Here is a 57,671-nt window from a genome sequence, read left to right on the forward strand (position 1 = left end):
AGCTTCGCTGTCCGGGATGACGGCGGGAGGAACTACGCTTACTGCCTAGGAATGGTGGCCGCCTCCGGCGTCCACCCTACGGAGTACGCTCGACGGACGGTTAGCGCTCTTCGTTACACCTCCTATATTCTCCCGATGATCTCAGCCCATCCCGATCCTGAAACCTTCCGCGCCATGGCGGAGGCGGCGTACCGCCGTATCCCCGCCCCGTTTCGGCAGCTCACCGGCGATCTTCTGATCCAGACCCCCGACTTCGCCGAGCGGGATGTGCTGGTGGAGCTCGGTATCACCGACCCCTTCGAGCTCCTGGGCCTCTACCAGGGGGTCGATGTCACGAGAAAAAGCCTCTTCGACACGCTGCCCGAGACGGACCGCGTCTTCCTCTATCGGAAGCCCATCCTGCGCTTCTACGAGGATGGGGAAGACAGCCTTGAGGCGATCGTCGAGCACGTGCTGGTGCACGAGATCGGGCATCATTTCGGCTTCAGCGACGACGATATGCACGCCATCGAGGAGGAGGCTTAGGCTATAACAATATTCCCCGGAACGGCCGGGGGACCGTTCCGGGGGGATCGCAGGCCTAAATAGTAGGGGCAGGGGCCTGCGAAGAAGAGTGGTCAGGTGGCAGCGTCGGTAGCGAGCGTCTGGCTCGGCATATCGCTGCTGGGGCTCTGCGCTTCGGCCTTCTGCTTGCGCACCTTCTTGACGGTGGACCAGACGCCGAAGCCGATCATCGCGGCGATGGCGGCATAGACCCAGACCGGCAGGTTCTCACCGAAGATCGCGACGTAGAGATAGGGGAGGATCGCCAGGAAGATCAGCAGCCCCGCCTGCAGAAGCACGGGCTTCTTCTGCCGCGCCCGCTTCGCCATCCAGGCGGCAACGCCCAGAAAGACAGGGATACCGCCGATATAGAGGATACCGAAGATCCAAGGGTTCACGCTGTAGTTCTCACTCAGGCTAAAGAACCATTCGCCGAGGCTTTCCATGGCGGTACTCCCTGTTTGCTGCCCCCCTGTTCGGCCTAGATCGGGGGCGGGTTACAAGGCTTCTGGGCAGTTCTTACCTTCGATGTGAAGGTTTTTTGCCTTTCGTTTCATGATCGGTTGGGGCGGATGGTTTACGAGGCCGAGGCAAATTGGCCTTCCGGGCCGCTTCATCGGGGGATGACCATGTTCAAGAAGACGATCGCCGCTACCGTATCCGCTGCTGCCCTGCTCTCCGCCGCCCAGGCCGGGGTAGGCGCTGACGTGACCGTGGGCACGCCCGGCGTCTCCGGCAGCCTTCATCTGCAGGTCACACCCTTCGTCACGCTTCGCGGCTCGTACAACTTCTTCGAGTTCGACTTCGACGATCAGGAGTATGACGACATCGTCTACGACGCAGGCGTCGATTTCTCGCAGGTCGGCGGCTTCGTGGACGTCCACCCCTTCATGAACGGCTTCACGGTCACCGGCGGCGTCCTCTTTGGTGAGCGCCGCGTGGACCTCAGTGCCACCCCGACGGAAGGCGTGGAGATCGGCGGGTTCATCTTCCGTCCCGAGGAGGTCGGCAGCTTGGAAGGCGACGCCAGTTTCGGAGACACCGCCTACTATGCCGGGATCGGCTGGGATTCGACCACCCACGGCCTGATGCCGGTCTCGCTCGTGGTCCGGGCGGGCGTGGCCATGACCGACAGCCCCACCGTGTTCATGCAGAATGTCGGCGGCATCGATGATCCCCTCATCCAAGCCGAGATCGACCAGAGGCTGCAGCTCGAGATCGCGGAGCTCGAGTCGGAGTTCGAGGATTTCCGCTTCTTTCCGATGATCTCTGTGGGCATCGGGGTCGGTTTCTAACCAAGCGCTGAGCTTTGTTGGATTGACCATATAAGGATTTCCTTATATCGCTGGCGCTTCATCATGGATGAGCGCCTCGCACCTGCAGCGACGCGCCCCCCGGAGGCGGATCGTGCAGTTCGATGTCAGTCTGGAGCAGCTTCGCGCCGCCGGTGAGGACACCCGGCTGCGCATTCTCTACCTCCTGAGCCACGGCGACCTGACCGTGACGGAGCTGACCGTCTGCCTGGACCAGCTCCAGCCAAGGGTCAGCCGACACCTGCGCATCCTGGTCGATGCCGGGCTGATCGTGCCCCACCAGGAAGGTGCTTGGCGCTTCTACCGCCTCGCCAAGGAGGCCGCTTCCTGGCTTCCCGGACTTCTGGAGCGTCTGGAAGGGGCCGCGGTCACGGCTGCTGCCAAGGCGCTGGCGAAAGTCAGGGCCGACCGAGCCGAGCGCGCCGCCGCCTACTTCGCCCAGAACGCGGAGCAGTGGGATGCGCTTCGGCGTCTTCACACCGACGACCGTCTGATCGAGGAGGCCATGCTGGAGCTGGCCCCTTCGAAGATCGGACGCTTCGTCGATCTAGGGACGGGTACGGGGCGGATGCTTGTTCTCTTCGCCGACCGCTACGGCGAGGGGATCGGCTACGACTTGTCCCCGGAGATGCTGGCCGTGGCTAGGGTGCGGCTGGAAGAGGCGGGCGTCCGTAACGCGTCCGTCCGTCGCCAAGATATTCTGGATGTGGCCGGTATTGACGACATGGTGGAGGGAGCGGACCTCGTCTGTATCCATCATGTTCTGCACTTCCTCGGCGAGCCGGGCGTTGCCGTTCAGGCCGCCGCCCGCAAGCTGGCGCCGGGCGGCACGCTGCTGATCGCCGATTTCGCGCATCACGAGCATACGGAGCTTCAGGAGGCCTTCGCCCACCGCCGTCTCGGTTTCGAGGATCAGGAGATTGCGGACTACGCCCAGGATGCAGGTGTGTTCGTCGATCGTGACGTCGACCTGCCGCCGGAGACTTCCGACGGCCTGGTCGCCAAGATCTGGCGCCTGAACAAACCTTTCGAGCCCCATTCCGATCAGCCCCTGAGAGGAGCGTCCCTTGTCTGAACCCAGAGTGAGCTTCGAGTTCTTCCCTCCTAAGACCGAAGCGATGAACGAGCAGCTCGAAGCGTCGATCGACAAGCTGGCGCCCCTCGCGCCCTCCTTCGTCTCGGTGACCTACGGCGCCGGCGGCTCCACGCGGGAGCGCACCCATGCCGTGGTCGAGAAGATAGTGAAGCGCACGAACCTTCAGGTAGCGGCGCATCTGACGACGATCTCCGCCGCCCGCGGGGAGGTGGACGACGTCCTACGCCGCTACTGGGAGAGCGGTGTGCGCCATATCGTGGCGCTGCGCGGTGATCCCGAGGGCGGCGTGGGCGAGGCCTATGTTCCTGACGCGAACGGCTATGCAGGAGCGGCCGAGCTGTGCAAGGGTGCACGGAACATCGCCCCGTTCGAGATCACTGTGGGCTGCTACCCCGAGAAACACCCCGAGAGCGCCAGCTTCGACCATGATATCGACCTTCTCAAGCGCAAAATCGACAACGGCGCCACGAGAGCCATCACGCAGTTCTTCTATGACAATGATGTCTACGAACGGTATTTGGAGCGCGTTCGGGCGGCTGGCATCGACATCCCCATCGTGCCGGGCATCATGCCGGTGACGAACTTCAAGGCGGTGCGGCGGATGGCGAAGCTCTGTGCAGCGACGGTGCCGGAGCGCTACGGGCGGCTCTTCGATCATCTGGAGGACGACCCCAAGACCAGGCAGCTTGTCGCGGCCACCGTGGCAGCGGAGCAGTGCTGGGACCTCAAGGCCCGCGGTGTGGAGGAGTTTCACTTCTACACCTTGAACCGCTCCGAACTCGCTTTCGCCCTCTGCCACATGCTCGGCGTCAGGCCGCAAGCTGAGCGGAAGGCGGCCTAGATGCTGCCTACCTTCGTCAATATCGGCGAGCGGACGAACGTTACCGGCTCGGCGAAGTTTCGTAAGCTGATCAAAGCGGGCGACTACGGTACCGCCGTCGACGTGGCGCGTAGCCAGGTCGAGAACGGTGCGCAGATCATCGACGTCAACATGGATGAGGGGATGCTCGACGGGGCGGAGGCCATGGGCATCTTCCTGCGCCTGATCGCCTCCGAGCCTGACATCGCCCGTGTGCCGATCATGATCGACAGCTCTAAATGGGAGGTGATCGAGGCTGGTCTTCAGCAGGTTCAGGGCAAGCCCATCGTCAACTCCATCAGCCTGAAGGAGGGCGAAGAGCAGTTCTTGCACCAAGCGAAGCTCTGCCTGCGCTACGGCGCGGCGGTGGTCGTCATGGCCTTCGACGAGGAGGGGCAGGCCGACACCGAGGACCGCAAAGTCGAGATCTGTACCCGAAGTTACGAGCTTCTCACCGGGATGGGTTTTCCGCCCGAGGACATCATCTTCGATCCCAATATCTTCGCGGTCGCAACCGGTATCGAAGAGCACGCGAACTACGGCGTGGACTTCATCGAAGCGACCCGGCGGATCAAGGAAACGCTGCCCGGCGCGAAGGTGTCGGGCGGGGTCTCCAACGTCTCCTTCTCGTTCCGCGGCAACGATGCCGTGCGCGAGGCGATGCACTCTGTCTTCCTCTACCATGCCATCCGTGCGGGAATGGATATGGGGATCGTCAATGCGGGTCAGCTCGCCATCTATGACGAGATCCCAGAGGGCCTGCGTGAGCCGGTCGAGGACGTCATCCTCAACCGCCGGGACGACGCCACCGAGCGCCTTCTCGAAGCTGCCGAGGCCTTCAAGGGCAAGGGCTCGAAGGCCCAGGAGCAAGACCTCTCCTGGCGTGAGGGCAGCGTCGAGGACCGTCTGAGCCACGCCCTGGTCAAGGGCATCACGGAGTATATCGAAGAGGACACCGAAGAGGCGCGGCAGAAGCTCGGTCGCCCGCTTTTTGTCATCGAAGGCCCGCTCATGGACGGGATGAACGTGGTCGGCGACCTCTTCGGCTCGGGCAAGATGTTCCTGCCCCAGGTGGTGAAGTCCGCCCGCGTCATGAAGCGCGCCGTCGCCTATCTCGAACCCTTCATGGAGGAGGAGCGTCTTGCTGGCGGCAAGGAGCCCGAGGCCAAGGGCAAGGTGCTGATGGCGACAGTCAAGGGCGATGTCCACGATATCGGAAAGAACATCGTCGGCGTCGTTCTTCAGTGTAACAACTACGAGGTCGTCGACCTCGGCGTGATGGTGCCCGCGAACGATATTTTGAACGCTGCGGAAGAGCACGGCGTGGATGTCATCGGTCTCTCCGGTCTCATCACCCCGTCCCTCGACGAGATGGTGAGCGTCGCTAAGGAGATGACGCGGCGCGGCATGAAACAGCCGCTGATGATCGGCGGCGCAACGACCTCTAAGGCGCATACGGCGGTCAAGATCGACCCGGCCTATGAGAACGGCGTGGTCTATGTCACCGACGCGAGCCGGGCCGTGGGCGTCGTCAGCGATCTCATCTCGGACGAGCGGCGGACGGACTATCTCGGCGGCCTTCGCGAGGACTATGACAGCGTCCGCGCGAGCTTCGCCAAGCGGCAGGCGAAAGACGACAGGCTGAGCATCGAGGATGCGCGGAAGAACGCTCATGAGCTGAGCCAGCCGCTGCCGGAAGCACCTGCCAAACCGGGGCTCCATACCTTTAGGGACGTGCCGCTCTCCGAACTCGTCCCGTATATCGACTGGACGCCCTTCTTCGCGTCTTGGGACCTCCACGGACGGTACCCGCAGATCCTGGAGGACGACGTGGTGGGTGAGGCGGCGCGGTCGCTGTTCGACGACGCGCGGAAGATGCTCGAGACCATCGTCAGCGATGCCTCACTAGCTGCTCATGCGGTCGCTGGTCTGTTTCCGGCCAACCGGGACGGCGACGACATTGTGGTCTGGACCGACGAAAGCCGGACGAAGGAGCGGGCTCGCTTCCATACGATCAGGCAGCAGATGAAACGGCGGGGGGACGCAGCCAATCTGGCCCTCTCAGACTTCATCTCCGTGGACGGAGAGGACTATGTCGGCGGCTTCGCCGTGACGGCAGGTCACGGCGAGGACGAGCTGTCGGCTGTCTTCAATCAGGGCGGCGATAACTATCAGGGCATCATGGTCTCCGCTCTAGCCGACCGCCTCGCCGAGGCCATGGCGGAGTGGCTGCACGAGAAAGTGCGGCGGGAGCTTTGGGGCTATGAAACGGTAGACAAGGCGGAGGTCGCCGCGCTCATTGCAGAGGACTATCAGGGCATCCGACCGGCCCCCGGCTACCCGGCCCAACCCGACCATACCGAGAAAGAGACGCTCTTCGATCTTCTCGGTGCGGAGGAAGCGACCGGCATCACCCTGACCGAAAGCTACGCCATGCAGCCGGGCGCCAGTGTCTCAGGGCTCTATTTTGGGCATCCTGAAGCACACTATTTCGGTACGGGGAAGATCGGCAGGGACCAGGTCGCCGACTATGCCGAACGCAAAGGCTGGGACATCGAGACAGCGGAGAAATGGCTGCAGCCGATCCTAGCCTACGATACCTAGACACTCCGTAGGAAGAGAGGTCTAAGCGAAGAGATCGACCGTCGGCTCGGTGTCGCCGATAGGTTCGTACGCCGCCGATAACGGGGAGGGCGCCGATCCGCTCTCCTGCTCACTGCGCCGCTCGGCAGCCTCCTGCGCTCTTAGCTCACCGTGCGCCTGGATGAGCTGCTGCTGCGCTTGGGCCGCGACGGTTCGGTCCTGGGGCGAAGGCTCGGCCGGTGCTAGCGCCGCGCGGATGACCACCTCCATCTTGGCGATGGTCTCCTCGGGATCGGCTTCCGGAGAGGCGTCGATCGGGACGGACCCGCCAATCGCGTAGTTCTGACCATCTGGGCCGCGTTGATAGTCGTAGCTGATGGCTCCGGCATAGGGGCCGCCCACGGATTTGTGCGCCTGCTCGTGAGCGCGGACCTCCCGGTCGCGGGCCTTCAGCTCCTGGACGACCCGCTGCTCCTCTTCGCTGAGCTCACCGGGCACACGGCTGTCCCGGCGATCGGTCAGCTCCTGGCTTCGCTCGTACTGCTGAACCGCCTGAACCTGTTCGGAGGGAGCGCCGCTGGCTGGCACGCCCGCACCGTTCTGCTCGGGGGCTTCCCGGACGGCAGGGCGGGCGATCTCGAAGGCCCTGACGCTTCTGGATGAGGCGATCGCGATATCCATCGCAGCCTTCTAGGCCCGCATCCTTACCCGGCCGATAAAGCTACCGGCGGCATTGAAGGGCCGCCGGTAACGCGAAGGGTCAGGCCTTCGAGAGCTCCGAGTGGCTCTTCAGGGTCTTGTCCCCGTCCTCCTGCTTGATGAGATAAGCGGGGTTGTCGCTGTCGGCGTTGCGGGTCACCTCGTTGCCGTCGATGGTGCGGGTGACCTTGTCGGTGAAGCTCTCCTCCACCTTGCCGGTTCCGGTGCCGTTGCCCCAGTTCCACTTCACCTCGGTGCCTTTGTTGTAGGTATCGGTCATGTCGTCCTCCTCTTCAGGTTCGAGAAGGCAACAAAAAAGGGGAGCGATTGCTCCCCTCGATGACTCAAGAGTCAGGCAGGTTCCGGTTAGAGAACCTTGAGGTCCACGGCGCTCGTCTTGTTGCGGCGCGTGTCGTTGTAAAGCTCGTAGGAGACCTGCTGGTCTTCCTTGAGGCTCTGAAGGCCCGAACGCTCGACGGCCGAGATGTGAACGAACACGTCGCCGCCACCCTCTTCCGGCTGAATGAAGCCGTAGCCTTTTTCAGCGTTGAACCATTTGACTTTACCGGTAGGCATCTTGCTCTCCTAGATTGTGAAAGCCCCCCAAAACTTGGGTTGGGAAGGGGGCCGTTGCATTCGGTAGGGTAGGGGGGAGAAGAGCCGCCGGTCCGACGGGGGTATTCTGTAAGTCCAAGACCGACCTTATGCCCCTATGGCGTGCGCCGGTCTAAGCTGATCGTCAAGGCTTAATGATAGCTGGCGTGGGTCAATGAGAATTGTCCTGCTTGGTAGAGGGCTTACCTCTCCCTCCTCAACGAGGTGGCTGCTCCTCTGAAGGCTCCTCGTCATCGGCGTCCGCTGCAGGTTCGGCCGGCTGTTCCTGGCGCCGTCGTCCGAGGCCACCTAGGAGGTTGCCGATCTCCGAGCGGGCGCGATCGCGAAGGGCGTCTTCGACCTTCTGGCCCTCCTGCACCTCGATGCCGACCCGGCCGAGGGCGTCGGCTGCCGCGCCCCTGGCAGCCTGTTCGGCGAGGGGGCGAGTGTCGATGCCGATCTTGGGGCTGTTGAAGGTTCCGGTGACCGAGACGGGCAGGCGCAGCTCGTTGAAGCTCTCCGCGCCGGGGGCCTTGGCAGCCAGAAGAAGCCGCATGTCGAGGCCTTGGCCGGCGAGGTTCAGCCCGCCGCCCACCGTGCCGCGGAACGTGTCGGTAAGAAGCTTCGCCTCGCCGATGCTCACGGCGCCGTTCTCGATTCGCACGTCGAAGTCGGCGATGTCGAAGGCGGTGCGGGCCTCTTCGCCGACCACGCTGGCGGTCAGGTTCTGAAGGCCGCTCGCAACGGTCGCGACCTTGCTGGCGTCACCCTGGAGCTGGGAGATGAGAGAGAGGGCGGTGGTGGCGAGCTGGGAGAGATCGACGCCGTCGATCAGGCCCTCCTCGATATCCGCGCTGGCGGTGCCGTCCAGCGCCTCGACCCAGGCGCGCTGGCTGCGCCCGGCGGTCTGAAGGTCGAAGCCCACCGAGCCGCGCCCGAACAGGCGCTTGGTGGAGAGGAGGGCGGGGCCGGCCTCGGCGAAATTGATGCCGCTGAAGTCGAGCTTGGCGTCGATGGCAGGCTGGTTTGCCGCGCCGTTGAGGGCGAAGCTGCCCTTGGCCTGACCGCCAAAGGCCCGCCCGTCGCTCAGCGTCATGGCAGCGCGGCCGTCCTGAAGCCGCAGCTCGCCCGCCACCGAGGTGAGGGAGTAGGTGGGCAGGACGATCTCCTGGGCGGAGAGCTTGAGATTCGCGTTGGCGGCGGAGAGGCCGGAGAAGTCCATCTCTTCCTCGGACCATTCGGGGAAGGCCCCGGCTTCGGTCTCCTGCATCTCCTCAGGGAAGAAGGGGCGAAGGTCGATCCGGCCCGCTGCCAGCTCGCCAGTAATCGCGGGCACGGTGGCGGCGAGGTTCGCGGTCAGCGCGCCGGTGGCGGAGCCCAGCGCCGTCTGAAGGTCCGCGCCCGAGAAGCTGACGCTCTCGGCAGTGGCTTCGGCCTCGCCCGACACCCGGATCGCGCCGAAGGGGGCAGCGGCCTCCACGCTCTCGGCGCCGATGAAGGGCGTCAGCGCGGCTATGTCGGTGAGCGCGACCTGCATCGGCCCCCTGATCGTCAGCGGCTCGGCCAGGGCGTTGAAGCTGCCCGACACCTCATTGCCGCCGAGCTTCACATCGAAGGAGAGGTCGGAGGGCTGGCTGGCGGTCATCGCCCAGGGCTCGGCCACCTCCAGCGCCACTGACGTATCCACGCCTTCGAGCATCATGCTACCATCGACCGTCAGCGGCTCGCCCACGGGGGGCAGGACGAGGGTGATGTCGGCATCCGTGGCGGCGTAGCTCGCGTCCGGGGACGTGTAGGTCAGTTCGCCGTCCTCAATGACGATCTTGCCCGTGGCGGGGGCGCCGCCGGTGCTGGCGTCCTCTTCGGCAGTGGGCTCGGTGCTTTCGAAAGTGTAGTTGTTGCGGCCATCGGCCAGGGTCTCGAGGGTGACCGTGGGAGAGCTCAAGACAAAGCTGTCGATCTCGACGGAGCGGCTGGTCAGAAGCGGCATCAGCTTCACGCCGATGCGGGCCTCCTCCATGGTGACGAGGTTCGGCGCCTTAAAACCCTCACCGCTGGAGACGGCGAGGTTCTCGATGGTCAGGCGAGGGGGGAAGATGCTGATACCGGAGACGCTGCCGATCTCGACCTCGCGGCCAAGGCTGGCGCTGGCCTGCTTCTCGGCCTCAGCGAGAATGTCCTCCTTGCTGATCAGCATGGGCAGCACGACCACCGCCGCGACCACCAGCAGCACCAGGACCAGACCGATTCGCAGGACCCATTTCATCACCAGCACCTCATCCTCAGCGCCGGAGAAGAGTTTCCGGCTACTTTCGCACCTTGCGCGCGGCAGCCGCCGCGGCACGCAGTTCCTCGGCAATGGCTTCGGCGTCCTCGGGGTCGAAGTCGAGGGGGAGGTCCACCTCGGGACCGTTCAAATAAATGCGAACCATGCCGCTGTCGGTGGCGCCGACCTGAAGGTCCGCTTCGATATCCGTGGGGGTATTCAAACCCATGACGACTCCCTTGATGAAATATGCTCAACCAACTTGCAGTTGAGAACAAAACGTGTACGTACATCCCTCAACGACAGCGCTGTGCAGCTGCCACGGGGGTAGTGCTTGGCACTGAGGGAAGGATTGTCCACGATGGCGAAGAATCTGAAAGTGGTAGACGGCGGAATGGATAAGGCAAAGGCGCTCGAAGCAGCCCTGTCGCAGATCGACAAGGCCTTCGGCAAGGGCTCCGTGATGAAGCTCGGCGCGAAAGAGCAGGTGGTGCAGATCGAGAGCATCTCGACGGGCTCCTTGGGCCTCGACATCGCGCTCGGCATTGGCGGCCTGCCCAAGGGGCGGATCGTCGAGATCTATGGGCCGGAGAGCTCCGGCAAGACCACGCTGACCCTGCATGTGGTCGCGGAGATGCAGAAGCAGGGCGGCACGGCGGCCTTCATCGACGCCGAGCACGCACTCGACCCGATCTACGCTAAGAAGCTCGGCGTAAACCTCGACGAGCTTCTCATCTCGCAGCCCGATACGGGCGAGCAGAGCCTCGAGATCGCCGACACGCTGGTGCGCTCCGGCGCTGTCGATGTGGTGGTGATCGATTCGGTGGCGGCGCTGACGCCTAGGGCCGAGCTCGAAGGCGATATGGGCGATTCGCTGCCCGGTCTTCAGGCCCGTCTGATGAGCCAGGCGCTGAGGAAGCTCACCGGCTCGATCGCCAAGTCGAACTGCCTTGTCATCTTCATCAACCAGATCCGCATGAAGATCGGCGTCATGTTCGGCTCGCCGGAGACGACCACGGGGGGCAACGCGCTCAAGTTCTACAGCTCCGTGCGCCTCGACATCCGCCGTATCGGCTCGATCAAGCAGCGCGACGAGGTGGTCGGCAACCAGACCCGCGTGAAGGTGGTCAAGAACAAGGTAGCCCCGCCCTTCAAGCAGGTCGAGTTCGACATCATGTTCGGCGAGGGCATCTCGAAGGTCGGTGAGCTGATCGACCTTGGCGTCCTCGGCAATGTGGTCGACAAGTCGGGTGCCTGGTACAGCTACAACTCCGAGCGCATCGGCCAGGGCCGCGAGAACGCCAAGCAGTTCCTGCGGGACAACCCGGAGGTGGCCGAGGACATCGAGCGCCAGATCCGCCAGAACGCAGGCCTCATCAGCGAGGACCTTCTGGTTCATCCCGAGGCGGAGGACGACGACGCGCTGGAGGCTTGACCCGGACAGCACGCCAGCGGGGCGGATTGCGAAGCTGTCCGCCCTACCTGTGTTTGCTAAGTACGGATAAACGAGAACCGGCCTGTGTCATGCGGGCTGCTTCCCTTGATGCCTAGTGAGAGGCCCCCTCCGCCCTTCGCGCACCTCCCACATGGGATGGGGGAGGGAAGCAGAACGAGGGTAGCTCCTTGTATCGCTCCCCCACCATGTGGGGGAGCTGCCGGCAGGCTGAGGGGGCTACACCCCTACTGCCCAAGTTCCGTCGGGAAGGCCGGCGCTTCGGTCGGTACCGGGTTCTCGTAGCCTTCGAGCTGTTCCATCAGATGGCTGATGGCTGCCTCGAGCTGGCTGTCCTCGCCGTTGTTGGTCTCGACGGGGTTGAGGGTCACCGTGATGTCCGGGGCTACGCCCTCGTTCTCCACCGACCACTCGCCGTCCGTGTCGAAGAAGCGGAAGTTCGGTACGGTGAGGAAGCCGCCGTCGATGAGGGCGGGGTTGGCGTAGATGCCGATCAGGCCGCCCCAGGTCCTAGTACCCATCAGCGTACCGAGCTCCTCCTCGCGGAAGGCGTAGGGTAGGAAGTCCCCGCCCGAGCCTGCATCCTGGTCGATCAGCATCACCTTCGGCCCGTAATGGGCGCCGCCGGGGGTCTGGAAGACGGAGCCCTGACGGTCCTTCCAACCGGCGAGGTAGGACCGTCCCAGAACATCGGTGACGTAGTTGGCCGCCTGGCCACCGCCATTGGACCGCTCGTCCACGATCATCCCGTCGCGGAACGCTTGGGGGAAGAACATGCGGTTGAAGAAGGTGTAGCCCGCACCGGCCGTGTTCGGAAGATAGACATAGCCCAGCCTTCCGTCCGAGGCCTCCTCGACCCGGCGGCGGTTGTCCTCGATCCAGGCCCAGAGGCGCATGCCGTACTCGCTGCCCACCGGCTCGACGGTGACGGTGCGCAGGTTCTGGCCGCTGGCACTGTCCGCGACACCGAGGGCGATCTTCTGACCCGTCGTGCCCTGAAGGTGCATGAAGAGGTTGCCGTCCTCACCGATCGGACGTCCGTTGACGGAGAGGATGTAGTCACCCTCCTCGACATCCAGACCAGGCTCGGAGAGAGGGCCGCGCTGGAACGGGTTCCAAAGCTCGCCCGTATAGATGCGCGCGATCCTCACCGCGCCGTCCTCATCCTCGAAGTCCGCACCCAGAAGACCGGCGGAGGGGGCATTGGGGCTCATCGTGTCGCCGCCGCCGACGCGGTTGTGGCCCACCTGCATCTCGGCGATCATGTGCGCCATGACCGTGTTGAGGTCCTCGCGGCGCCCCACATGCTCCAGGAACGGACGGTACTTGTCCGCTATCCCTTCCCAGTCGAGGCCGTGCATGTTCGGGTCGTAGAAGTAGGACGCCTCCATGCGGACCACGTCGCGGAAAATCTGCTCCCACTCCTCGGCCGGATCGACCATGACGGTGAGGCCCGACTGGTTGACGGGTTTGAGTTCGGCACCCTTCTCGGTGCCGCCGAAGACGAGTTGGCCGCCGCCCTGGATGGCGACCATCTTCTTGCCGTCGCCGCTGACGTCGAAGCCAAGAACGCCCGAGGTGACCTCGGAGGCCTCACGGTCCTCAGCCGACCAGCGCATGAGCTTGGTGTTCTGGCCGAAGGGGGTGCCCGGAGGGTTCACCGATATGCCGGGCTGCTCGCCCTTGAGGTAGAGAAGGTCGCCGCCATCGACGGCCATGAGGTTGTAGTAGGCATCCTCAGCGACCGGAAGCGCGACGATGCGGGTGACGAGGTCCTCCGCATCGAGATCGACCTCGACCCCTTCGCTGCCTTCGTTCTGCTCTTCCCCCTCGCTCTCTTCTTCTTCCGGCTCGCCGAGAATGCCGGGCTCGTCACCGCTCTCGGACCTCGTAGGCGAGAACGCCTCGTCCGACAGGACGGCGGCGTAGATGCCTGCGCGGTAGGGCTGCTCCTGGGAGGACAGATCGAGACCGACCTGGAGGGGTCCCGAGTTGGTCGAGGCGGTGAAGTAGAGGTACTGGCCATCGCGGCTGAAGGCGGGGGAGCCGATATCCGCCATGCCGTCCGACACGGTCAGGCTGCGCCTGCCGCCGGACTGAAGGTCGATCAAAACGAGGTCCTGCAGGTGGTTGTCGGCCTCGACGGCGGCTGCCACCCAGCGCCCGTCGGGAGAGACGGCGATGTCGTGCCCTTCGCGGCGCTTGTGCGTGGCGAGTGTCCGTGTGCTGCCGTTCTCCAGGCTGATGGAGCGGAGCTGGAGCGCGTCGTCCTCGAACAGGATGGTCTCGCCGTCAGGCGTGAAGGCGAGAAGGTTCACAAAGCTGTTGCCGAGGTCGAAGCGCTCGACCCCGTTGGGATCGCCGTCCAGAAGCTGGCGGAAGAAGCCCATCCCGTCCGAGAGCTTCGCCTTGCGCGCTTCGCCGTCATAGAGCTGCGAGCGGATGACCAGGCGCTGCTCTTCACCGTCATCTTCCACATAGGCGATCTTTTGCCCGTCCGGTGACCAGAGGCCGGTATAGGCGCGGTCGCCCCCTTGCGGGGTGAGGTTGCGCGGCGAGCCGTCCTCGGTGGGGAGGGTGAAGACGTCGCCCCTTGCGGTGACGATCACGCGCTTGCCGGTGGGGGAGAGGGAGACGTTCTCGATGTTCTTCGAGGCATCTTTAAAGCCGGGCTGGCGCTCGGGAAGGTCGGCGGCGAGGGTGATCTCAAGCGGCGTCACCTCGCCGCGTGCCAGGTCCAGGGTCTTGAGCCGTCCGCCTGCCTCGTAGATCAGCGTATCGCCGTGAATGTCCACGGCGATGACGTCCCACTCATCCTCTTCGGTCATCCGGGTGATCGCGCCGTCGCTGGTGTAGCGGTAGACGTTGAAGCGCTCGTTCTCGCCCCGGTCGGAGAGGAAGACGATGTCCTCGCCGTGCCACATCGGGAAGATGTCGTTGACCCGCTCGCCGTCGATGGTCTCCATCTCCTCCTCTTCGGGGTTGAGGATGATGATGGAGGGCGAGGTGCCGCCCCTATAGCCCTGCCAGCCGGAGCTGCCGCCGAAGAGGGCGTTGTAGGCGGGGCCGATGGGGATGTAGGCGAGGCGCTCGCCGTCCTCGTGCCAGTCGCCCTGGAAGTAGCGGGCCTCCATGGCCTTCTCCGGCATCCCGCCCTCGGGGGAGACGTGGTAGAGCTGGTCGGAGCGTCCGTGGTTCGTCTCACGGCCCGAGGCGAAGGCGATCATCTCGCCGTCGCCGGTCCAGCCGCGGACATCGTCGCTGCCGGGGTGGAAGGTGAGGCGTTTCGGCACGCCGCCCTCGGCGGAGACCACGAAGACGTCGTCGCCGCTACCGTAATCGGCGTTGAAGGCGATCATCGAGCCGTCGGGGGAGAAATGGGGGCTGTGCTCGGTGCCTTGGTGAGAGGTCAGACGGCGCGGGCTCGAGCCGTCCCGGTCGGCGACATAGATGTCCCCCGCATAGGTGAAGGCGATGCGGCTCTCACTGATGGCCGGGTCCGCGAGCAGCAGCGTCTCCGCATGGGCCGCGGAGGCCAGGAGGCCGAGGGTCAGCACTGCTGAGGTGAGGGGTTTGGTCATCGTCTACTCCCAGGAACTTTTTCGAGAAACGATATCACAGCGAGACCCTGTCACTGCAACCTTTGTTGGCAGTCGGGAGAGCTGTAACCTTGCCGCGCGGACGGCGAAGCTGTCTAAGAGTAGATCAAATTGTCCAAAGCGCGGCGCTTGGCGGCGGCGTTCTTCAAAACGGGGTTCTGCCTGATGAGAGAGTGTTCCGGCTTGCGGGCCGTAGGAGCGGCGCGCCGATGAGGACGGTGCTCGTAACCGGCTCGGCCGGGCTTCTTGGCGGTGAGATCTGCGGTCTGCTTGCCGAGCGCGGGTTCGAGGTGGCCGGCCTCGTCAACCGCAACACGGAGGTGGCGCGCAACGACGGCAGCGCCGTTCAGGGGATCGAGCTCGTTCAGGGTGACATCACGAAGGGTAGGCTCGGCGTCGACGAAGCCGCCTACGGAGCGCTTGCCGATCGGCTGGACCTGATCGTTCACAGCGCCGCTTTGACAGCTTTCACCGAGGAGAGCCCTGAGCACCGGGCCGTCAATATCGACGGTACGCGGAACATTATCGCGCTGGCGGATGCTGGCGGCGCGGGGCTCCTGCATATCTCCACCGCCTATATCGCAGGCGACCGCGAGGGGGTGATCCGCGAGGGTGAGCTCGACGAGGGCCAGGGCTTCACCAACGGCTATGAGAGCACCAAGTTCGAGGCTGAGAAGCTGGTGCGGGAGGCCAATGTGCCGTTCGCTATCGCCCGCCCGGCCATCGTGCTCGGCGACTATGCCGAGGGGCGGACGAGGGGGTTCGAGACAATCTACCCCATCCTCAAGGTCTTCGCCGAAGGGCGCGTGAGCACGATGCCTGCTCTGCCGTCGGCCACCCTCGACCTCGTGCCGATCGACTATGTCTGCGAGGGGATCGCGGAGATGGCCGACCGCTTCGAGGAGGCGAAGGGGCAGACCTTCCACCTCGTCTCCTCCCGACCCACCCCGCTGCGAGCCTTCCCCGAAACGCTGGCGCAGTTCGATGGGCTGTCGAGTCCCGACTTCGTCAGCCCGGAGAGCTTCAGCATGGAGGCGTTGCCGCCCGCCGAGCGGCGGTTCTTCGAGCGAGGTGCGGCGGTCTATGCGCGCTACTTCTCTCGCAACCCGCAGTTTGATGATGCGGGCTGGAGGGTCTTTTCAGGAAGGTCCTGTCCGCCTACCGACGAGGAGTGGTGGCAGCGCCTGGTGGAGTACGCCCTTGCCGCGCGGTTCATCCGTCCGCCGAAGAAGAGGTCTGCGGCTTGAGCGTCCGTGTGGTGATCATGGCTCGCTACCCGGTAGCCGGGCAGTGCAAGACCAGGCTGATGCCTGCGCTCGGACCCGAGGGGGCGGCAGACATGCACCGGCGGCTCGCGGAGCGCACCGTCGAGCGTGTTCGTCAAAGCGGCCTTCACTTTGAGCTGTGGGGGACCGGCGGTAGCGCCCAAGATTTCGCCTCCTGGCTCGGCGACGTGCCTTTCCGAGAGCAGCCGGGCGGCGATCTCGGTCAGCGGCTTGAGGCGGCAGGTTCGCCCTATCCTGTCATCTATCTCGGCACCGACTGCCCCGGTATCGAGCCGGGTTATCTGCGAGAAGCCGCTGCGCATCTGGACGGGGGCCGGGCCGTTCTCGGGCCTGCCCATGACGGGGGTTACTGGACCCTAGGTCTTCCCCAAGCCGTTCCATCCGTCCTGTCCGACATGCCGTGGGGTACGGAGCATGTCTATGAGCTGACCTTGCAGCGTCTCAGGGCGGCGGGGCAGGAGGTGGTGCTGCTCCCCATGCTGCACGATATCGACCGGCCCGAAGACCTCGTGCACTTCGCCGCGGAACCGGCGTGAGCCAGGTCAGCATCGTCATTCCCGCGCTCGATGAGGAAGCTGCGCTGCCGCGGCTCATTCGCAGCCTGTCCGCACTTTACCCCCAACCGCGCGAGATCATCCTGGTCGATGGCGGCAGCAGCGATGGGACGGTCGAGTTAGCTAAGGAGGCGGGCTTCTTGGTGGTCCATCAGCATCCCAGGGGCCGGGCCAGGCAGATCAACCGAGGTGTTGAGGAGGCGAAAGGCCCGATCGTCTGTGTGCTTCACGCGGATACCATCCTACCCGAAGATGCCTGCTCCATCATCGAGGAGGTCATACAGGACCGGCGCACCGTCCTCGCTGGCTTCACCGCCATCCTCGAAGGCCCTCGCCGAACCCGCTGGGTGACGAGCCTGCACAACTGGGCCAAGACCTGGTACGCGCCCGCGCTGTTCAGGCCGCATCTTTTCGCGCGCGGCTGCAGGCTCCTTTTCGGCGACCATGCCATGTTCTTTCGGCGCGAGGACTATCTGGCCGTGGGCGGCTGCGATCCGGAGATGGCGGTGATGGAGGAGGCGGACCTCTGCGTGAAGATGACGAGCCTCGGCCGCGTGCGGCTCATCGACCGGCTGGTGAGGACCGATGACCGCCGGGTGGCGGCATGGGGCGGGCTCAAAGCCAACTGGATCTACCTGCAGGTGGGTATCAAATGGGGCCTCGGCATGAGAAAGCGCCTGGGCGATCAGTATCCGGACGTGCGGTAGATTCGCTACTGAACAGCGGCGACGCTCAGCACGGCCTCGACACAGGCCTTCCACCGCCGCAAGCGTCGGTCCCGGTCCTCAGCCGACATTTGAGGCTCGAAGCGGTGGTCTCGGCTGACCTGCTGGGCGATGTCGTCTAGGGAGAGGAATATTCCCGCCTGGAGGAAGCCCAGATAGGCAGCGCCCAGCGCTGTGGTTTCGAGCGCCGCAGGCCGATCCACCGGCAGCGCGAGAATATCCGAAAGTCTCTGCACGAACCAGTCGTTTGCCGCCATGCCCCCGTCCACGCTCAGCGCGTCGCAGGCGAGCCCGTCGGCCCGCATGGCGTCGATGAGGTCCATAGTCTGGTAGACGACACCCTCGAGAGCCGCTCGCGCCAGCTCGTCCGGCCCCGTGGCCCTGGTCATGCCGAAGACCGCAGCTCTGGCATCGGGCGACCAGTGCGGCGCGCCCATGCCCGCGAAGGCCGGGACCATGATGACATCGGCGTCGGCCTTGGCCTTCTCCGCCCGCTCGGCGGTCTCGCTGGCGTTCTCGAGCAGTCGAAGCTCGTCCCGCAGCCACTGCACGGCGGCGCCCGCGATGAAGATTGAGCCCTCTACCGAGTAGGTCGGCTTGCCGTCCAGCCTGTAGGCGACGGTGGAGAGGAGCTTGTTGTTGGAGCGCTTGATCTCCTCGCCCGTATTGACCAGCACGAAGCAGCCTGTGCCGTAGGTGCTCTTGATGTCGCCGGGAGTGAAGCACGCTTGGCCGACGGCGGCGGCCTGCTGATCGCCGACCATGGAGAGGACGGGGAGGGGCGTGCCGAAATGGGCGCGGTCGCACGAGCCGAAATCGGCTGCGCTGTCCGTGACCTGCGGCAGAAGGCCTTCGGGTATGCGGAACAGTTCGAGAAGGCCCCTGTCCCATTCCTGGGTCTCGAGGTTGAAGAGACAGGTACGGCAGGCATTGGTGGCATCGGTGAGGAAGGACCGGCCGCCGCTGAGCTTGTAGAGAAGCCAGGTGTCGATGGTCCCGGCCATCAGCTTGCCTGCCTCTGCGGCTTCTCTGGCGCCGGGCACCTCATCGAGCAGCCAGGTGAGCTTGCTGGCGGAGAAGTAGGGATCGAGGAGCAGACCCGTCCGCTCCCTGACCATCTCTTCCTTGCCTTCGTCGCGTAGGGCCTGACAGAAACCGCCCGTGCGCCTGTCCTGCCAGACGATGGCGTTGTGCAGGGGCTTACCGGTCTCTTTGTCCCAGAGAACGATCGTCTCGCGCTGGTTGGTGATGCCGACGCCGACTACGGTGCGGCCTGCGTTCTTGGCTGCTTCCATCACCTCCTGCGAGGTGCGAAGCACGCTCTGCCAGATGGCTTCGGGGTCGTGCTCGACCTGCCCCTCCGCGGGGTAGAGCTGTGGGAACTCCTCTTGGGCGCTGGCATGAATGGTGCCGTCGGGGCTGACGAGGAGGGCGCGCGAAGAGGTCGTGCCTTGGTCTATGGCGAGGATAGCGTGGCTCATGCCTTCGATCTTAGGCGCTTTCGCCGCGCCGCCTAGCCGTGGGTGCAGTGAGCTTTCGAAGCTTGCCGCAGCGTGCCGCTACACGAGAAGCAGCCATAGCACGTTGGCGTTCCGCTATTTCGCGCCCGCTAGCCGTTGCAGGCGGGGGCGGACTTTGAGGAACAGGTGTATAGGCCATCGAGCGCAAGGCGGGTGGGGCCGAACTCGCCTAGCCTGGCGATGGCGCCGATGCCGGTGAGCTGGGCGTAGGCAGCGGTGAAGGCCCTGGTGCCGCTCACCAGTTCTCTCTCTGGCGTGCGAATGTGAAAACGGGCGAGAAGCTGACGCTGGTCGATGGGGCAGCTTTCGGCAGCATCCGGCGGCGAGACATCGGTGAAAGCCAGCCGGTCCTGCCTGTCCATCCGCTGCATCAGCGCGATCTCGCGCCGGCAGAGCGGGCAGGCACCATCGTAGAAGACTTCGAGCTTGTCCATGGCGAAGACATAGGGCGAGCGCCTGGCTGGTGCCAGCTACCACCTTGCCGCGCCCCGGTTTTGCGGCCTAGGACCCGCCCAGGAAAGCAGGCTCAGACCTGCGTGTTAAGATAGGGAGTAAGCGATGCTGACCGACGAACAGCGCATGATCGTGGAGACGGCGAAGAGCTTCACCGATGACCGGCTCAGGCCCAATGCGGCGCGTTGGGAGGAGGAGAAGGAGCTCTCCCGCGAGGTACTGGAGGAGCTGGGGCAGCTTGGCTTCGGCGGCATCTATGTGCGCGAGGACATCGGCGGCTCTGGGCTGTCCAGGCTCGATGCCGTGCTGATCTTCGAGGAGCTTTCCAAGGGTGACATCAGCCACGCGACGTTCCTGTCGATCCACAATATGGCGGCTTGGATGGTGGACCGCTTCGGCCCCGAGGAGATGCGGCAGACATACGGCACACGGATGGCTTCCTGTGACCTTATCGGCAGCTACTGCCTGACTGAGCCGAACTCGGGCTCGGACGCGGCGGGGCTGAAGACCACGGCGAAGCGGGATGGAGACAGCTATGTGCTGAACGGCTCTAAGGTGTTCATCTCGGGCGCAGGCTTCTCGGACGTCTACGTCGTCATGGCGCGAACGGGGGAGGAGGGGCCGAAGGGCATCTCCTGCTTCCTCGTGGAGAAGGACACGCCGGGGCTCTCCTTCGGCAAGAACGAGCGTAAGATGGGCTGGACCGCGCAGCCGACGCGCATGGTGATGTTCGATGACTGCCGCGTGCCTGCCGAGAACCGTCTGGGCAATGACGGGGAGGGCTTCACCTTCGCCATGAAAGGCCTCGATGGTGGTAGGCTGAACATCGCGGCGGCTTCCTTGGGCGGCGCGCAGGAAGCGTTCGACCGGGCGGCGGACTACTCCATGGACCGAACGCAGTTCGGCACACGGATCGCCGACTTTCAGGCGACCCAGTTCAAGCTCGCCGACATGCAGACCGAGATCGAGGCGGCGCGCCAGCTCCTCTACTCCGCCGCGCGCAAGCTCGACGCGGGCGAGCCGGACGCGACGTCGGCCTGCGCCATGGCCAAGCGCTTCGTCACGGATATGGGGTCGAAGGTCGCCAACGACGCGCTGCAGATTCATGGCGGCTACGGCTATCTGGCTGAGTACGAGGTGGAGCGAATCGTTCGTGACCTCCGTGTGCATCAGATCCTCGAGGGTACCAACGAGATCATGCGGGTCATCATCTCTCGTAAAATCCTGAGCGACAACAGAAGGTAGGGAGGAAGCCATGACCAACATTCTCTTCATCGGCCTCGGCAATATGGGCTCGGGCATGTGCGCGAACCTGGTGAAGGCTGGGCACGAGGTCCACGCCTTCGACCTGAGCGCGGAGGCGGTGGCGCGGGCAGAGGCTGCGGGCGCAAAGGCCGTGAGCACGCTGGAGGGTTTTGATGCGAGCGGTATCGAAGCCGTCGTCACCATGCTCCCTGCAGGCAAACACGTCACTAAGGTCTATCTCGAAGACATGCCGCAGAGCACGCCGAAGGGCACGGTGATGATCGACTGCTCGACCATCGACGTGGAGACCGCGCGGGAACTCGGTAAAGGCGCGACCGAGCGGGGCTTCCCGGCGGTGGACGCCCCCGTCTCCGGCGGAACGGCTGCGGCGGAGGCGGGTACGCTGACCTTTATGGTGGGGGGTACGGAGGAAGCCTTCGGGCTAGCCAAACCGATCCTCGAAGCCATGGGCAAGAAGATCTTCCACGCGGGCGGCAGCGGCAACGGTCAGGCGGCCAAGATTGCCAACAACATGCTGCTGGCGATCTCCATGATTGGCACCTGCGAGGCATTTCACCTGGCTGAAAAGCTGGGCCTCGACGCGCAGACTTTCTTCGATATCTCGTCCAACGCTTCGGGTCAGAGCTGGTCGATGACGAGCTACTGCCCGGCCGCTGGGCCGGTTCCGGCGGCGCCTTCGAACCGCGACTACAAGCCGGGCTTCGCCGTTCCCATGATGCTGAAGGACCTAGGTCTCGCGGCGGAGGCTGCGGGCACGTCGGGGTCGAGCATTCCCCTTGGGGAACATGCCAAGGCGATCTACGAGCGCGCGGCGAAGCTTCACGGCGAGAAGGACTTTTCGGTGATCCTTCCCATGCTGAACGCCGGTGAGGTGGAGTAGGACAGCTCATCTCTCCCGTTCACGGGAGAGGTCGAAATCTATTTGATTTCGGGTGAGGGCCTCGGCGAAGCCGTACTGCTGCGCTCGGAACAGAAACCTGCGCTCAGAACACCCTCACCCTCGGTCCCTCTCCCGCAGGCGGGAGAGGGAGGCGGTACCTTCAACGCTGCGAGTAATAGAGTTACAGATCCTTCGCCAGCCTGATGCCGGTAAACTGCCACCTCGCATCCGGCGGGAAGAAGTTGCGGTAGCTCGCCCTGACATGACCGGGCGGTGTGGCGCAGGAGCCGCCTTTGAGGACGAGCTGGCCGGACATAAACTTGCCGTTGTACTCGCCGACCGCGCCCGGTGCGGGGCGGAAGCCCGGATAGGCCGAGTAGGAGCTCTGGGTCCAGTCCCAGACCGTTCCGTAGGCGGAGCCTAGGGCTTGGTCCCGTCCTGCGAGATGGGGGTGGATGAAACCTTCGGGGTCAAGGAACTGACCTCCAGACGGGTCGTCGCGTTCGAGGGCGATTTCCAGCTCCTCTTCGCGAGGTAGCCGCGCCTTGGCCCACTCGGCGAAAGCGAACGCTTCGTAGGCGGAGACGTGGCACAGAATGCGGTCGCGGCGGAGCGGCAGGAGGCCGTGCATGGTGACCTCGAACCACTCACCGTCCCGCTCACGCCAGTAGACGGGTGCCTCGATGCCGTATTCCTGCAGCCACGCCCAACCGTCCGAAAGCCACAGAAGCGGGTTCTGGTAGCCGCCGTCTTGGAGAAACTCGAGATAGGCGCCGTTCGTCACGGGTGTGCCGTGAAGGGCGAAGTCCTGCAGGAACCTCTGATGGCGAGGCCCTTCATTGTCGAAGGCGAACCCCTCCCCCTCGAAACCGATGCTTCGCAGCCCTCCTTCGAAGGAAACCCATCGCTCGTTCGCGGCGGCGCTGGGGGCGGCAGGCTCCGCCGCAAAACTCTCCGGCAGGGGAAGGACAGCAGGAGCCAACGGGCTGAGGGCGAAAGCCGACTTGATATCTGTACAAAGAAGCTCTTGATGCTGCTCTTCGTGGTGAAGGCCCAGCGCGAGAAGAGGGCGCACCCCTTCGAACGACTTCGCATCGAGCGAGCCGATCAGATCGGCCACTTTCTCCTCCACGGCGCGTCGGTAATCAAGTATCTCGGTTGCCGTGGGACGGGAGAGAAGCCCTCGCTGGTCTCTCGGCCAACGGCTGCCGACGCTCTCATAGTAGGAGTTGAAGAGGTGGCAGTAGGAGGAGTGGTAAGGCTCGTAGCCCCTTGCGAACTTTCCGAGGATGAAGGTCTCGAAGAACCAGGTGGTATGGGCGAGATGCCAGCGGACGGGGCTCGCGTCCGGCATGGACTGTAGCACCATGTCTTCCGGTTCGAGATGCCTGGTGAGACGAACCGTGCGCTCCCGCACCTCGCCGAACCGCTGAAGAAGGGTTTGCCGAGCTTCCTCGGCGTTCGTCCCGGCAGCTAGGCGGCGCTGGGGCATCAAGACATCTTTCCGCCCGGCCGTTGGCTAAAGGGCTGACAACAAGATGCTATGGTTGCTTTCCGCGGCCTGAAGTCAAGGGCATCGCCTCATCTTCCGCCTGGTCCTTACCGGTGAAGAACTCGGCAGGAACGGGTTTCGTCCAGCCAGGTACCCGTCCTGGCTGGTCCGCCTCCCATCCCGTGACCTGCAGCAGACCGGAAATATAGCTGTTGGAGTTGTACCCGTCGGACCAGGGAAAGGGCAGGATATCGTAGGGCAGCTCGTCGCTGAACCCCTCATCGACGGCAAAAAGCTCGTCCACGACATCGCGCTCGGTGCGCTGCCCGGCGGCGACATCGGGGTGCTGGATCTCTAGGTCGAACGTGTCGGCGAGGAGGGGGCTGAGATCGGCGGCGCGGTTCACGCCGGAGACGAGGGTCGAGAAGATCGGCATCATGCCGCGCGGTCCGGCTCCTAAGGTGGCGTATCGGCGCCCGTCCTCCAGCCTGCGGGCGAAGCGCGGATCGTCGTCGAAGGCCGGGTGATCATCGACGATGACCATGAGATAGGCGTGATCACGCCCGAAAACGACCGAGTGACCCTGCAGCCTGAGCTCCAGCGCCGGCGTGTCCGTGCTGCCGCCCTGTGCCCCCGAAGCGAGCCGGTCGAGCTCGAACAGCACGGCACTCGCGCCTTTAGCCTCCGCTGCACGGCACAGCTCGCTTCGTCTGGCCGGGTGGCGTTTCAGGAAGTCCGCCGCTGCGTCCGGATCGTCGGCGGCGGCAATCGCGTCGGCGGTCAGGGCGGTGCGCTCGGTCATCCCTGCAAGATATGAAGGCGGCGCCGTCAAGCAAGACTCGCCTCTATACACCGGCGGCTTAGTTCTCTTCCCTTTCGGAAGGGGCACCCCGTTGCGCGTTGGACTGATCACCTGGGACTACCCGCCCCAGCCTACCGGACTTGGCCGGGCGGCGGGGGAGATCGCGGCTGGTTTGAGGGCGGAGGGGGCGGAGGTGACGGTCTTTACCCTGGACCGCGGCGGCGAGGAGATAGCGGAAGGCATAGGCCTCATCGGCTGCGCGGTGTCAGAACGCTCCGCGCTGGGTGTCTTGAGGCCGCGCATGGCGGCGGGGCATCTCGCCGTCCCGTGGCGCATCAAAAGGCTGGTGGCTGCCAACGGACCCTTCGACGTGGTCGAGACCACCAACTGGTACGCCCCCGGAGGGTTGGTTGCGGGCAGTGCAGCGTTGGTGGTGCGCAACTCGACCCCTGCGATCGAGGCGAGAGACCCTAATGCGTCGCTGCGCGACCGGATAGATCTGGCCTTCGCTCATCGGTTTGAAGCCTCTACGGCCCGAAGAGCCGACGGGCTGATCTCCAACGCCCCCCACCACAAACAGGCTATCGAGCGGTGGTACGGCCTGGGCGGTAAGGAGCACCACGCCGTCATCCCGCTCAGCCTGTCCGCCGAGTGGCTGGAGAGGGGACGACAAGCGCGCGCTCCTTTCGAGGGAGACGTGCCTACCGTCCTGTTCATCGGCCGGGCTGAGAAGCGCAAGGGTTTCCGTGAGCTGGTCGAGGGCTTCGCTCTTCTGCGTAGGGACATGCAAGCACGCCTCGTCCTGGCCGGTCTCAGCGATCGTGAGTTCGATGAGGGGACGAGCGGTCTGGGCCTGCCTCAAGAGGTTCGCTCGTCCATCGATGTGCGCGGAAGGGTCGGTGATGAGGAGCTTTTGCGTCTCTTCGAGGAAGCCGACCTGATCGCTGCTCCGTCCCGCTATGAGAGCTATGGCCTCGTCTACCGCGAGGCTGCCGCTTTCGGTCGTCCGCTTCTCGCCTGCGCGGAAGACCCGAGCGCGCTCGACCTGATTGGCCAGCACCCCATCGGCGTGCTGGCGGAGAGATGTCGCGGCCAAGAGCTAGCCGAAGCTCTGGCGATGCTTCTCACCGACAAGGACCAGGCGCGTTTGATGGGCCGAGCTGGTCTGAAAATGGCTGAGGGATTGAGCCGCGAACGCCTCGGCGCCGAGACCCTCAAGGTCTACGAGGAAGCCCTTCGCCGGAAGCGAGGCGGCGGTAGATAGCCTCGTAGCCTTCGGCCATACGGTCGTCCGTGAAGTGCTCTTCGAAGCGCTTGCGGGCGGCGTTGCGGTCGAGGCTGGCGGCCTCCTTCAGCGATTTTGCGAAGTCGCTCTCACTACTGATGATACCGCTATCCGGACCGATCAGCTCCTCCATCGCGCCGAAGGGCGTGGCCACGACGGGTGTGCCGCAGGCCAGCGCCTCAATGACGACCAGACCGAAAGGCTCGGGCCAGTCGATGGGCATGGCGAAGACCGCGGCGTTGCCGAGAAACTGCTGCTTCGCGTGGTCGTTCAGCGGGCCGACATAGACGGCGTCCGGTCCAAGGAGCGGTTTCACCTTCTCCTCGAAGTAGCGGGGATTGCCGACGTCGATGTCGCCAGCGAGCCTGATCGGCAGACCGGCGCGGCGCGCGGCGAGGATCGCCCGGTCCGGCCCCTTCTGATCGGTAAGCCTACCAAGGAAAGCGACGTAGCCGCCCCCTCCCGAGCCCGGCTCGTAGCGATCCTTCGGCATGCCGTGATGGACCGTACCCAAATGGAGCGCTTCGGGCGGTAGGGATCTGGCCTGGGCCAGTGAGATCGACGCGGCGGGAAGGTCGGGAAAGGCGCGGAAGAAGTGCTGCCTGTCCATTTCGTCCGTGCGCCAATGGACTGTGGTGAGGGTCTTACTGCGATGCTCGGCAAGAACCGGGGCGTGCATGAACTCGGTGTGGCAGTGGATGACGTCGAAACGCTCGGCTTGCTGACGGACCAGGTCGAGAAGCTGCGCCTCCCTCGCGGCAGGGTAGCCGGGGGGATGGTCCTCGACCTCTGCGACGGGCGGACCGGCGGTGATGAGATCGCCGGAGGTCTCCGAGCCTTCCGCCGCGAAGAGGGTCACCTTATGCCGCTTGCGGACCAGCGCCTCGCCCAGGTCGTGGACGACCCGCTCCGTCCCGCCGGAAAGGGGAGGGGGCGTTCGCTGGATGAGGGGGCTGACCAGCGCGACCTTCAGCGCGCTGCGGCTTGACGTGATGGCCAACGAACTACCTTCCCCACTGAACCGGCGACCTTTGATATGTAGCGGTAGGGGCAAGAGACCACATGGCCGAGGGCAGCAACGCGACGGCTCCGGCCATGCTGGTTTCCGACATCGACGACACGTTGATCGGGGACCGCGACGGGCTGACGAAGCTCAAGGTCTGGCTTCGCGAGCACCCCGGGACCCTGTTCGCGGTGGCCACTGGACGGCATCTCCCTGTCGCCCTGAGGCTGATCGGAGAGTGGCAGGCGCCGAGCCCTCGCTACCTCATCACCGCCGTGGGAAGCGAAATTCATCAGCGCCGCGGCGAGGACCTTGTTCCCGACCTCGAGTGGAGAGACGCGATCTCAGTGGGCTGGGACGCAGCGGCGGTGGACCGGCTCCTCGGCGATCTGCCCGGCATCACACCGCAGGGGCAGGAGTGCCAGAGCCCTGTGAAGCGCAGCTACTTCGTCCAAAGCGGCGGGGTGGCGTCGGATGTCAGGGAACGGCTTCGCCGTAAGGGCATAGCCGCCACCGTCATCTGGTCCCACGGCCAGTTCCTCGACGTGCTGCCGGAGCGGGCCTCGAAGGGGCAGGCGCTGGCCTTTCTCGCCGCGAAACTGGGCGTCGGTCTCAACGAGGTGTTCGCCGCCGGTGACAGCGGCAATGATGAGGACCTGCTGACCACGGCCGGGTCCTCGGTCGTGGTCCGGAGCGACCGGGCCGAGCTGGACGGCTTGAGGGGGAGGGAGGGGGTGCACTTCTCCGACCTTCGCGGGGCGGCGGGCATCATGGACGGCCTCGAAAGATGGCAGGGGCCAGCATGAAGCCCTCCATTCTGACCCTGGTGAGGGGGCGAGAGAAGCATCTCGAACGCATGCTGCGGGGCTGTCTGACGCAGACCCGTCAGCCTACGGAGATCGTCGTGGCGCTGATGCAGGACGAGGTGCCCGACTTGCCCTCGGAACTGCTGAACGAAGTCGAGCTCGTCCACGTCGCGGCGGATCATCTGCCCCTCGCCGAGGCCCGCAACGCCGCAGCGGCGCGGGCCACGGGTGACCTCTTCGTCTTTCTCGATGTGGATTGTATTCCGGGGCCTGACTTCCTCGCCGAAGCAGCAGCGGCAGCCCGAGACGACCGGTGCCTCACCGGTGACTGCCGCTATCTGGGCGCTAACGCTGCGCAGGCGGAAGGCTTCGATGCGCTGTGGGACCTCGCCGTTCGCCATCCTGCCAGACCGAGCCCACCGCCGGATGGGAAGCCCTACACGCTCAAGGAGATGACGGAGCTCTGGTCGCTGGCCTTCGCCGTTCCTCGGGGGGCCTTCGAAAAGGTAGGCGGCTTCGATGCGGAGTTCGAAGGCTATGGGGGAGAGGATACCGACTTCGCCTACCGCCTGGGGAAAGTGGTGTCGGAGCTCCTCTTCGTCCCCGGTATGAGGGCCGTTCACCAGTGGCACCGCGTGGCGATACCGCCGCTTCACCATTTCGACGACATCGTCCGCAACGCTCTTCTGTTTCGGCAGAAGCACGGCAGGTGGTGCATGGACTACTGGCTAGGCCAGCTCGCCGAGCGTGGCTTAGTGCGGTGGACTGAAGACGAGCTGACGGTGCTGCGCCGCCCCTCAGGTGACGAGCTGGAGGCCGCCTGGCAGGGTCCCGGCGTCCGCTTCTCCTAACCACAGACGCTGCTCGAGATCGGTGAGAAAACCGGCGGCCTTGCGCGGTGCTTCGGGATCGTAGAGCTCTCGCTGAGCGGACAGGTCCAGCGCTTCCGCCGCCCTGACAGCGTCCTGCCAGGCTGCGTTGGAGGCGGGCCAGTGAGGCAGGACATAGGCTGCTCCGGCGGCGCCTAGGCGCTCGGCCTTGCAGACCTGCTCGGCGAAGTAGCGCCATTCGGGTACACAGACGAACGGCCTTCCCGCGCGGGCGATCTCGTGCACCGTGTTGTCCCCGGCCGAGGCGAGCACGACATCGGCTGCAGCGATATAGGAGAGGGGGTCTTCGACCCAGCCCTTGTTGACGAGGTTGCCGAACTCGGTCTCGTGCCCCTCCCGGTGGACCGGGCCGATCGTGAGCCACAGACTCTCCGACAGCGCCCTCGCCCCCATGGTGAGCGGAGCGTAGAGCGAGCCGTGCCCGCCTCCGCCCGAGAGGGTCAGCACGATATGCTGCTCAGCTGGAAGACCGAGCTTCCTCCTCGCTTCGAGGCGGCTTGGTACAGGTTCGGTGTTGGTGCAGAGGCCGCCGGTATAGAAGGTCCGCCTACGGAGGCGTTCGGGGTAGTCCTCCTGCTCGATCGTCTCCGAGAACGGGGCGAGCATGGCCGCCGAGGCCTCGTAGGCTCCGAGGTGACCTGCATCGCCGCGCTCCCCATGCATGCGGATGGAGACAGCAGGGACTGAGTGGAGGCGGGACAGCAGCGCCCACTCCGCCGAGACGTCCACCACGAAGAGCGTAGGGTCCTCTTCGCTCAGGAACTTGCTGATAAGACCGGCGTTCCTACGCAGGCGGTGCGACCCCATGGGCACGCAGTGCATGACGTGGGGCGTCTCCTGGTCGTGGAGCACTTCGGTCCGTGAGGGGTCGCCGATCATGTCGGGCAGTGCCGTGAATGTCACCCGGTCGTCGAGCTGGCCGAAGATGCTTCGGTCGGCCGAGAGGATTGTGATCGGCCTGTCAGGCAGGTGCGAGAGGATCGCCTCACAACGTTTTGCATGTCCGCGCCCCTGATGGTGAACGAAGAAGCCGATAGGGCGTTTACCAATCATAGGATATGTCCTGACGCAGAACGCTACTCGGTAGAGCGGCAACGGGCTGTGATATGGTTCGCTCAGAAGGCGCGGCAAGCGAGCGTATCAGAATCGCTCAGCAGGCGGAACGCGGCTTCGAGAGGGCCTGACGCAACTTGGCACGGGGGCGGAACTGCACGCAGGAATCCTCGTTCCCCTGTCATGTTTATTATGCACGTCGCTCTCCAAGGCTGCCTCAAAGCCAGGAACGTTCCCTACGGACTGACCGCCGATACGGGCGGACATATTCGCTACCTCCTGGAGTTGGTGGAGGCTGCCGAAGCCGCCGGTGTGCAGCGCCAGGAGATCGTGACCCGCGCCTTCGACGACGAGGAGCTCGGGCCGGACTACCGCGCAGGCAGGGAGGTGATCTCCGAACGGGCAGCCATCGTGCGTATCGCGAGCCGTTCCGCCGCCTATCTCGCCAAGGAGGACCTTCGGCCGGAGCTGCCCTCCTTAGCCGACGGTTTGGAGGCGTATCTCAGGAAGCTTCCCGCCCTGCCTGACGTGATCCACGCCCACTACGCCGATGCAGGCTGGCTGGCCGCGCGGATGAAGGAGCGCCTCGGCATTCCCTATGTCTTCACCGCGCACTCGCTCGGTCGGGTGAAACAGCAGGCGCTTAGAATGGCGCAGGCGGACCTCGCTCTGCGCACACGCATCGACATCGAGGAGGAGGCCATCGGCCGTGCGGACCGCATCATCGTGAGCTCCAAGGACGAGGCGGTCCGTCAGTATGGGATGTACCGAAGCACCGACCGGACGAAGATCGACATCAACCCGCCTGGCTGCGATTTGGAGGCTTTCAAGGGCGTCAGTGGCGCCGACGTGCCGCCGCGCCTAACGCAGGCGATCGAGCGCTTTCTGGACGACCCGGCGAAGAAGCCTATCCTGGCGCTTTCCAGGCCGGTTCGGAAGAAGAACCTCGCCGGGCTTCTGAGGGCGTTCGGGGAGAGCGAGCGCTTGAGGGCTGAGGCGAACCTTCTTCTGTTCGCGGGCACACGCCGGGACATCAAGAAAGAGACCGCCGAGAACCGCGAAGTTCTCGAGGAGCTTCTCTACCTCACCGACTACTACGACCTTTGGGGCTCGGTCGCCTTGCCCAAGGACCACCAGCCCTCGGACGTTCCTTATATCTACCAGTACGCAGCTTCGAGGGGAGGGGCGTTCTGCAACCCGGCGTTCAACGAGCCCTTTGGGCTAACGCTGCTGGAGGCGGCGGCGTGCGGTTTGCCGGTGGTGTCCACCCACCATGGCGGGCCGCGGGACATCCTCTCGATCTGTCGGCACGGCGAGCTGGTGGACCCCTTCTCACCCGAAGCCATCGCTGAGGGTCTGAGCCGACTTCTCTTCGATGAGGAGCACTGGCGCGGCTGCTCCGAGGCGGGAAAGAGGCGTTCGTCGTTCTACGGCTGGAAACGCCACGTCCAGGACTACCTGGTGAGCGTTCAGACGCTCGCGCGACCCGTCCGAAAGGCGCCGGTGCAGCTTCGGCCGTCCGACGGTATCGTCCTGAAGGGCCAGGGGGTGGGCCTCGCCGCCTCATCGGCCCAGAAATGGGGGGCTCCGAGCCGAACAGGTGGAGCGCCTAGGCTGGGCCTCTCAAATTCCCCCAACCGGACCAGATAGGCCTTGGCGGCCGTCCATGCCGATCTAGGTTGGTAGGAAGTGTCACATCACATAGGTTAAACACTGGTGCCGTATGAGCTCAGATAGCTGCTTCGTTCAGAAAATGGGACGTCACGCCGATCTCTCTGAAAACGACAGGGAGATGATGGCTACCCTCGAGGAAGACGAGGTCGAGTTTCGCGCGGGCGACGTGGTCCGCGGGACCAGTGACGAGGTCGAGTCCATCTATATCGTGAAAGAGGGCTGGCTCTTCTCTGCCGTGGAGCTTGGCGATGGGCGGCGGCAGATACTCGAGTTCTTCGTCCCCGGCGATGTGGTCGGCCTGCACGATCTGCCCTACGAGCAGACGAGCTACGAGCTCGTCACTTTGACGGAGAGCACCCTGTGTCCGTTCCCGAAGGAGAGGCTCGGCCCGGTCTTCGAAACATCGAGGGCGGTGACGGGGCTGCTGTTCACTTTCAGTCTGATCGACCACGTCATCATGCTGGACCGGCTGAAATCCATCGGCAGGCTGGCCGCCAAGGACCGGATCGCGCACCTCATGCTGACCGTGCGCTCGCGCCTCTGCATCACGAATGACGAGCTCGGTGACCACTTCTTCTTCCCCATACCCCAGGCCGAGATGGCCGATGCGCTGGGCCTCACCCCGGTTACCATCAGCCGCTCGAAGGCGGAGCTGCAGCAGGAAGGGCTGATCCGTTGGCAACGCCGTGAGGTGGAGCTTCTCGACCGTGCTGCCCTTGAAAAACGCACGCGCTTCGACGCGCGCTATCAGAACCTCGACACGTCTTGGTTCACGACCCTCTGCGGAGGGTACTAGCGCTGAGGACAGAAGCCAGGATCGCCGTGGTCGGTAATGCTCCCGGTGTGGACGACCAGTCGGCAGACATCGATGCCCATGACCGGGTCATACGCTTCAACAACGCGTGCGGGCTCGATGCTGGTCGAGGCAGTAAGCTATCGGACCTCGTACTGATCAATTGCGGCGGCCAGATGAAGGAGTGGCTGTCTACGGACGACTTCACCGACGGTTCCGCCTTTTCCCGCGCCGACAGGATCGTCCTGCCCATACCGCCTGAGCCCGGCCACGATCCCGAAACGGTCGCCAACGAGGATGCAGCCAACTACGCCCGCGAGGCTACTGAACGGTTCGAGAAGGCGGGGAAGGAAGTGCTCGTGCTGCCACCCCGATTCGAGGCGGAAGCGAGAGTGATCACCGGCGGGGCGCCGCCCTCCACCGGTCTCATCATTCTGCACTGGCTGCTGACCAACGAAGAGCCGCAACCCATCACTTGTTTCGGCTTCGGCTTCGCCGGATGGTCGGGCCACGACTTCGACCGGGAGCGGAACTACTTCCGGCAGGCCGAGAGGAGGGGGCTGATCCGCCTCACTCCTCCTGGTCGGCTTAGAGCCCTTTGCCAGCCTTGATGGCGTCCCTGATTTCTTCGAGGAGAAGGATCTCTTTAGGCGGCTCGACCGGAGCATCCTTCGGCGCCTCGCTCTCGGCTTTCTGGTTGAGGCTGTTCATCCCCTTCACCAGAAGGAACACCGCCCAGGCCACGATCAGAAAGCTGATGATGTTGTTCAGAAACAGACCGTAGGCGACGACCGGCTCACCTGCCTCTCTCGCCCTGTCCAGGGAGGCGAACTCGCTGTCCGGTTTGAGGTTGACGTAGAGGTCGGAGAAATCCACCCCGCCCGTCAGATAGCCGATCGGCGGCATGATGATGTCGTCCACCAGCGACTTCACGATCGTGCTGAAAGCGCCGCCGATGATGATGCCGACCGCCAGATCGACGGCGTTGCCCTTGACTGCGAACTTCTTGAACTCGTCGATGATGCCCATGACCGGTCCTCCTGCCTCGAGATGACGTATCTAGGCATGGTTCGGAGGAGCGAAAAAGTGACTTGTGCAGTGCAGCAGTTCGGCAAGAGCTGCTTGAGGGACGACGCTCAAGGCGGCGGCATAGTCGTGGATGTCCAAAGGACCTGTCCGGATGTCGAGGAGCGCGCTGCCGAGGATAGTCACCTCCTCCTGCTCAAGCTACTGATCGTGCAGGAAAAGAACCAACAAGACTGATTACAAGACGGTTTTGATTGTCGCCGTTGTCATGATCACATCATCGGGTTTTGTTGTAATGCTGCCTCCAGCGAAGGAAGGCGGGGGCTCGCAGTTTGCTGGACAAGACTGGAAGGTCAGGAATGACCACCGATAGGCACGGAGAATTATCCGCGCAGTCGCCCCAGGTTACGGCGATGCTGGAAGCGTCGCTCGAAGCACAGCTCGTTCTCAGCCTCGATCTGATCGTGCTGGCGCAGAACAGCCGCCATGAGAAGATGACCGGGGTGACGTCCGACCAGGTGGTCGGCTCCTTCGTCTTCGACATCTGGCCACAGAACCCCAACCAGCAGGGGCCGAGCACGGAAGACATCGTGCGCGACTCGATCAAGCTGGCCGCCGAGACGAAGGAGCCGCACATCGTGCCGCTTCAGCGTCACGATCTCCAGCGGCCGGACGGCTCCTATGAGAGCCGCTACTGGAAGATCAGCCATAGCCCTATCTGCATGGGCGGGGAGGTGGTCGCGGTTCTGCAGACCTCCGCCGACGTCACGGCCACCATTCTGAGGGACCAGCAGCAGAGTGCGCAGAAGAGGGCGGCGAGCCTTGGCGCCGGCATCTCCTTCTTCGAGTATGTGCCGGAGACCGACTATTTCGACCGCGGCACCAGCGTGGACGAGATGTTCGGCTACGAGCCTGGCGAGGTGGGACCGCTCGCGAAACCCTTCTTCGACCGCGTGCACCTTGACGATCTGCCCGGCGTCCACGCGCAGGTCGCCGCCGCTGTGGCCGGAGAGGTCGAGGTGGCGCAGTTCGACTACCGCGTGGTCGTTCCCGGTGAGGAGGCCTGCCGCCACGTCCGTGCATTGGGCGAGATGGTGGACGGATCGGACGGCGAGCGCAAACTCGTCGGCGCCTTCATGGACAGGACCGATGATGTCCGCCTCCATGAGGATCTGCAGCGGGCGGTGGAGGTGAAGGAGGCTCTTCTTCATGAGATGAACCACCGTATCCGCAACAGCCTGGCGCTCGCCTCCGCCATGCTGCGCGTGCAGGCCTCCGGTCATGGTGCGGAGACGGTCGAGGTGCTGGAAGGCGCCCGGCAGCGTATCAACGCCATTGCTGCCGTTCACGGACGGCTCTACCAGGACGCCAGCTTCAAGACCATCGAGATGGACCGTTTTCTCCATGATCTCATGGACGATCAGTGTAGCTCCTATGACTGCGAGATACGGGAGCTGCAGGTCTACTACGATGTCGAGCCCTTGGCGCTGGCGACCGAGAAGGCCATCCCCCTCGGCATGATCTTCGGCGAGTTCGTCACCAACGCCTTCAAGTACGGCCTGCCCGAGGGTAAGGCAGGCAGGCTGACGGTGAGGCTGCGCCAGACGGAAGGACGCTACGAGCTGAGCCTGACCAATACGGGCGCCGGTGAGGTGCAGCGCGCACCCGGCGTCACGTCCACCGGTGTCGGCTCGAAGCTTGTCACGGTGTTCGCCAAGCAGCTCGGCGGCGAGCTGACAGCCGTCCGAGACGAGGAGAAAAAGGCCTACACGGCCTCAGTGTCCTTCCCCGTGTGACGGAAACAGCCTTCAATTCGGTGTGCTGTTCCCGGCCCAACCTTCGCTTCTGTCACTTTTCGGCGGTGCGCAGCGAAGAAGGAGGTGAAGATTTTGGAGGACAAACCCATGTCGGCAACGTCAATCACTTCACCGGACCAGAACCAGAGCAGCCTGGTCAAGAAGGCAGTCAAGCTGGTCCCCACGGGGATCGCTCTTTTCACCTCGGTGATCTTTCTGGATTCGCTGCGCTACAAGTTCACGAACCACGAGAATACCCAGGTGATCTTCGGCAAGCTCGACGGCTGGGCTGCCAGCTTCGGCGCAGAGGGGCTGTTCGCCCAGACCGGGCTGTTCAGTCAGTACGTGATCGGGTCCGCCGAACTCGTCGCCTCGTCGCTGCTGCTTCTCGGTATCCTGGCCCGTTTCCGCCGCCTTCAGGCGGTAGGCTCAGCCGTGGCCGTAGCGGTGATGACCGGCGCGATCACCTTCCACCTGTTCACGCCCCTGGGCATCGACCCGAACAATGATGGCGGCGGCCTCTTCATGGCAGCGGTCATGGTCTGGGTGCTGTCCGTGGTCATGCTGCTGCTGCGCCGTCGGGAGCTGCTGGCGGTCATCACGGGTATCGGCAGGACCTTGGTTCCGGCGAAGGGCTGAGCCCTCGTCGCCCAACTCGAGCTGTAACGGGAGAGCCCTTCACCTCGGTGGAGGGCTTTTTCGTGAAGGGGGCAGCGTCCCAGTGGCGGACCACGGGGTTGTCGGCTGCGGTGTCGAGCTGAATGCAGCTCTTCGTATGCGAGACGTCGCGAGACATCAGCACCGCCTCCACCGGGTCCATGCCGTAAGAGGAGAGGTGGTAGAGAGGCCTGCCGAACGGGTCGGTCTCGGCGCCTTCATCCAGCCACCGGCGGAACATGGCGAGCCTTGCCTGGCGGACCGCTTCCTGCTCGTAGGAGGAGGAGGTGATCAAAGTCCACTGATCTTGATGCAGATCAGCCTTCTCTAGCGAGCGGCCATCCCAGAACCAGTTCTCCAGCCCGGCGGACGTACCGATCAGCACTCGGAAGGACTGGGTATGGGACAGGTTGAGGCGCCGAAGAGCGCCTACCGGGTCGCTTTCGCGCAGGACCGCTGGCACGAGCCTCCCCCTGGTCTGAAGAGGCTCCTTCACGCAGCCATCGAAGCCGGAGCCGTAGCCGTTGAGGAGGGCGGCCCAAACGCCGTCGCGGCGCAGCCCGATCCAGGTACCGCCTGCATCGCTATCGCGCGGCGCGACGAAGCCGCGGCCTTCCCATTCGAAAGGGGGTATCTCAGGCCCGCGAGAGCGCCGCTCGTCGCGGTTCATGGTGACGATCCAGCCGCGGGGCGCGCGGAAGGCAGTGACGGTACACATCGAAGCCTACGCCACCGCCTCTGCCTGAAGCAGTGTGTAGCTCGAATCGATCCGCGCTTCGCCATGGCTGCTGCTGATCGTGCCGAGCTCGCACAGATGGATCATGTGGGCCAGTACGGAGTGGCATGCCGCCGGGTGAAGGCTGCTGTCCACATCGGTATAGACCCGGCGGACGATGTCCGTGATCGACCGGTCTCCCGCTTCGAGAGCGGCGAGGATGCTCGCCTCGCGCTTCTTGCGGTGGGCAATATAGGCCTCGATGAAGCCGCCCGGATCGTCCGTGATCGGCGCACCGTGGCTGGGATAGATCGTATCGAAGTCCCGCTTCTGAACCTTCCGCAGGCTGTCGAGATACTGTTCCATCGACCCGTCGGGCGGAGAGACGATAGAGGTCGACCAGCCCATGATGTGATCGCCGGAGAAAAGGGCGCTCTCCTCGCGAAGGGCGTAGCAGACATGGTTGGCCGTGTGGCCGGGGGTCTCGATCGCCTCGATGGTCCATCCGTCCCCTGAGCAGGTCCACCCGTCGCCGATCACCACGTCCGGGTCGAAGGAGAGATCGTCCCCAGCTTCCATTCTGATCTGCGATGCGGTCGGAAAGGCCGGTCCTTTCGCGTAGACCTTGCAGCCTGCCCAGTCCGCGAGCGGCTTGGCGAGGGGAGAGTGGTCCATATGCGAGTGGGTGACCAGCACATGGGTGACGGTCTTGCCTTCCAAGGCGGCCTTCAGCGCTTCGAAATGCTCTTCCGTGTCCGGGCCGGGGTCGATGACGGCGACGTCGCGGTCCCCGATGACGTAGACGCCTGTCCCGGTATAGGTGAACGAGCCGGGGTTGCGGGCCACCAATCGGCTAATGCGGTCCGTCACCCTCTCCAGTTTCTCGTACTCGAACGTAAAGTCTTTAACGAACGGAATGGCCATGGTTACGCGGGCTGTCCAAAAATCTGATGTTTCCACGAGAATGGCTGAAGATCGGCCATTTGGAAAGTCCGGGCCGCCGCCCGCGATGTGCTGTAGGAAACCTGGATCTCTTCGGCGAGCGCCTCGGCCATCATATGCGTGGCTTTCAGCTTGTCATTGAGGGGCAGCGCCATGGGCGGCCCCATATCGGTCTTGTTGGCGTCAACGATGAAGAGCTTGCCGGTGTGCCGGTCGCGCAGCACGTCGAGCCCGCCTGCATCGAGACCCAGCTCCTGGGCGAAGGCCCCGATCATGTTGCGCTCCTCCATGGTGAAAACCTCGTCCAGGGAGGTCAGGACGACTTCGGTGTTGGTGTTGGCGAAGCGGCCATCCATGGGGCGGCGCTTGCGAAAGACGAGCACGGGCTTGCCGCCGACGATCGTGGTACGAAGGTCCTCAACACGGTTGTCGTCATACTGATTATCCACTAGGCGCTGATAGACGAAGCCCTCGCGGCGGGGGGCAGGACCTTGCACGATGCGCCCATCATGGGCACCGTTGATCTCTGACTTTTCGACCATCGGTCCGTCATAGGTCTCGGGATCGGCAGCGAGAGCGTAGCCGAAGACCGACTGCATGATCTCGTTGATCCGCGTCTTGGAAATGTCCGTACAGGTTCCGTTGATCACCACCTGGTCGTTCGTAGCCATGACTTCGTCGCTGAAGGTGGCGTCATCGAAGGCCCAGACGAGCTCGGCATCGGCGGGGTCCTCGACCACCTCCGCACCGAGATGCTCGACGATCGCCCTGGCGAAGTACCAGCGGCGGGCAGTGTGGGGGGTGAAGGCGATCTTGATCGGGCGGTCGGCAAGGGTCGGCACCAGGCGCAGCGCGCCGTCATAGGTCAGCCAACGAACGACATCGACCACCGTCGCCCACTCCAGCGGCACGTAGTGACCCGTATGCTCGACTTTGAGACCCTTGCGAGTGATCCGAAGGTCCTGAAACACCGCCCTCAAAGGATGAACTGGCTGCTCTTGCACGTTAGCTACCACCGTCTGCTACGTTCCTTCATTCGGGCCTGCCGCCCGGTAGGTTACGGTCGTTCAAGACCGTCTGCAGGTGTTTTGGCGATTGGAACCCTGGCCTAACCCGACTAGCGTGTCACCGCCGCGACATTCTGTCCAGAAGGAGCTTCGCCTTGCCCATGCCCGAGATGCCGGAGGTCATGCACGCTGCCGAGACCATGATGCACGAGCATATGTGGGCGGTGTATCTGGGCATCTTCTTCGGACCGTTCCTGCAGGAAGATGCGGCGGTTCTCAGCTCCACGTCGCTGGCCGCCTCGTCGATGATGGGGTCGGTACCGCTGATCTTGGGATTGGCGCTGGCGGGGCTGTGCCTCAGCGACATGTGGAAGTACGGGCTCGGAACACTGGGTCAGCGCTGGTCGGTGGCGCGCCGGATGGCCGAGAGCAAGCATGTCCGATCCGCCGGCGAGGTCGTGCAGGAGCGCTTGGGCTCCGCCATCTTCGCAGCCAGGTTCCTGCCGGGTGCCCGCATCCCGCTCTACATCGCCGCTGGCTATTTCAAAGCCGGGTTCCTGCGCTTCGCTGGGTTCATCGTGGCCAGCGCGGCCTTCCTGATTCTGCTGCTCTACGCGGTGCTCAAGCTTCTCGGCGAGGTGGCGGGGGACAAGGCGGTCTTCATCGTCTCCCTCGGCGCCATCAGCGCGCTGCTGCTCCTGATCCTGGTTCGCGTGGTCAAGGCTCGCCTGGCCAAGGGAAGAGAAGCCTCAGTCGCCGAAATGGGCTGAGGCGAAGGCGAGAAAGGCGGGCCAGTCCTCCTCGACCACCCCGTGGGTGCCGGGCCGCATCCAGTAGGCGACGGGCTCCTCCGGCCGGAACGTGCCTAGGCGTTCGAGCGGCCTGACGGCCTCTCCGTAGAGCTCGTAGACCGGGGCAGCGCCAATGGCGGCCTTGAACGCACCGTTGGGGTCGGACCAGACATCCCGTCTCGCGTTGCCCAGCAGCACCGGACGCGGCGCGATCAGCGCGAGAAGCTGGTGCTGATCGGTCTGCAGCCTGTCCTCCTCGCCAGCGAACTCGGCATAGGCAGGGGTGAACCAGTGGGGGTAGCTGCGGGTGATCTGCTCGATGCTCTCGCCGGACTTGCGGCGGTTGAGGGACGCGCCGCCTGTCCCCGACTGGTGCGCGATGACCCCCGCAATGCTGTCATCGAAGGCACCCGCCACCAGCGCAGCCTTGCCGTAGCGCGAGTGGCCGTAGGCGATGAGCCGGTCGGCGTCGATGCTATCTTGCTCGCCTAGAATATCGGCCATCACCGAGAACACCCAGGCCCAGGCGCCCACCGCGCCCCATCTCGCGTCTTCACCTTCCGGCATGAGACGCTGAAGGGCGGCGATCCCGGCCTCGCTCTGGTCCGGCACGACCTCCGTCGCGGAGACGAGCGCCAGGGCGAAGCCTGCCTCGGCGATCATTTCGAGAGGAGGCTGACAGATATACCGGCCGAAGGCGAAGCGGATCATGCCGGGGACCTCGCCCTGCTCGGCTCCCGTTGGGCGTGCGGCCTCCGGGTGCGGCACGGCAGACCACCGGGGGCAGAAGCTCTCGACCATGATGACGGGCAGGGAGCCTTTCGCCGAAGCGGGGCGGACGAGGGCGATGGTGAAACTAGCCTGCTCGCCGGAGCCGCCGGGAAAGCTTGGCCTAGCGGCGACATCGAACTCTTCGAATACCAGGCCTTCGCCGAGCTTCTGGTCCTCGAACACGCGGTGACCTGCGATCTTCGCCTCGGTGGCGACCGGCAGGGTCCCGTAGATCTCCTCCTGCAACGCCGCTTCGATGGCGGGCTTCCGAGCCTCCCATTCGGAACGATCGGAGGCGACGATGGCCGGTGTCGCCTCCTGCCCCTTGGGCGTCTGGGGAGCCCAGGCCAACGTCAGACGCACGCAGCCCGACAGCATCAAGGTCAGCGCGAGGAGCAGGGCAGGGCGGAGGACGGCGCTGGCGAGGCGTTGTTCACGGGGCATTCTTTCTCCAGTCCCAGGTACTGAGGCAACTGGGGTTAGGGGAGTGTTCGGTAAGGAACAATGCGAGGTTGCACCCTGACCTCTTACCGGCAGCGGCCTAGCTGCGCCCCAGCGCCAGGCGGATGTTCTTTAAAGCCTGGGTCGCCGCGCCCTTGCGCAGGTTGTCGAGCACGGAAGAGACCGTCACCGAGCGGCCATCAGGACTGACGGCCAATCCGCCGATGATGCAGAGATCGGTCCCGGCAGCATCCTTGAGCTGGGGAAGCTCAGCCTGCACCCGAACGTTGGGGTAGGGGCGGAAACGCTCTTCCGCCAGGCTGAGAAGCTGCTGATTGGACATGGGCTCGGTCAGCGGCGCGGTCACCGTGACGATCAGCCCTCTGAAGAAGCTCGCGACATGGGGGGCGAAGATAATGTCCCGTCCGGTAGCCGCCGCGATCTCTCGCTCGTGGCCATGGCCGCCGAAACCGTAGGGCAGGATGTTGTCCCTGAGCACCTCCGGATCGTTCTTCGGTGAGGGGGTGGTGCCTGCGCCGGAGTAGCCGGAGATCCCGAAGACGCTGATCGGCCCACCCGCCGCCGGCAGGAGACCGGCGATGGCCAGATTGGCTGCGGTGGCGTAGCAGCCGGGGTTCGCGATCCTCGATGCACCTCGAACGGCTTTGCCGTTCAGCTCCGGCGAGCCGTAGACCCAGCCTTCGCGGTGACGATAGTCCGCGCTCAGATCGACGATCAAGGGCGCCTTGCCGAGAGCTTCGACATAGGGCGCCGCCAACCCGTTGGGCAGACCGAGCACCACGACATCGACGTCCTCTCTTGCAGCCTCTGCCGGGGAAAGGTCGCGCACTTCGAGGTCCCCGAAGCGGCTGAGGCTGGAAAGTCCGTCAGTATCCCGCAGCCTCCGCCCCGCCAGGGCACGGGAGGAAGCGTAGGCCAGCTCGAACGCGGGGTCGCAGTCCAGCTCGCCGATCAGCTCGCGCCCCACATAGCCGCGAGCGCCGATCAGTCCGACACGGATCATCCCACGTCTCCCTCGAAATCAGGGGGGCGTGAGCCGAGCTCGTCGGCCAGGGCCTCGATCCGGGCCTCGAGCCCGCTACCTGTCCAGTAGACGGACCAGGGGCCTCGGCGGACGAAGCCGTCGGCCTGGGCGCTGTAGAAGCCGTTGAACGGGTTTTCGCGCCGCGAGCGCCAGACCAGCTCGGGCGCAGCGTCATGGAGCCTCTGCCAAAGAGATTTCGCCAGACCCTCACCGCGTGCGCTTTCAGACACGGCGAACTTGTCGAGAAGCGGCACGCCCGCGATCGAACCGATCACCGCCCCGGCCCTGCCGCGTTCGGAGGCCAGCACGTAGTCGGGTGCAAAATCCGTCCAGTAGGAACGCTTGAGCTTCCGGCCGAAAGCCTCCTCCAACAACGGTTCGAGCTCCTTTGCTGCCTCAGGGCCACGCCGCTCGATCCGCTCGCCCTGCCGGATCAAGGTTCCCGCACCGGAGTGCGTGAAGAGCTCGCGCACCATCGCCGCAGGCCCCGTGACGGAGACGGAGGCGGACGGTTCGAGCTCGCTCAGAAGGCTGGCGATCTCCTGCACCTTGTGCCGCATTCCGCCGCTTAACCAGGGCTGAGCAAAGAGTTCATCGCCCTCCTCGGCGAGGTTGATGCTGTCGATCAGGCTACCCTCGCCGTCAAGCAGGCCGCCGGTCCCAGTCACGAAGACGACCTTCCGGGGGCGGAGGGACAGCACCATACAGCGCGCGACATTGTCGGCGTTGACGTTGAGAAGCTGCCCACGTTCGTCAGCATGCACACAGCCGATCAGCGGGATGACACCGGCGCGCAGGAGCTGCTCGATCCCGAGCTTATCCGCGGATACCGGCTCACCCACCAGGCCGTAGCGGTCGCGGTCGAGCAGCCTAGCACGAAGCGCGCTCTGCGGCGTCACGGCATGGGCGCCGCGCTCGCGGAGAGCTTCGGCTAGTTTCAGACCGGCATGGCTCGCCGCCTCCGCCACGAGCGGCACCGCCTCTTCGGGCGTGATCCGCATGCCGTCGCAGCGCTCCTCCCTGATGCCCGCTGCAGCGAGGCTTCGGTCGAGCTGCGGTCCCGATCCGTAGACGACGACTGGGGGAAGACCAAGGAACTGCAGGAGAGCGAGGGCGTCGGCGAGGTCGTCGAGACCCTGCTCGAGCACGGCGCCGCCGACCTTGACCACGGCGAAGCAGCCGCTGTTCTTCTCCTCAAAGCGGCGCAGATAAGCGCGCACCTCGCGGCCCTCCTCCAGGCCGCCGAGGAGGAGGCTGACCCGGTCCCTGAAGCTCGTCTCACGCGAAGCCATCGAGGACCTCCGCATAAAGATGGTAGAGCTTCGCTAGTTGATCGTAGGTGACGAACTCGCCGGGTGCATGGGCCTGGGCTATCGAACCAGCGCCCAGCACGAGCGAGGGAACGCCCGCTTCGGAGAAGAGGGAGGCCTCGGTCCAGAAGTCCACGGGTTCACCTACCGGAAGGCCTAACCTGCTCGCATAGCCTTTCGCTGCCTCCTGCGCCCGGTAGGATCGTCCGTCCGCATCGGAGGGTAGGGCGGGGCCGGTGAAGCGGGGGGTGATCTCCGCGTCGCCTAGCTTAGCTATCGAAGACAGAAGCTGTCGGTAGTCGCTGCCCGGACGGTTTCTGAAGCCGAAGAGAAGCTCCGCTTCGGCGGCGATCATGTTGGGTTTGACCCCGCCTTCGATGCGGCCGAAATTGAGGCGGTTGTCCAGTGCCCCCGGCAGGTCGAGCGCGCCGGCGATCAGCCTGGCTGCATCGTGGACGGCGCTACGGCGACCGGTTTCCGACGCGTGGCCGCTCTCGCCCGAGAAGACGGCTCTGGCCGAAAAAATGCCTCGGTGTTCGAGCCGCGCCAGCGCGTCCGTCGGCTCGGCGATCACGGCGAGGTCGGCGTTCGGAGTGTTCTGAAGAAACGACCTGATGCAGCGGCTCTGACCCGCTTCCTCATCAGTGGTGAGAAGAAGCCGCATCGGGTGATCCGTATGCGCGGCGAGTACGAACAGCACAGCGGCGGCGCCTTTGGTATCAGAAGTGCCGAGACCAAAGGCGCGGTCATCCGTACGCACTAGCTGGTGCGGGTCGCTCTCCCAGCCTGGCGCGATCGGCACCGTGTCCATATGCACGTTGAAGAGCACGGGGCTCGTACCGCGGGAAGCTTCGATGATCAGGCACCCCTCACCCAGATCCTCGACGGTGATGTCGAAGCCGGGAAGCGCCAGCCTCACCGTCTCCACGAGCCTTCCGTCCACGTTGATCTCGCGCGGCGGGTTCTCCGTCCGGCAGGCGATCAGCGGGTCGAGATAGCCGAGGATGTCCTCAAGAGGCGCCGTCACTGCTGGCCCTCCCTGCCTTGGCGTGAAGCACCGTGGACTGACCGAAGAGCTCGGCGAAGCCTTCGGCGACGGCGCCGGACCAGGCGGCCTTCTGGGCGTAGACCGAACCGGCGCGCTCGGGGATGTTCTCAGTGCGCACTTCGACGGCGGTCACCCGCCCCGGCTCGAGCTTCAGGTCCACCTCGCCGGTGGTCCGAGCCTGGCTCGACTGGAGGTAGGCTTCGAGGTCTCGGCGCAAGGCGTCGGCGGTAAGCCCGTCATAGATGAGATCGCACCACTTCTCCCCCACCACGCGGCGAAAAGCGTTCTGAGCACGGGAGCTGACCGCCTCACAAAGCGCCGTATGCGCCTCTTCGAGGCCGGTGAGGCCGGGCGCCTCGAAGACGATCCGGCCCTTGAGACCGACCAGCGTATCGCCCGTATAGATACCGTAGCCGATGCCATAGGCGCCGAGCCGCTCGTTCAGGAGGCGCAGCATGTCCGCGCCGGAAGCCTCGCCGTCACCTGTCTTGGCACTGACCGGGCAGCCATTCTCGAACCGGATGGTCACCCGCTCCGAACCCGTCACCTTGGCAAGGCTTTTGGTGAAGACCCGTGCCTCCACCGGCGGCTCCTGCCACTTGTCGATCGGACCGCCGGAAAGGGTGGCGCCGAGAAGGTTCTCATTGACCGAGAAGGCGCTGGCCCGTTCGGGCACGGAGAAGCCACGCTCGCGCAGAAACTCCTCCTCATAGGCGCGGACGTTCTCCTTGTCCTGGATATCCCTGATCGGGGTCAGGATTGGGCGGTCCGTCCGCGCTCTGATCTCGGTATCGAAGCGGACTTGGTCGTTACCCATGCCGGTGCAGCCATGGCCGATGACATCGGCGCCCAGCCTGTCGGCCAGCGCAACCGAGCGCGCGGCGATGATCGACCTGTCCGCACAAAGAACGGGGTAGCGACCCTGACGGCGTGCCCCGCCCCAGAGGAAGGGGAGGACGATGTCGGTCCAGAGCTCTTCCGAAGCGTTCTCGGTGATATGCTGGTCGGCGCCGATTTCCTCCGCACGCGCAGCAATCTTAGCTTCCGCCTCGGGATCGGCGGCGCCGGAATGGACGTAGAGCGTGGTGACCTTGTAGCCGTCCTCACGCAGGCGCAGGACGCAGTAGGAGGTGTCGAGGCCGCCGGAGAAGGCGAGAACTGCGTGTTTCATTGATCGTTCAGTGCACTCAGCACCGCCTTCTGTACGTGAAGCCGGTTCTCGGCCTCTTCGATGATGAGGGAGTTCGAGCCGTCCACCACCGCGTCGGTGGCCTTCACGTTGCGGCGCATGGGGAGGCAGTGGCTGAAGGTGGCGTTGTTGGTCAGCGCCATCTTCTCCTCGTCCACGATGAAGCGGCGGAGGGCGTCGGGGGTCAGGCGCTCTTCCATGGGCAGACCGATCTGATCGAGCCGCCCCCAGCTTTTCGCGTAGACCGCATCTGCGCCCCGATAAGCCTCCTCCACATCATGGGTCAGCGTCAGACCCCGCCCGTTCTCACCGGCAAAGCGCGAGCCCGCCTCGATGAACTTCTCGTCCAGCATGTATTCGTCCGACGGCATGAGGAGGGTTACCTCCATCCCCATCTTCGTCGCAGCCAAGAGCGCCGAGTTCATCACGGCCGTGTTGAGCGGCTTGGGGTGGTAGGTCCAGGTGAGGCACATCTTCTGGCCTTGGAGGGACCCGTGACGCTCCTGCAGCGCCATCAGCATGGCGAGCTCCTGACAGGGGTGGACGATCGTCTCCATGTTGACAATCGGCACCGTCGCGTAGCGCACGAAGGCAGAGAGGACCGGGTCATGCCGCTCTACGCTCCAGTCCTCGAACTTCGGGAAGGCCCTGATGGCGATCATGTCCACATAGGTGGAGAGAACGCGCGCCGCCTCGGCGACATGCTCCTCGGCGGTGCCGTCCATCACCGCGCCGTCCTCGGTTTCGAGCGGCCAGGTGCCGCCGGCATCGAGCACGACGGAGCTTCCGCCGAGATCGGTGATGCCGACCTGGAAGCTCGTTCTGGTGCGCAAGGAGGGGTTCATGAAGACGAGGGCGATGCGCTTTCCTCGGAGACGGTCCTGGCGGGGGTTGGCTTTGAGCTCTCGCGCATCGTCGAGGAGAGCCTGAAGCTCCGCTTTGGACCAGTCTTCGGTGGTCAGGAAATGCCGCACGGGGGTCGCTCCTTGTCGTCGTCTTCGGCAGGGCAAGGTCCTTTGCAGTGACCCGGCGCCTTGGAAAGGGCAAGTTTCCGCGATGTTTTCTGCAGGGGCGGCCAGCAAAGCTAGTCTTCTTTGCTGCGCCTCCTGCTATGAAGAGAAAAACTAGGCAGTGCCGGGCCTAGGAAGACCGCGCTTTCTGCGCCACAGCATCTCCCCATGACCGAGAGAACCAAGAACCCCCTCTGGGGCGGACGTTTCGAAGGCGGCCCCGCCGCCCTGTTTGAGGCCTTCGGCCACTCCCTCGACGCCGACATCAAGCTCTGGCGCCAGGATATCGAGGGCTCGAAGGCCCATGCGAAGATGCTCGGTGCGCAAGGCATTATCACCAGCGAGGAGGCGGATGCGCTGGCGAAGGGCCTCGATCAGGTGGCTTCCGAGATCGAGGCGGGCACCTTCGAGTGGTCCGAGGCCCTCGAAGACGTGCACATGAACATCGAGGCGCGTCTGCGCGAGATCGTGCCGGAAGCCGGGGGCAAGCTGCATACCGGGCGCTCCCGCAACGATCAGGTGGCGACGGACCTCAGGCTCTGGGTCCGCGCGGCCCTCGAACGCTGCGCCGAAGGGGTGCGCGAGGTCCAGCGTGCCTTCCTCATCCAGGCCGAGCAGGGGCACGACGCCCTGATGCCGGGCTTCACGCACCTGCAGATCGCCCAGCCCGTCACCTACGCTCACCACTGCCTCGCCTATGTGGAGATGCTGGAGCGGGACCGGGCGAGGCTTCTCGCTGCGAGGGACCACCTCAATGTCAGCCCCCTAGGGGCGGCAGCGCTGGCCGGAACGCCTCACCCCATCGACCGGGAGGCCACCGCGAAGGCTCTCGGCTTCGAGCGGCCTATGACCAACAGCCTCGATGCGGTCTCCGCCCGCGATTTCTGCCTGGAGGCGGCGGCAGCGGCGTCAATCTGCGGGGTGACCCTCTCACGCTACGCCGAGGAGGTGATCGTCTTCGCCTCCTCGCCCTTCAGCTACTGGAAGCCGTCGGAGAGTTTCTCCACCGGCTCCTCCATCATGCCGCAGAAGCGCAACCCGGACGCTGCCGAACTCATTCGTGCTAAGGTCGGGCGCCTGGCTGGCGCGTTCACCGCACTGACGCTTCAGACCAAGGGTCTGACCCTCGCCTACGCCAAGGACATGCAGGAGACGAAGCCCGTCACCATGGACGCGCTGGAAGAGCTGGAGAAGACGCTCCTCGTCTGCGCAGGCATGGTCGCGGAGATGGGGATCAACCCTGACCGCATGGATGAGGACGCCAATAAAGGCTTCGCCACCGCCACCGATCTCGCAGACAGCCTGGCGGCGGACGGGGTGGCGTTCCGGGACGCCCACGACATTGTCGGGCGGCTCGTCGGCCTCTGCGAGAAAGAGGGCTGCCTCCTCAGCGACGCGCCGGAGGAGAAGGCCCTTCAGATCTCGCCGCTGCTCACCAAAGAGCGGCTGCAGCGCCTCACGCCCAAGGCCAGCATCGAAGCCAAACGCCGTACGGGCACCTTCCCCGACAGCCGCGAAGAGGTGCGCCGCTGGCGCGAGCGGGTAGGGTAGAGCTTAGTGCTCCCGACCCTAAACCTCTTCCTGCGCCCTGAGGATCTTGCCGATGCCCTGGGACAGGGAGCCGTCGTCCACCGGTTTGGTGAGGACCGTGGCGGCGGCGAGCTCGGGGGGCAGGGACATATTCGAGCCGTATCCGGTCACGAAGAGGAAGGGGATGTTCTGCCCCCTCAGCTTCTGGGCGATCTCGAAGGAGACCTTGCCGCGAAGGTTCATGTCCAGGATCGCGAAGTCGTAGTCTCCGCGGTCCAGCTCCCTCATGGCGGCATCGACGGTGCTGGCCGTCTCGATGGTCTCCGCCCCCAGGCGGGAGAGGCTCTCCACCATATCCATGGCCAGGACGAGGTTGTCCTCGACCAGCAGCACGCGCTTCTTGGAAGCCACACGGATGATCTCACCGACGGAGCCGGCGAGCTTGACGCTCTTCTCCTCCTTGAGGTCGACGAGGTTCTCCGCGGGCAGGGTGAAGGAGAAGCGTAGCCCGGCGGGGTCGTAGTCGAGGTCCACGGTCCCGTCGAACTCGTAGGGGATGGCCTTCTCGATCAGCGAACGGCCGAAACCGTGACGGGAAGGGGGGGAGACTTCCGGACCCCCGATCTCGCGCCAGGAGAAGGACAGGCCCTCGTCGGAGACCGACCACTTGACCTTGACGATGCCGTCCGTGGTCGACAGCGCGCCGTACTTCGCGGCGTTGGTGATGACCTCGTGGAAGACGAGGGCGATCATGGGCGCCACATCCGCGCGGAGCCCGACCACCGGTCCCGAGAGAATGACCTGGACCTCGTCGTCGTTCATGTAGGGAACGAGCTCCGTATCGAGAATGCCGCGCAGCGACACGCCCTGCATCGACTCCGACACGGCGAGATCGTGCGCCGCCGCCAGCGCCGCGATACGCTGCTCCAGCGCCAGGGCGTAGCTCTCCAGCGATGCGGAGGACGCCTTGGCCTGCCTAGAAAGCGATCTGATCAGGGCGAGAATGTTCTTCACCCGGTGGTTCAGCTCGGCGATCATCAGCTCCTGCTGGCGCTGATGGTTGAGGAGGTCCTTGTGGCGGACGAGGTTCTGCCGCTCGCCGCGCGCGGTGAGCTGGGTGAGGAGGGTCTGGATCTCCTTGGCGCTGGTATGGTCGAACTCGGTCCAGGCTTCGGACTGGCCCTTCTGCTCCTCCATGAACGCGTTGAAGGAGCCGCGCGGGGTGATCCTCGGTCCGAAGGGGCCGTGCCCCATCTCCTTCTTGGGATCGCCTGCCCAAGTGACCTTCTTCGTCACCTCGTCGCGGAAGAACATGAACTGGAGCGGGTAGGCGGCGGTCGCCCTCAGCAGCATGCAACCCGCGGAGTCGCAGGCATCGTCAGCGTCGATCCAGAAGTCACCGACCATTGCCTCGGTGACATCGATGAGGTCTTCCTCCTCCTTCATCCGCTCGGCGATATGACGGATCACCTTCTCAGGCGGGACCGAGCCGCTGGTCTGCAGCTTGTCCTCCCTGACCACCGCCACACCGTCGCAGGTGATCAGCTCACGGCAGATCGTGGCGATGTCGGGAAAGGCATGGATCATATCCTTCGCCGCGTCGGTCTCGGCGAGGATCCTCTGCTTCGCAGCCGCCGCCCGAACGCGCTTGGCCGCGTGCTCGTTCTCGGTCTTCTCCTTGATCAGGAGGGAGATCATCTGCCCGAAGAGCTCGGCGGCGATCCTGGTGTCGGAGCTGATGACACGTGGCGACATGTGGTGGCAGGCGAACATGCCCCACAGCCTGCCGTCCACGACGATGCCGATGGTCAGCGTGGCACCGACGCCCATGTTCTTGAGGTACTCGACATGGATGGGCGAGACGCCGCGCAGGTGGGACAGCGACATGTCGAGGGGCGGCAGGTTGTCGTCGCGCCTGAGCACGGGGACCGGGTCCTGGCCGACATCCGACAGCAGGCGAAGGGGGTTCTTGACCTGAAGCGCTCTAGCCTGGGCGGGAACGTCCCAGGCGGGGTAGCGAAGGCCGAGGAAGCTGTCGATATCGGGGCCGCGCGCCTCAGACAGCACCTCGCCGGAGCCGTCGAGCGCGTAGCGGTAGGCCTTGACCCGGTCGTACCCGGTCAGCTCGCGAAGGCCGAAGGCGCCCACTTTGAGCATGCGCTCGATGGAGGGCTCGGCACCGGCACGCGCGAGGAAAAGGCGGGCCTGCTCCGCAGGCGAGCGCTCGCCGCTCTCCACCAGGTCCACGGGCTTCTCGATCTCGATGATGCCGCGGTCTTCGCCGCTGCGGTGGGCGTAGACCTCGAACGCACTGCCGTCGAGCTCGTACCGGCCAACCCGCTCACGCTGGGTCTTGGACGTCGAGTAAGAGAGGATGTTGCGAAGATCGTGGAGCGCTTCTTTCGGCAGAACCTCGCCGAGGGGTTTGCCGAGCACCGACTGCGCCTCGATGCCGATAATGTCCGCCAGGTTCGCACTGACATAGTCGATGGCGTTCAGCGTCAGCGGGCACGCCAGAAGCGCTCCGAACGGCTGAATATGCCCTGGGATATGGATCGGCTCCTTGTCGCAGTTGTCGACGGTGAGCCCGGTTGCGATATCAGTACCGTCTGCCATAACTGCCTGTACCTGTTTTCTGTTCTGCCGATGTCGGCGTGCGGCAACACCCTTGAAAAGTCTAGCTGGTTCCGGTGTACGAACCAGCAACCCAAAGGTGGATGCGACAATTTTCACCGGCCTCCGCCCTCAGACGAAGTCACAATTTAGCGCACATATGGCCGAGACAAGCCGCAGCCTCGCAGTTTTCGCCTAGGCCTGAGCGAAACAGCCCTCCTTCTCACGGGGCTAGCCAATGTTTGCTTCGTGCAGAAGCGCACATTGGTCGGTTCTGTCGGTAGGAAGCGGTGGGCTACGCCCCTTCGAAAACGAGGTTGTCTCGGTGGATGACGATGGGTCCGCCCGATGCTTTCAGCTCGCCGCTGCCCCGGGCAGCGAGGCCGAAGCCGATGGGGGCTCCGGCGCAGCGGACCTCTAGCAGCTCGCCCTCCCGGAACATGGGTAGCGGTGCTGCGATGCCTGCCAAGAGCAGGCTGGCGCCGTTTTCCAGGGCGGCTGCGGCGCCTTGGTCGATCTCGATGACGGCCCCGCGGTGTTTGGTGCCGCCGAGCCATCTCTTGCGGGCGCTTGGGCTGCTGGCTGCCTCGACGAGGGTCGAGCGCGCGCTGTGGTCGAGGGCCGATAGCGGCTGAGGATGCTTGCCGGAGGTGATGATGGTGGGGACGCCCCAGCGGGCCGCCGTGCCTGCCGCGAGGAGCTTGCTGCGCATGCCGCCCGTGCCTTGCGTGCCTGCGCCGCCTGTCCCGGCGAGATAGGCTTCCACCTCTCCGCGCTCGATCAGCTCGACGGGTTTCGCTTCCGGACGGTCCGGATGGGCGGTGTAGAGGCCGTCGACATCGGAGAGGAGGACCAGAAGATCGGCGCCGATCAGGCCCGCTACCCTGGCGGCCAACCCATCATTGTCGCCAAAGGTGATCTCCTCGGTCGAGACGGCGTCGTTCTCGTTGATGATCGGCACGACCCCGGCGCTGAGGAGCGCCTCGAGCGAGCTTCGCGCGTTGAGGTACCGCGCGCGGTCGTCGGTAACGTCTGGGGAGAGCAGCACCTGGGCGACCCGGCGGCCATGCTCGGCGAAGGCCCCGCGCCACCTCTCCATGAGGAGGGGCTGGCCGATGGCCGCGAAGGCCTGCTTCTCTGCCAGGTTCCGCGGGTTCCGGTTCAAAGCCTGCTTCGCGAGGGCGATCGCGCCCGAGGAAACGAGGACCGCCCTTCCCTGAAGCGCCAAGAGATCACCGGCGAGACCGGGGAAGGAGAAGCCCTCCTCCCCCGCAATGAGCGAGGACCCGACCTTCAGCACGGTGCTACGGGCGTTCCTCACATAGTCTGCTGCCTTCGCGCTCACCTATCCTGTCCCGAAGTTGCACGGGCGTGCCCTTGCGCTCGCGTCATGGGGCGCCAGAACATCGCGCTCATGTGGTTGTTTGTAGACTGTCATGCCAAAAATACCTAGTAGCGGGCCGAGTATGTAACTGCACGGTGTGAGGTTGGATGCAGCGCTTCGTCGATACGGACCAGAGACGGCCTGAAAAGCGATCGGCGGAGGACCGCCGCGACGATTTCCACGAGATCTATCGCGGGTTCGAGGAGAGGCAGGCCGCAGCGCAAGCCTCCCGCTGTGCCCAGTGCGGCGTGCCCTTCTGCTCCTCTGGCTGCCCCCTCGGCAACCACATCCCGGACTGGCTTCGGCTGGCGGCGGAGGGCGAGCACCAGGAGGCCTACGAGCTCTCCGCATCGACCTCCGCCATGCCCGAGATCTGCGGCCGTATCTGTCCCCAGGACCGGCTCTGCGAGGGCTCCTGCGTCGTCGAGCAGTCGGGGCACGGGACGCTGACCATCGGCGCCGTGGAGCAGTACCTCACCGACAAGGCCTGGAACGAGGGCTGGGTCGAGCCCATCGCGCCGCGCGCCGAGAGAGAGGAAAGCGTCGGCATCATCGGCGCAGGGCCAGCGGGTCTGGCGGCGGCGGACCGCCTACGCGCCATGGGATATCAGGTGACGATCTACGACCGCTACGACCGGGCGGGCGGGCTTCTGACCTACGGTATTCCGGGGTTCAAGCTGGAGAAGGACGTGGTCGAAAGGCGCGTCAGGCGCCTGGCCGAGGGCGGCGTGACCTTCCGGCGGAACGTAGCGGTGGGCGAGAACCTGCCCTTCAGCGAAATCGAAGAGGCACACGACGCCGTCCTCATCGCCACCGGGGTCTACAAGGCCAGGGAGCTTTCAGCCCCCGGTGTAGGCAGCAGCGGCGTCGTCAGGGCGCTCGACTATCTGACCGCCTCGAACCGCAAGGGTTTTGGCGATGCGGTAGCGGAATTCGACAGCGGAGCCCTGAACGCGCTGGGCAAGCGCGTGGTGGTCGTCGGCGGCGGCGATACGGCGATGGACTGCGTGCGGACGGCGACGAGGCAGGGGGCGACGTCCGTCACTTGCGTCTACCGGCGCGACCGGGACAACATGCCCGGCAGCGCGACAGAGGTGCGCAACGCCGAAGAGGAGGGCGTGGTCTTCGAGTGGCTCGCCTCGCCCAAACTGGTGCTCGGCGATGCTGGCCGGGCGGAGGGGCTGCGGGTGGCCCGCATGCGCCTCGGACCTCCTGATATCAGCGGTCGCCGTGCACCCGAAGAGGTTACCGGCGCCGAGGACGACTTCGAAGCCGACCTCGTCATTAAGGCGCTCGGTTTCACGCCTGAGGATCTGCCTGGAGCGTTCGGTAAGCCTGATCTTCACCTCACCCGCCACGGTACGCTGAAGGTCGATCCGCGCAGCTTCGCCACCCCCCTCCCCGGCATCTTTGCCGCGGGCGACATCGTCAGGGGCGCGAGCCTCGTGGTCTGGGCGGTCCATGACGGCCAGAAAGCCGCCAAGGGCATCCACGACTACCTGCAGGAGAAGGCTCGCACCGTCCGTCCCGAAACCGTCGGACAGCAGGAAACGCGCTACGATCCGCGTGCCTATGAGGCGGTGGCGTCGTGAGGCCCCCTGCCCCCTTCGGCCTCTACGACCCCCGCGACGAGCACGATGCCTGCGGCGTCGGGATGATCGCCGCCACCGACGGCAGGCCGCGCCGTGAGGTGGTGACGAGAGCCATTGCCGCCCTCAAGGCCGTCTGGCACCGCGGCGCCGTGGCGGCCGACGGCAAGACCGGCGACGGAGCGGGCCTGCGCCTCGACATCGCCCAGGACTTCTTCCGCCAGCATATCATGCGCAGCGGTCACGGAGAGAACGCCGCGCCCATCCTTGTCGGTCAGGTCTTCCTTCCCCGGACGGACTTCGCCGCCCAGGACAAGGCCCGGACGATCGTGGAGAAGGAGGTGCTCTCCTTCGGCTTCAGGCTCTATGGCTGGCGCCAGGTGCCGGTGGACTCGACGGTGATCGGCAGGCAGGCCAACGAGGCCAGGCCCCAGATCGAGCAGGTGCTGTTCTGGGACCCGCGGGGGCGCTCCAACACCGAACTCGAGCAAGTTCTCTACATCATCAGACGGCGGATCGAACGCTTTGCGTTGCAGGAGCGTATGCAGAGCTTCTATATCTGCTCGCTCTCCGGACGGGACGTGATCTACAAGGGCATGTTCCTGGCGGGGGATATCGACCGGTTCTATCTCGACCTGAAGGACGAGCGTTTCGAAAGCGCCGTGGCGATCTTCCACCAGCGCTACTCGACCAACACCTTCCCCGAATGGCGGCTCGCTCAGCCCTTCCGCATGCTGGCCCATAACGGAGAGATCAACACCCTTCCCGGCAACACCGCCTGGATGCAGGCCCATGAGATCGAGATGGTCTCCTCCGCGTTCGGTGAGCATGGCGATGCGATCAGGCCGGTCATTCAGCCGGGTGCGTCGGATTCGGCTGCCCTCGACGCGGCCTTCGAGCTGCTCGTCCGTGCAGGCCGAAGCGCGCCCATGGCGAAGGCGCTCCTCATTCCCGAAGCGTGGTCGAAGCGGGGCTCCTCCATGCCCGAGGAGGTCAAGGCCCTCTACGCCTACTGCAACGCGGTGATGGAGCCCTGGGACGGTCCCGCCGCCGTCTGCGCCTTCGATGGCCGCTTCGCCGTGGCCGGGCTCGACCGCAACGGACTGAGGCCGCTACGCTATGCGCTGACCTCGGACGGTTTGCTGACGGTGGGCTCGGAAAGCGGCATGTGCCCGCTGGACGGCAAGACCATCACCAGGCGCGGCGCCGTTCCGGCGGGCGGGTTGATCGCCGTCGACCTGAAAGAGCAGCGCTTCCTGGACCACGACGAGGCGAGAAAGGACCTAGCCACTGCCCATCCCTATACGGAGTGGCTGAAAGGGGTGACCGAGCTCGACCGCGAGATCGGCCCCGGTCCCGAACCCTCTCTCTACGAGGGCATAGAGCTGCGCCGTAGGCAGATCGCCGCCGGGTTCAGCCGAGAGGACCTCGAACTCATTCTCGACCCCATGGTGCAGGAGGCTAAGGAGGCGGTCGGCTCCATGGGCGACGACACCCCCCTCGCCGTGCTGTCCTCGCGCTACCGGCCCCTCTCGCATTTCTTCCGTCAGCGCTTCAGCCAAGTCACCAACCCGCCGATCGACCCTCTGCGGGAGGGGCGGGTCATGTCGCTCAAGACGAGGTTCAAGAACCTCGGCAACATCCTCGCCGAAGACAAAACGCAGACGGACGTTTTCGTGCTCGACAGCCCTGTGCTGACCAACGGCATGATGGAGAGGCTGACCAGCCGTATCGGCGCGCACCTCATCGACTGCACTCTTTCGAGGGAGGCAGGCGGCGAGAACCTCAAGGAGGCGCTGGAGCGTATCAGGCGGGAGGCCTGCAAAGCCGTGCAGAACGGCGCCGGTCATCTCGTTCTCAGCGATGAGAGGCAGGGGCCGGGCTCCATTCCCGTACCGATGATCCTGGCTGCCGCCGGTGTGCATCGAAGCCTCCTCGAGGCGGGCCTGCGCTCGCGCTGCTCGTTCACTGTGCGGTCGGCGGAGTGCATGGACAGCCACTACATGGCCGTTCTGGTCGGGGTGGGCGCGACCTGCGTGAACCCCTATCTCGCCTTCGACACGCTGGCGGCGAACCATGCGGCGGGGCGCTACCCAGGCAAGAGCCTCGGTGAGGCGTGTCTGGCCTATAAGACGGCGCTGGAGAACGGGCTTCTCAAGATCATCTCCAAGATGGGCGCGTCCGTCATCTCAGCCTACAGAGGGGGCTGCCACTTCGAGATACTGGGCCTTTCCCGTACGATCGTTTCGGAGTTCTTCCCGGCGGCCTCCTCGCGGCTGTCGGGGCTCGGTTTCCGGGGCATGGAGGAGAGGGCGGCGCAGCTTCACAGCCTGGCCTGGCCCGAAGAGGACAAGGCCCCCCGCCTGCCCATCGGCGGCTTCTACCGGGTACGCAGCGGCGGAGAGGACCACACCTACGAAGCGCGGATCATCGCCGACCTGCAGACGGCGGTGAGACAGAACGACTGGTCCGCCTACGAACGCTTCCGCGACGGCCTTCAGGAGCACAGCTCCATCGAGCTGCGCAGCCTCCTAGGTTTTCGGCCAGCCTCGCCCCTTCCCCTTGACGAGGTGGAGAGTGTCAACGCCATCCGCCAGCGCTTCGTCACCCCTGGCATGTCGCTCGGAGCGTTGAGCCCCGAAGCGCATGGTGCACTGAACGTTGCGATGAACCGGATCGGCGCGAAGTCAGTGTCCGGCGAGGGCGGCGAGGACCCCTCCCGCTACAAGCCCCTGCCCAACGGCGACAACATGAACTCCGCCATCAAGCAGGTCGCCTCCGGCCGGTTCGGGGTGACGGCGGCCTATCTGGGCCAGTGCCGCGAGATCGAGATCAAGGTGGCGCAGGGCGCAAAACCCGGCGAGGGCGGACAGCTCCCCGGCTTCAAGGTCAACGCCTATATTGCGAGGCTGCGGCACGCGACCGAGGGGGTGACGCTGATCTCTCCGCCGCCGCACCACGACATCTACTCCATCGAAGACCTCGCGCAGCTCATCTACGATCTCAAGCAGATCGCGCCCAAGGCCCGCATCTGCGTCAAGCTGGTCAGCTCCGCAGGCGTCGGGACCATTGCCGCCGGTGTCGCCAAGGCGAAGGCCGACGCCATCCTCATCTCCGGGCATGTCGGCGGCACCGGCGCGAGCCCGCAGACATCCATCAAGCACGCTGGCTCCCCCTGGGAGCTGGGTCTCGCCGAGGCGAACCAGGTGCTGACGGTGAACGGCCTGAGGTCCGCCGTGACCCTACGGACCGATGGCGGCATCAGGACAGGCCGCGACGTGGTCATCGCCGCCATGCTGGGTGCGGAGGAGTACGGCATAGGCACGCTCTCGCTGGTGGCGATGGGCTGCCTCATGGTGCGTCAGTGCCACTCCAACACGTGCCCAGTCGGCGTCTGCACCCAGGACGAGGAACTGCGCAAGCACTTCACCGGGACGGCCGACCACGTGGTCAACCTGATGACCTTCATCGCCGAGGACGTGCGCCGGATCCTCGCCTCTTTGGGCCTCGCAAGCCTGGAGGAGGCGGTCGGACGGTCGGACCTCCTCGTCCAGACCGGGCGGGGGCACGACCTGCTCGACGATCTCGACCTCAACCCGCTGCTCGTGAGGGCCGAGGCCGGGCTATCCCCGCCGCGCTCGGAGCGGCATGGCAGGCGCGAGGTCGAGCCGACCCTCGACGAGACCATCCTCAAAGACGCCGGTCCCGTGTGGGAGCGCCGTGAGAAGATGCAGCTCGACTATACCGTTGCCAACACTCACCGCGCCGTCGGTACACGAACGAGCAGCCAGATCGTGTCGTCCTTCGGGTCACTGCCGCAGGGTCACCTGACCCTGCGCCTCTCTGGCTCCGCCGGGCAGTCCCTGGGCGCTTTCGGTGTCGAAGGCCTCAGGATCGAGGTTCGGGGGGACGCCAACGACTATGTCGGCAAGGGCCTCTGCGGCGCGGAGATCGTGGTCAAAGGGTTCAAGGGTGAGCATACGGACGATGCCTCCGTCCTGGTCGGCAATACCTGCCTCTACGGCGCCACATCGGGCAGTCTGTTCGTGGCTGGGCGAGCAGGCGAGCGCTTCGCCGTACGCAACTCCGGCGCGACGGCTGTGGTCGAGGGGCTCGGCTCCAACGGTTGCGAGTACATGACGGGCGGCGAAGTGCTGATCCTCGGCAGCGTTGGCGACAACTTCGCAGCGGGCATGACCGGCGGCAGGGCCTATGTCTTCGACGAGGACAGACAGCTCCCTCATCTTCTGAACACGGAGCACGTTGTTGCAGTGAGCCTGGGCGAGGACGAAGCCCCCTGCCGGGAGCTTCTTCTGCGTCACTATGCGGAGACCGGCAGCGCGCTAGCCGATAAGCTTCTGGAAGACTGGGAGACGGCGAAATCATCCTTCGTTCGCGTGCTCTCCCGCCAGGAAGCTCGCCTGAACGAGCGCCGGGATGCCCCAGCGGCTTGAACGAAATGAGCCATCTATATCCTGCTGTAGATCGAAACTCGCGCAGTTGAGCGAGAAAATAGCTGTTTATCTCTTGTTAGTGTTGCGGTGCAAAGAGGTCCATGTTAGGGTCAACAGGACCGAAGGCATTTGAACCGACGCTCGCAGGCTAAGACGATGAACCAGCACATCTTTCCGACCGCTGCTCCCCTAGCGCCCGTTCGCTCGGTCGTCCTTGTACTCCTTATTACCGACAGCCCCTAGGAGCGGCATCGGATAAGGCTGGCAGCCATAACCGACGCAGAGCTCCCGAAAGGGAGCTTTTTTTTCGCCTGAACCACGGAACACCATGACCAAGAGAAGCGATCAGATCACGAAGGGACCAGAGCGGGCAGCCGCTCGGGCCATGCTTCGCGCCACTGGGATGAAGGACGAGGACTTCGACCGTCCCATGGTGGCGGTGATCAACACCTACTCCTCCGTCACGCCCTGCAACATGCATTTGAAAGACCTCGCCGAGCCGGTTCTGGAAGGCATTAGGGAGGCAGGCGGCTGGCCAGTGGAGTTCGGCGCGCCGGTGGTCTCCGACGGCATCACCATGGGCCACCAGGGTATGCGGGCGAGCCTCATCAGCCGGGAGGTCATTGCCGACGCCATCGAGATCGCCGTCTATGGCCATGCGCTCGATGCAGTCATCGTGCTGGTCGGGTGCGACAAGACCCTGCCCGCCGCCGCCATGGCGCTCGCGAGATGCAATGTCCCCGGACTGATCTTCTATGGCGGCACCATCGCGCCGGGTTGCCATAAGGGACGGAACCTCTCGATCCAGGACGTCTTCGAGGCCGTCGGCTCTCACGGCCTCGGCCGCATGAACGACGAGGAGCTCG

Annotated in this window: 49 protein-coding genes (1 of these 49 running past the window's edge); 24 read left to right on the forward strand and 25 right to left on the reverse strand. The window is 64.8% G+C overall.

What is annotated here, in order from left to right:
• A partial coding sequence (locus NOG11_RS03435; protein ID WP_256618242.1) for a metallopeptidase family protein occupies nt 1-525 on the forward strand: 525 nt, incomplete at its 5' end.
• Between the two features lie 92 nt (nt 526-617).
• Here NOG11_RS03435 and NOG11_RS03440 read toward each other — a convergent pair.
• Complete coding sequence (locus NOG11_RS03440; protein WP_256618243.1) at nt 618-989, reverse strand: hypothetical protein; 372 nt, start codon at nt 987-989, stop codon at nt 618-620.
• 183 nt (nt 990-1,172) lie between these two features.
• Here NOG11_RS03440 and NOG11_RS03445 point away from each other — a divergent pair, with 183 nt between their 5' ends.
• From NOG11_RS03445 to metH, 4 genes are all read left to right on the forward strand, one after another.
• A complete protein-coding gene (locus NOG11_RS03445) occupies nt 1,173-1,838 on the forward strand; it encodes a hypothetical protein (RefSeq protein WP_256618244.1) in 666 nt (221 codons plus the stop codon).
• A 67-nt stretch (nt 1,839-1,905) separates the two neighbouring features.
• A complete protein-coding gene (locus NOG11_RS03450) occupies nt 1,906-2,931 on the forward strand; it encodes an ArsR/SmtB family transcription factor (protein WP_256618245.1) in 1,026 nt (341 codons plus the stop codon).
• Nucleotides 2,924-3,793: a methylenetetrahydrofolate reductase [NAD(P)H] gene (gene metF / locus NOG11_RS03455; RefSeq protein WP_256618246.1), complete on the forward strand. Its 870-nt coding sequence runs from the start codon at nt 2,924-2,926 to the stop codon at nt 3,791-3,793. The genes NOG11_RS03450 and metF overlap by 8 nt, the downstream gene beginning before the upstream one ends.
• Entirely contained in the window at nt 3,794-6,415 is a 2,622-nt protein-coding gene (metH, locus tag NOG11_RS03460; RefSeq protein ID WP_256618247.1) for a methionine synthase, read from the forward strand. It begins immediately after the preceding gene.
• Between the two features lie 21 nt (nt 6,416-6,436).
• On the opposite strand, the gene NOG11_RS03465 is transcribed toward metH, so the two are convergent.
• The 5 genes from NOG11_RS03465 to NOG11_RS03485 form a co-directional block, all read right to left on the reverse strand.
• On the reverse strand, nt 6,437-7,075 hold the full coding sequence (locus NOG11_RS03465) for a putative metalloprotease CJM1_0395 family protein (RefSeq protein ID WP_256618249.1): 639 nt from the start codon (nt 7,073-7,075) through the stop codon (nt 6,437-6,439).
• Nucleotides 7,076-7,154: 79 nt separating this feature from the next.
• A complete protein-coding gene (locus tag NOG11_RS03470; protein ID WP_256618250.1) occupies nt 7,155-7,373 on the reverse strand; it encodes a hypervirulence associated TUDOR domain-containing protein in 219 nt (72 codons plus the stop codon).
• 86 nt (nt 7,374-7,459) lie between these two features.
• Entirely contained in the window at nt 7,460-7,669 is a 210-nt protein-coding gene (locus tag NOG11_RS03475) for a cold-shock protein (RefSeq protein WP_256618252.1), read from the reverse strand.
• A 235-nt stretch (nt 7,670-7,904) separates the two neighbouring features.
• Nucleotides 7,905-9,953, reverse strand: a complete 2,049-nt coding sequence (locus NOG11_RS03480; RefSeq protein ID WP_256618724.1) for an AsmA family protein — start codon at nt 9,951-9,953, stop codon at nt 7,905-7,907.
• A 40-nt stretch (nt 9,954-9,993) separates the two neighbouring features.
• Nucleotides 9,994-10,182, reverse strand: a complete 189-nt coding sequence (locus tag NOG11_RS03485) for a DUF6324 family protein (RefSeq protein ID WP_256618255.1) — start codon at nt 10,180-10,182, stop codon at nt 9,994-9,996.
• A gap of 132 nt (nt 10,183-10,314) precedes the next feature.
• Here NOG11_RS03485 and recA point away from each other — a divergent pair, with 132 nt between their 5' ends.
• Nucleotides 10,315-11,388 (forward strand): recombinase RecA, encoded by a 1,074-nt coding sequence (gene recA, locus NOG11_RS03490; RefSeq protein WP_305888892.1) that lies wholly within the window; start codon nt 10,315-10,317, stop codon nt 11,386-11,388.
• A 245-nt stretch (nt 11,389-11,633) separates the two neighbouring features.
• On the opposite strand, the gene NOG11_RS03495 is transcribed toward recA, so the two are convergent.
• Entirely contained in the window at nt 11,634-14,987 is a 3,354-nt protein-coding gene (locus NOG11_RS03495; RefSeq protein WP_256618257.1) for a S41 family peptidase, read from the reverse strand.
• A 227-nt stretch (nt 14,988-15,214) separates the two neighbouring features.
• Here NOG11_RS03495 and NOG11_RS03500 point away from each other — a divergent pair, with 227 nt between their 5' ends.
• From NOG11_RS03500 to NOG11_RS03510, 3 genes are read left to right on the forward strand one after another with little or no spacing between them, the layout of a single operon-like run.
• Nucleotides 15,215-16,252: an SDR family oxidoreductase gene (locus NOG11_RS03500; protein ID WP_256618258.1), complete on the forward strand. Its 1,038-nt coding sequence runs from the start codon at nt 15,215-15,217 to the stop codon at nt 16,250-16,252.
• Nucleotides 16,249-16,827 carry a TIGR04282 family arsenosugar biosynthesis glycosyltransferase gene (locus tag NOG11_RS03505; RefSeq protein WP_256618259.1) on the forward strand — a complete coding sequence of 193 codons (579 nt, stop codon included), beginning with the start codon at nt 16,249-16,251 and terminating at the stop codon, nt 16,825-16,827. The genes NOG11_RS03500 and NOG11_RS03505 overlap by 4 nt, the downstream gene beginning before the upstream one ends.
• Complete coding sequence (locus tag NOG11_RS03510; protein ID WP_256618260.1) at nt 16,824-17,552, forward strand: glycosyltransferase; 729 nt, start codon at nt 16,824-16,826, stop codon at nt 17,550-17,552. The genes NOG11_RS03505 and NOG11_RS03510 overlap by 4 nt, the downstream gene beginning before the upstream one ends.
• Nucleotides 17,553-17,557: 5 nt before the next feature.
• On the opposite strand, the gene glpK is transcribed toward NOG11_RS03510, so the two are convergent.
• Together glpK and NOG11_RS03520 are read right to left on the reverse strand one after the other, a co-directional pair.
• Nucleotides 17,558-19,051 carry a glycerol kinase GlpK gene (gene glpK, locus NOG11_RS03515; protein ID WP_256618261.1) on the reverse strand — a complete coding sequence of 498 codons (1,494 nt, stop codon included), beginning with the start codon at nt 19,049-19,051 and terminating at the stop codon, nt 17,558-17,560.
• Nucleotides 19,052-19,179: 128 nt separating this feature from the next.
• Nucleotides 19,180-19,524 (reverse strand): thiol-disulfide oxidoreductase DCC family protein, encoded by a 345-nt coding sequence (locus NOG11_RS03520; protein ID WP_256618262.1) that lies wholly within the window; start codon nt 19,522-19,524, stop codon nt 19,180-19,182.
• Between the two features lie 124 nt (nt 19,525-19,648).
• On the opposite strand from NOG11_RS03520, the gene NOG11_RS03525 reads away from it, so the two are divergent.
• Together NOG11_RS03525 and mmsB are read left to right on the forward strand one after the other, a co-directional pair.
• Nucleotides 19,649-20,788, forward strand: coding sequence for an acyl-CoA dehydrogenase family protein (locus NOG11_RS03525; RefSeq protein WP_256618263.1), 1,140 nt, complete (start codon nt 19,649-19,651; stop codon nt 20,786-20,788).
• Between the two features lie 10 nt (nt 20,789-20,798).
• A complete protein-coding gene (gene mmsB, locus NOG11_RS03530; protein WP_256618264.1) occupies nt 20,799-21,689 on the forward strand; it encodes a 3-hydroxyisobutyrate dehydrogenase in 891 nt (296 codons plus the stop codon).
• A gap of 181 nt (nt 21,690-21,870) precedes the next feature.
• Here mmsB and egtB read toward each other — a convergent pair whose 3' ends face one another.
• Nucleotides 21,871-23,181 carry an ergothioneine biosynthesis protein EgtB gene (gene egtB, locus NOG11_RS03535; protein WP_256618265.1) on the reverse strand — a complete coding sequence of 437 codons (1,311 nt, stop codon included), beginning with the start codon at nt 23,179-23,181 and terminating at the stop codon, nt 21,871-21,873.
• Nucleotides 23,182-23,230: 49 nt separating this feature from the next.
• Entirely contained in the window at nt 23,231-23,983 is a 753-nt protein-coding gene (locus tag NOG11_RS03540; protein WP_256618266.1) for a hypothetical protein, read from the reverse strand.
• 91 nt (nt 23,984-24,074) lie between these two features.
• On the opposite strand from NOG11_RS03540, the gene NOG11_RS03545 reads away from it, so the two are divergent.
• The gene (locus NOG11_RS03545; RefSeq protein WP_256618267.1) at nt 24,075-25,247 is read left to right on the forward strand and encodes a glycosyltransferase family 4 protein; all 1,173 of its coding nucleotides are present in this window, start codon (nt 24,075-24,077) and stop codon (nt 25,245-25,247) included.
• Here NOG11_RS03545 and NOG11_RS03550 read toward each other — a convergent pair.
• A complete protein-coding gene (locus tag NOG11_RS03550; protein ID WP_256618268.1) occupies nt 25,198-26,268 on the reverse strand; it encodes a glycosyltransferase family 4 protein in 1,071 nt (356 codons plus the stop codon). The two genes, NOG11_RS03545 and NOG11_RS03550, sit on opposite strands and share 50 nt — an antisense overlap.
• A 62-nt stretch (nt 26,269-26,330) precedes the next feature.
• On the opposite strand from NOG11_RS03550, the gene NOG11_RS03555 reads away from it, so the two are divergent.
• Together NOG11_RS03555 and NOG11_RS03560 are read left to right on the forward strand one after the other, a co-directional pair.
• Nucleotides 26,331-27,077, forward strand: a complete 747-nt coding sequence (locus tag NOG11_RS03555) for an HAD-IIB family hydrolase (RefSeq protein WP_256618269.1) — start codon at nt 26,331-26,333, stop codon at nt 27,075-27,077.
• Complete coding sequence (locus NOG11_RS03560) at nt 27,074-27,928, forward strand: glycosyltransferase family 2 protein (RefSeq protein WP_256618271.1); 855 nt, start codon at nt 27,074-27,076, stop codon at nt 27,926-27,928. Before NOG11_RS03555 ends, NOG11_RS03560 begins: the two co-directional genes overlap by 4 nt.
• Here NOG11_RS03560 and NOG11_RS03565 read toward each other — a convergent pair.
• Nucleotides 27,875-29,020: a glycosyltransferase gene (locus tag NOG11_RS03565; RefSeq protein WP_256618272.1), complete on the reverse strand. Its 1,146-nt coding sequence runs from the start codon at nt 29,018-29,020 to the stop codon at nt 27,875-27,877. The two genes, NOG11_RS03560 and NOG11_RS03565, sit on opposite strands and share 54 nt — an antisense overlap.
• Before the next feature lie 192 nt (nt 29,021-29,212).
• Between NOG11_RS03565 and NOG11_RS03570 the strand changes: the two genes are divergently transcribed.
• From NOG11_RS03570 to NOG11_RS03580, 3 genes are all read left to right on the forward strand, one after another.
• Complete coding sequence (locus tag NOG11_RS03570; RefSeq protein WP_256618273.1) at nt 29,213-30,670, forward strand: glycosyltransferase; 1,458 nt, start codon at nt 29,213-29,215, stop codon at nt 30,668-30,670.
• Nucleotides 30,671-30,815: 145 nt separating this feature from the next.
• Entirely contained in the window at nt 30,816-31,490 is a 675-nt protein-coding gene (locus tag NOG11_RS03575; RefSeq protein WP_256618274.1) for a Crp/Fnr family transcriptional regulator, read from the forward strand.
• Nucleotides 31,491-31,516: 26 nt separating this feature from the next.
• Nucleotides 31,517-32,098, forward strand: coding sequence for a glycosyltransferase family 29 protein (locus tag NOG11_RS03580; RefSeq protein ID WP_256618275.1), 582 nt, complete (start codon nt 31,517-31,519; stop codon nt 32,096-32,098).
• Here NOG11_RS03580 and mscL read toward each other — a convergent pair.
• Complete coding sequence (gene mscL / locus NOG11_RS03585; protein ID WP_256618276.1) at nt 32,076-32,516, reverse strand: large conductance mechanosensitive channel protein MscL; 441 nt, start codon at nt 32,514-32,516, stop codon at nt 32,076-32,078. The two genes, NOG11_RS03580 and mscL, sit on opposite strands and share 23 nt — an antisense overlap.
• Nucleotides 32,517-32,872: 356 nt before the next feature.
• On the opposite strand from mscL, the gene NOG11_RS03590 reads away from it, so the two are divergent.
• The gene (locus NOG11_RS03590) at nt 32,873-34,309 is read left to right on the forward strand and encodes a sensor histidine kinase (RefSeq protein WP_256618277.1); all 1,437 of its coding nucleotides are present in this window, start codon (nt 32,873-32,875) and stop codon (nt 34,307-34,309) included.
• 108 nt (nt 34,310-34,417) lie between these two features.
• Nucleotides 34,418-34,948 carry a hypothetical protein gene (locus NOG11_RS03595; protein WP_256618278.1) on the forward strand — a complete coding sequence of 177 codons (531 nt, stop codon included), beginning with the start codon at nt 34,418-34,420 and terminating at the stop codon, nt 34,946-34,948.
• Here NOG11_RS03595 and NOG11_RS03600 read toward each other — a convergent pair.
• The 3 genes from NOG11_RS03600 to NOG11_RS03610 are packed head-to-tail and all read right to left on the reverse strand — an operon-like array spanning nt 34,908 to nt 37,639.
• Nucleotides 34,908-35,684, reverse strand: a complete 777-nt coding sequence (locus tag NOG11_RS03600; protein ID WP_256618279.1) for an NRDE family protein — start codon at nt 35,682-35,684, stop codon at nt 34,908-34,910. The two genes, NOG11_RS03595 and NOG11_RS03600, sit on opposite strands and share 41 nt — an antisense overlap.
• Before the next feature lie 6 nt (nt 35,685-35,690).
• A complete protein-coding gene (locus NOG11_RS03605) occupies nt 35,691-36,605 on the reverse strand; it encodes an MBL fold metallo-hydrolase (protein ID WP_256618280.1) in 915 nt (304 codons plus the stop codon).
• 2 nt (nt 36,606-36,607) lie between these two features.
• The gene (locus NOG11_RS03610) at nt 36,608-37,639 is read right to left on the reverse strand and encodes an ATP-grasp domain-containing protein (RefSeq protein ID WP_256618281.1); all 1,032 of its coding nucleotides are present in this window, start codon (nt 37,637-37,639) and stop codon (nt 36,608-36,610) included.
• A gap of 152 nt (nt 37,640-37,791) precedes the next feature.
• On the opposite strand from NOG11_RS03610, the gene NOG11_RS03615 reads away from it, so the two are divergent.
• Nucleotides 37,792-38,400, forward strand: a complete 609-nt coding sequence (locus NOG11_RS03615) for a VTT domain-containing protein (protein ID WP_256618282.1) — start codon at nt 37,792-37,794, stop codon at nt 38,398-38,400.
• On the opposite strand, the gene NOG11_RS03620 is transcribed toward NOG11_RS03615, so the two are convergent.
• The 6 genes from NOG11_RS03620 to NOG11_RS03645 all read right to left on the reverse strand — a co-directional run bounded on the left by NOG11_RS03620 (nt 38,380) and on the right by NOG11_RS03645 (nt 45,199).
• Nucleotides 38,380-39,636, reverse strand: a complete 1,257-nt coding sequence (locus tag NOG11_RS03620; RefSeq protein WP_256618283.1) for a glucuronyl esterase domain-containing protein — start codon at nt 39,634-39,636, stop codon at nt 38,380-38,382. The genes NOG11_RS03615 and NOG11_RS03620 overlap by 21 nt on opposite strands.
• A gap of 97 nt (nt 39,637-39,733) precedes the next feature.
• Nucleotides 39,734-40,657, reverse strand: coding sequence for a hypothetical protein (locus tag NOG11_RS03625; RefSeq protein WP_256618284.1), 924 nt, complete (start codon nt 40,655-40,657; stop codon nt 39,734-39,736).
• Complete coding sequence (locus tag NOG11_RS03630; protein ID WP_256618285.1) at nt 40,654-41,970, reverse strand: acetylglutamate kinase; 1,317 nt, start codon at nt 41,968-41,970, stop codon at nt 40,654-40,656. The genes NOG11_RS03625 and NOG11_RS03630 overlap by 4 nt, the downstream gene beginning before the upstream one ends.
• Entirely contained in the window at nt 41,957-43,015 is a 1,059-nt protein-coding gene (locus NOG11_RS03635) for an acetylornithine deacetylase (RefSeq protein ID WP_256618286.1), read from the reverse strand. The genes NOG11_RS03630 and NOG11_RS03635 overlap by 14 nt, the downstream gene beginning before the upstream one ends.
• Complete coding sequence (locus NOG11_RS03640; protein WP_256618288.1) at nt 42,999-44,207, reverse strand: argininosuccinate synthase domain-containing protein; 1,209 nt, start codon at nt 44,205-44,207, stop codon at nt 42,999-43,001. The genes NOG11_RS03635 and NOG11_RS03640 overlap by 17 nt, the downstream gene beginning before the upstream one ends.
• A complete protein-coding gene (locus NOG11_RS03645) occupies nt 44,204-45,199 on the reverse strand; it encodes an N-acetylornithine carbamoyltransferase (RefSeq protein WP_256618289.1) in 996 nt (331 codons plus the stop codon). Before NOG11_RS03645 ends, NOG11_RS03640 begins: the two co-directional genes overlap by 4 nt.
• A 204-nt stretch (nt 45,200-45,403) precedes the next feature.
• Here NOG11_RS03645 and argH point away from each other — a divergent pair, with 204 nt between their 5' ends.
• Nucleotides 45,404-46,786: an argininosuccinate lyase gene (gene argH, locus NOG11_RS03650; protein ID WP_256618291.1), complete on the forward strand. Its 1,383-nt coding sequence runs from the start codon at nt 45,404-45,406 to the stop codon at nt 46,784-46,786.
• A gap of 18 nt (nt 46,787-46,804) precedes the next feature.
• Here argH and NOG11_RS03655 read toward each other — a convergent pair whose 3' ends face one another.
• A complete protein-coding gene (locus tag NOG11_RS03655; protein WP_256618292.1) occupies nt 46,805-49,381 on the reverse strand; it encodes an HWE histidine kinase domain-containing protein in 2,577 nt (858 codons plus the stop codon).
• A 292-nt stretch (nt 49,382-49,673) separates the two neighbouring features.
• Complete coding sequence (proB, locus tag NOG11_RS03660) at nt 49,674-50,723, reverse strand: glutamate 5-kinase (RefSeq protein WP_256618293.1); 1,050 nt, start codon at nt 50,721-50,723, stop codon at nt 49,674-49,676.
• Nucleotides 50,724-50,869: 146 nt separating this feature from the next.
• Here proB and NOG11_RS03665 point away from each other — a divergent pair, with 146 nt between their 5' ends.
• The 3 genes from NOG11_RS03665 to ilvD form a co-directional block, all read left to right on the forward strand.
• The gene (locus tag NOG11_RS03665; protein ID WP_256618294.1) at nt 50,870-52,354 is read left to right on the forward strand and encodes an NAD(P)-dependent oxidoreductase; all 1,485 of its coding nucleotides are present in this window, start codon (nt 50,870-50,872) and stop codon (nt 52,352-52,354) included.
• On the forward strand, nt 52,351-56,805 hold the full coding sequence (gltB, locus tag NOG11_RS03670; RefSeq protein ID WP_256618295.1) for a glutamate synthase large subunit: 4,455 nt from the start codon (nt 52,351-52,353) through the stop codon (nt 56,803-56,805). Before NOG11_RS03665 ends, gltB begins: the two co-directional genes overlap by 4 nt.
• 328 nt (nt 56,806-57,133) lie before the next feature.
• Nucleotides 57,134-57,671 carry the start of a dihydroxy-acid dehydratase gene (gene ilvD, locus NOG11_RS03675; protein ID WP_256618296.1) on the forward strand. It continues 1,121 nt past the right edge of the window, so only the first 538 of its 1,659 coding nucleotides appear in the window; it begins with the start codon at nt 57,134-57,136; the stop codon falls past the right edge of the window.

This window comes from Parvularcula maris (genome assembly GCF_024505085.1).
GTDB lineage: Bacteria > Pseudomonadota > Alphaproteobacteria > Caulobacterales > Parvularculaceae > Parvularcula > Parvularcula maris.

Coding starts and splice junctions, on each gene's coding strand:
- NOG11_RS03440 (WP_256618243.1), bottom strand. CDS start 989: ATGGAAAGCCTCGGCGAATGGTTCTTTAGCCTGAGTGAGAACTACAGC.
- NOG11_RS03445 (WP_256618244.1), top strand. CDS start 1,173: ATGTTCAAGAAGACGATCGCCGCTACCGTATCCGCTGCTGCCCTGCTC.
- NOG11_RS03450 (WP_256618245.1), top strand. CDS start 1,906: ATGAGCGCCTCGCACCTGCAGCGACGCGCCCCCCGGAGGCGGATCGTG.
- metH (WP_256618247.1), top strand. CDS start 3,794: ATGCTGCCTACCTTCGTCAATATCGGCGAGCGGACGAACGTTACCGGC.
- NOG11_RS03465 (WP_256618249.1), bottom strand. CDS start 7,075: ATGGATATCGCGATCGCCTCATCCAGAAGCGTCAGGGCCTTCGAGATC.
- NOG11_RS03470 (WP_256618250.1), bottom strand. CDS start 7,373: ATGACCGATACCTACAACAAAGGCACCGAGGTGAAGTGGAACTGGGGC.
- NOG11_RS03475 (WP_256618252.1), bottom strand. CDS start 7,669: ATGCCTACCGGTAAAGTCAAATGGTTCAACGCTGAAAAAGGCTACGGC.
- NOG11_RS03480 (WP_256618724.1), bottom strand. CDS start 9,953: ATGAAATGGGTCCTGCGAATCGGTCTGGTCCTGGTGCTGCTGGTGGTC.
- NOG11_RS03485 (WP_256618255.1), bottom strand. CDS start 10,182: ATGGGTTTGAATACCCCCACGGATATCGAAGCGGACCTTCAGGTCGGC.
- recA (WP_305888892.1), top strand. CDS start 10,315: ATGGCGAAGAATCTGAAAGTGGTAGACGGCGGAATGGATAAGGCAAAG.
- NOG11_RS03495 (WP_256618257.1), bottom strand. CDS start 14,987: ATGACCAAACCCCTCACCTCAGCAGTGCTGACCCTCGGCCTCCTGGCC.
- NOG11_RS03500 (WP_256618258.1), top strand. CDS start 15,215: ATGAGGACGGTGCTCGTAACCGGCTCGGCCGGGCTTCTTGGCGGTGAG.
- glpK (WP_256618261.1), bottom strand. CDS start 19,051: ATGAGCCACGCTATCCTCGCCATAGACCAAGGCACGACCTCTTCGCGC.
- NOG11_RS03520 (WP_256618262.1), bottom strand. CDS start 19,524: ATGGACAAGCTCGAAGTCTTCTACGATGGTGCCTGCCCGCTCTGCCGG.
- NOG11_RS03525 (WP_256618263.1), top strand. CDS start 19,649: ATGCTGACCGACGAACAGCGCATGATCGTGGAGACGGCGAAGAGCTTC.
- mmsB (WP_256618264.1), top strand. CDS start 20,799: ATGACCAACATTCTCTTCATCGGCCTCGGCAATATGGGCTCGGGCATG.
- egtB (WP_256618265.1), bottom strand. CDS start 23,181: ATGCCCCAGCGCCGCCTAGCTGCCGGGACGAACGCCGAGGAAGCTCGG.
- NOG11_RS03540 (WP_256618266.1), bottom strand. CDS start 23,983: ATGACCGAGCGCACCGCCCTGACCGCCGACGCGATTGCCGCCGCCGAC.
- NOG11_RS03555 (WP_256618269.1), top strand. CDS start 26,331: ATGGCCGAGGGCAGCAACGCGACGGCTCCGGCCATGCTGGTTTCCGAC.
- NOG11_RS03560 (WP_256618271.1), top strand. CDS start 27,074: ATGAAGCCCTCCATTCTGACCCTGGTGAGGGGGCGAGAGAAGCATCTC.
- NOG11_RS03565 (WP_256618272.1), bottom strand. CDS start 29,020: ATGATTGGTAAACGCCCTATCGGCTTCTTCGTTCACCATCAGGGGCGC.
- NOG11_RS03570 (WP_256618273.1), top strand. CDS start 29,213: ATGCACGTCGCTCTCCAAGGCTGCCTCAAAGCCAGGAACGTTCCCTAC.
- NOG11_RS03575 (WP_256618274.1), top strand. CDS start 30,816: ATGGCTACCCTCGAGGAAGACGAGGTCGAGTTTCGCGCGGGCGACGTG.
- mscL (WP_256618276.1), bottom strand. CDS start 32,516: ATGGGCATCATCGACGAGTTCAAGAAGTTCGCAGTCAAGGGCAACGCC.
- NOG11_RS03590 (WP_256618277.1), top strand. CDS start 32,873: ATGACCACCGATAGGCACGGAGAATTATCCGCGCAGTCGCCCCAGGTT.
- NOG11_RS03595 (WP_256618278.1), top strand. CDS start 34,418: ATGTCGGCAACGTCAATCACTTCACCGGACCAGAACCAGAGCAGCCTG.
- NOG11_RS03600 (WP_256618279.1), bottom strand. CDS start 35,684: ATGTGTACCGTCACTGCCTTCCGCGCGCCCCGCGGCTGGATCGTCACC.
- NOG11_RS03605 (WP_256618280.1), bottom strand. CDS start 36,605: ATGGCCATTCCGTTCGTTAAAGACTTTACGTTCGAGTACGAGAAACTG.
- NOG11_RS03615 (WP_256618282.1), top strand. CDS start 37,792: ATGCCCGAGATGCCGGAGGTCATGCACGCTGCCGAGACCATGATGCAC.
- NOG11_RS03620 (WP_256618283.1), bottom strand. CDS start 39,636: ATGCCCCGTGAACAACGCCTCGCCAGCGCCGTCCTCCGCCCTGCCCTG.
- NOG11_RS03625 (WP_256618284.1), bottom strand. CDS start 40,657: ATGATCCGTGTCGGACTGATCGGCGCTCGCGGCTATGTGGGGCGCGAG.
- NOG11_RS03630 (WP_256618285.1), bottom strand. CDS start 41,970: ATGGCTTCGCGTGAGACGAGCTTCAGGGACCGGGTCAGCCTCCTCCTC.
- NOG11_RS03640 (WP_256618288.1), bottom strand. CDS start 44,207: ATGAAACACGCAGTTCTCGCCTTCTCCGGCGGCCTCGACACCTCCTAC.
- argH (WP_256618291.1), top strand. CDS start 45,404: ATGACCGAGAGAACCAAGAACCCCCTCTGGGGCGGACGTTTCGAAGGC.
- NOG11_RS03655 (WP_256618292.1), bottom strand. CDS start 49,381: ATGGCAGACGGTACTGATATCGCAACCGGGCTCACCGTCGACAACTGC.
- NOG11_RS03665 (WP_256618294.1), top strand. CDS start 50,870: ATGCAGCGCTTCGTCGATACGGACCAGAGACGGCCTGAAAAGCGATCG.